The organism is Pseudonocardia acidicola, from assembly GCF_012911935.1.
Lineage (GTDB): Bacteria > Actinomycetota > Actinomycetes > Mycobacteriales > Pseudonocardiaceae > Pseudonocardia > Pseudonocardia acidicola.
Map to the genome: position 1 here is coordinate 1 of NZ_JAAXLA010000021.1, position 57,289 is coordinate 57,289.

General features: G+C 73.3%; 53 protein-coding genes (1 of these 53 cut by a window edge). 37 read left to right on the forward strand and 16 right to left on the reverse strand.

The features are described from left to right. The 4 genes from HF526_RS13325 to HF526_RS13335 all read left to right on the forward strand — a co-directional run. Positions 1–1,973 (forward strand): bifunctional copper resistance protein CopD/cytochrome c oxidase assembly protein (locus tag HF526_RS13325; protein WP_169381734.1); only part of this gene is annotated, 1,973 nt, incomplete at its 5' end. Positions 1,974–2,353: 380 nt separating this feature from the next. Further along, positions 2,354–4,210: an asparagine synthase (glutamine-hydrolyzing) gene (asnB, locus tag HF526_RS13330; RefSeq protein WP_169381735.1), complete on the forward strand. Its 1,857-nt coding sequence runs from the start codon at positions 2,354–2,356 to the stop codon at positions 4,208–4,210. A 130-nt stretch (positions 4,211–4,340) separates the two neighbouring features. Then, positions 4,341–4,469, forward strand: a complete 129-nt coding sequence (locus HF526_RS36350; RefSeq protein ID WP_275403994.1) for a hypothetical protein — start codon at positions 4,341–4,343, stop codon at positions 4,467–4,469. Positions 4,470–4,762: 293 nt separating this feature from the next. Beyond that, positions 4,763–4,924: a hypothetical protein gene (locus HF526_RS13335; RefSeq protein ID WP_169381736.1), complete on the forward strand. Its 162-nt coding sequence runs from the start codon at positions 4,763–4,765 to the stop codon at positions 4,922–4,924. 73 nt (positions 4,925–4,997) lie between these two features. Here HF526_RS13335 and HF526_RS13340 read toward each other — a convergent pair whose 3' ends face one another. The 3 genes from HF526_RS13340 to HF526_RS13350 form a co-directional block, all read right to left on the reverse strand. After that, the gene (locus tag HF526_RS13340; RefSeq protein WP_169381737.1) at positions 4,998–6,203 is read right to left on the reverse strand and encodes an alpha/beta fold hydrolase; all 1,206 of its coding nucleotides are present in this window, start codon (positions 6,201–6,203) and stop codon (positions 4,998–5,000) included. A gap of 232 nt (positions 6,204–6,435) precedes the next feature. Then, a complete protein-coding gene (locus HF526_RS13345) occupies positions 6,436–7,707 on the reverse strand; it encodes an MFS transporter (protein WP_211177154.1) in 1,272 nt (423 codons plus the stop codon). Next, on the reverse strand, positions 7,704–8,186 hold the full coding sequence (locus tag HF526_RS13350) for a MarR family winged helix-turn-helix transcriptional regulator (protein ID WP_211177155.1): 483 nt from the start codon (positions 8,184–8,186) through the stop codon (positions 7,704–7,706). The genes HF526_RS13345 and HF526_RS13350 overlap by 4 nt, the downstream gene beginning before the upstream one ends. A 266-nt stretch (positions 8,187–8,452) precedes the next feature. On the opposite strand from HF526_RS13350, the gene HF526_RS13355 reads away from it, so the two are divergent. Next, positions 8,453–9,652 (forward strand): MFS transporter, encoded by a 1,200-nt coding sequence (locus HF526_RS13355; protein ID WP_169381738.1) that lies wholly within the window; start codon positions 8,453–8,455, stop codon positions 9,650–9,652. Between the two features lie 17 nt (positions 9,653–9,669). Here HF526_RS13355 and HF526_RS13360 read toward each other — a convergent pair whose 3' ends face one another. Beyond that, positions 9,670–10,671 (reverse strand): YhjD/YihY/BrkB family envelope integrity protein, encoded by a 1,002-nt coding sequence (locus tag HF526_RS13360; protein WP_169381739.1) that lies wholly within the window; start codon positions 10,669–10,671, stop codon positions 9,670–9,672. Between the two features lie 362 nt (positions 10,672–11,033). Between HF526_RS13360 and HF526_RS13365 the strand changes: the two genes are divergently transcribed. From HF526_RS13365 to HF526_RS13400, 8 genes are all read left to right on the forward strand, one after another. Next, on the forward strand, positions 11,034–12,509 hold the full coding sequence (locus tag HF526_RS13365; protein WP_169381740.1) for a penicillin-binding transpeptidase domain-containing protein: 1,476 nt from the start codon (positions 11,034–11,036) through the stop codon (positions 12,507–12,509). A gap of 222 nt (positions 12,510–12,731) precedes the next feature. After that, the gene (locus HF526_RS13370; RefSeq protein WP_169381741.1) at positions 12,732–13,589 is read left to right on the forward strand and encodes a nitrilase-related carbon-nitrogen hydrolase; all 858 of its coding nucleotides are present in this window, start codon (positions 12,732–12,734) and stop codon (positions 13,587–13,589) included. Between the two features lie 99 nt (positions 13,590–13,688). After that, positions 13,689–15,197, forward strand: coding sequence for a hypothetical protein (locus HF526_RS13375; protein ID WP_169381742.1), 1,509 nt, complete (start codon positions 13,689–13,691; stop codon positions 15,195–15,197). A 13-nt stretch (positions 15,198–15,210) separates the two neighbouring features. Continuing rightward, a complete protein-coding gene (locus tag HF526_RS13380; protein ID WP_169381743.1) occupies positions 15,211–15,510 on the forward strand; it encodes a hypothetical protein in 300 nt (99 codons plus the stop codon). A gap of 98 nt (positions 15,511–15,608) precedes the next feature. Continuing rightward, positions 15,609–17,258, forward strand: a complete 1,650-nt coding sequence (locus tag HF526_RS13385; protein WP_239028649.1) for a tubulin-like doman-containing protein — start codon at positions 15,609–15,611, stop codon at positions 17,256–17,258. 81 nt (positions 17,259–17,339) lie between these two features. Next, positions 17,340–17,816 carry a hypothetical protein gene (locus HF526_RS13390; RefSeq protein WP_169381745.1) on the forward strand — a complete coding sequence of 159 codons (477 nt, stop codon included), beginning with the start codon at positions 17,340–17,342 and terminating at the stop codon, positions 17,814–17,816. Beyond that, positions 17,813–18,151, forward strand: coding sequence for a hypothetical protein (locus HF526_RS13395; protein ID WP_338051453.1), 339 nt, complete (start codon positions 17,813–17,815; stop codon positions 18,149–18,151). Before HF526_RS13390 ends, HF526_RS13395 begins: the two co-directional genes overlap by 4 nt. Beyond that, positions 18,148–18,477 carry a hypothetical protein gene (locus HF526_RS13400; protein WP_169381746.1) on the forward strand — a complete coding sequence of 110 codons (330 nt, stop codon included), beginning with the start codon at positions 18,148–18,150 and terminating at the stop codon, positions 18,475–18,477. The genes HF526_RS13395 and HF526_RS13400 overlap by 4 nt, the downstream gene beginning before the upstream one ends. A gap of 1 nt (position 18,478) precedes the next feature. Here the strand turns inward: HF526_RS13400 and HF526_RS13405 are convergent, their stop codons facing one another. Beyond that, positions 18,479–19,852: an outer membrane protein assembly factor BamB family protein gene (locus HF526_RS13405; protein ID WP_169381747.1), complete on the reverse strand. Its 1,374-nt coding sequence runs from the start codon at positions 19,850–19,852 to the stop codon at positions 18,479–18,481. A gap of 73 nt (positions 19,853–19,925) precedes the next feature. Continuing rightward, positions 19,926–21,104: an FAD-dependent oxidoreductase gene (locus HF526_RS13410; protein ID WP_169381748.1), complete on the reverse strand. Its 1,179-nt coding sequence runs from the start codon at positions 21,102–21,104 to the stop codon at positions 19,926–19,928. A gap of 102 nt (positions 21,105–21,206) precedes the next feature. On the opposite strand from HF526_RS13410, the gene HF526_RS13415 reads away from it, so the two are divergent. The 9 genes from HF526_RS13415 to HF526_RS13455 all read left to right on the forward strand — a co-directional run bounded on the left by HF526_RS13415 (position 21,207) and on the right by HF526_RS13455 (position 32,844). After that, entirely contained in the window at positions 21,207–22,094 is an 888-nt protein-coding gene (locus HF526_RS13415) for a PaaX family transcriptional regulator (RefSeq protein ID WP_211177156.1), read from the forward strand. A 115-nt stretch (positions 22,095–22,209) separates the two neighbouring features. Further along, the gene (locus tag HF526_RS13420; RefSeq protein WP_169381749.1) at positions 22,210–23,322 is read left to right on the forward strand and encodes a cupin domain-containing protein; all 1,113 of its coding nucleotides are present in this window, start codon (positions 22,210–22,212) and stop codon (positions 23,320–23,322) included. Then, complete coding sequence (locus HF526_RS13425; RefSeq protein ID WP_169381750.1) at positions 23,319–24,140, forward strand: fumarylacetoacetate hydrolase family protein; 822 nt, start codon at positions 23,319–23,321, stop codon at positions 24,138–24,140. The genes HF526_RS13420 and HF526_RS13425 overlap by 4 nt, the downstream gene beginning before the upstream one ends. Continuing rightward, positions 24,140–25,756, forward strand: a complete 1,617-nt coding sequence (locus HF526_RS13430) for an FAD-dependent monooxygenase (RefSeq protein ID WP_169381751.1) — start codon at positions 24,140–24,142, stop codon at positions 25,754–25,756. The genes HF526_RS13425 and HF526_RS13430 overlap by 1 nt, the downstream gene beginning before the upstream one ends. 95 nt (positions 25,757–25,851) lie before the next feature. After that, positions 25,852–27,924, forward strand: a complete 2,073-nt coding sequence (locus HF526_RS13435) for an acetate--CoA ligase family protein (protein ID WP_338051455.1) — start codon at positions 25,852–25,854, stop codon at positions 27,922–27,924. After that, positions 27,905–29,578, forward strand: a complete 1,674-nt coding sequence (locus HF526_RS13440) for an AMP-binding protein (RefSeq protein WP_169381752.1) — start codon at positions 27,905–27,907, stop codon at positions 29,576–29,578. The genes HF526_RS13435 and HF526_RS13440 overlap by 20 nt, the downstream gene beginning before the upstream one ends. After that, positions 29,578–30,303, forward strand: a complete 726-nt coding sequence (locus HF526_RS13445; protein WP_211177157.1) for a maleylpyruvate isomerase family mycothiol-dependent enzyme — start codon at positions 29,578–29,580, stop codon at positions 30,301–30,303. The genes HF526_RS13440 and HF526_RS13445 overlap by 1 nt, the downstream gene beginning before the upstream one ends. Before the next feature lie 73 nt (positions 30,304–30,376). Then, positions 30,377–31,792 carry an MFS transporter gene (locus HF526_RS13450; protein WP_169381754.1) on the forward strand — a complete coding sequence of 472 codons (1,416 nt, stop codon included), beginning with the start codon at positions 30,377–30,379 and terminating at the stop codon, positions 31,790–31,792. A gap of 65 nt (positions 31,793–31,857) precedes the next feature. Beyond that, positions 31,858–32,844: an ornithine cyclodeaminase family protein gene (locus HF526_RS13455; RefSeq protein WP_169381755.1), complete on the forward strand. Its 987-nt coding sequence runs from the start codon at positions 31,858–31,860 to the stop codon at positions 32,842–32,844. A gap of 109 nt (positions 32,845–32,953) precedes the next feature. Here the strand turns inward: HF526_RS13455 and HF526_RS13460 are convergent, their stop codons facing one another. Continuing rightward, positions 32,954–33,343: an HAD family hydrolase gene (locus HF526_RS13460; protein ID WP_169381756.1), complete on the reverse strand. Its 390-nt coding sequence runs from the start codon at positions 33,341–33,343 to the stop codon at positions 32,954–32,956. 257 nt (positions 33,344–33,600) lie between these two features. Between HF526_RS13460 and HF526_RS13465 the strand changes: the two genes are divergently transcribed. Both HF526_RS13465 and HF526_RS13470 read left to right on the forward strand, forming a co-directional pair. Beyond that, a complete protein-coding gene (locus HF526_RS13465; protein ID WP_169381757.1) occupies positions 33,601–34,773 on the forward strand; it encodes a lysylphosphatidylglycerol synthase transmembrane domain-containing protein in 1,173 nt (390 codons plus the stop codon). Between the two features lie 190 nt (positions 34,774–34,963). After that, a complete protein-coding gene (locus tag HF526_RS13470; protein WP_169381758.1) occupies positions 34,964–35,101 on the forward strand; it encodes a hypothetical protein in 138 nt (45 codons plus the stop codon). Between the two features lies 1 nt (position 35,102). Here the strand turns inward: HF526_RS13470 and paaK are convergent, their stop codons facing one another. Further along, positions 35,103–36,365, reverse strand: a complete 1,263-nt coding sequence (paaK, locus tag HF526_RS13475; protein ID WP_169381802.1) for a phenylacetate--CoA ligase PaaK — start codon at positions 36,363–36,365, stop codon at positions 35,103–35,105. Between the two features lie 62 nt (positions 36,366–36,427). Next, positions 36,428–38,470, reverse strand: coding sequence for a phenylacetic acid degradation bifunctional protein PaaZ (gene paaZ, locus HF526_RS13480; RefSeq protein ID WP_169381759.1), 2,043 nt, complete (start codon positions 38,468–38,470; stop codon positions 36,428–36,430). 168 nt (positions 38,471–38,638) lie between these two features. On the opposite strand from paaZ, the gene HF526_RS13485 reads away from it, so the two are divergent. The 7 genes from HF526_RS13485 to paaE all read left to right on the forward strand — a co-directional run bounded on the left by HF526_RS13485 (position 38,639) and on the right by paaE (position 45,513). Continuing rightward, entirely contained in the window at positions 38,639–39,460 is an 822-nt protein-coding gene (locus tag HF526_RS13485) for an enoyl-CoA hydratase/isomerase family protein (protein ID WP_169381760.1), read from the forward strand. A gap of 29 nt (positions 39,461–39,489) precedes the next feature. Next, complete coding sequence (locus HF526_RS13490) at positions 39,490–40,098, forward strand: TetR/AcrR family transcriptional regulator (protein WP_169381761.1); 609 nt, start codon at positions 39,490–39,492, stop codon at positions 40,096–40,098. 1,539 nt (positions 40,099–41,637) lie between these two features. Continuing rightward, the gene (paaA, locus tag HF526_RS13495; protein WP_169381762.1) at positions 41,638–42,642 is read left to right on the forward strand and encodes a 1,2-phenylacetyl-CoA epoxidase subunit PaaA; all 1,005 of its coding nucleotides are present in this window, start codon (positions 41,638–41,640) and stop codon (positions 42,640–42,642) included. Next, positions 42,639–42,986 (forward strand): 1,2-phenylacetyl-CoA epoxidase subunit PaaB, encoded by a 348-nt coding sequence (gene paaB, locus HF526_RS13500; protein WP_169381763.1) that lies wholly within the window; start codon positions 42,639–42,641, stop codon positions 42,984–42,986. Before paaA ends, paaB begins: the two co-directional genes overlap by 4 nt. Next, positions 42,983–43,873, forward strand: a complete 891-nt coding sequence (gene paaC, locus HF526_RS13505; protein ID WP_169381764.1) for a 1,2-phenylacetyl-CoA epoxidase subunit PaaC — start codon at positions 42,983–42,985, stop codon at positions 43,871–43,873. The genes paaB and paaC overlap by 4 nt, the downstream gene beginning before the upstream one ends. A 5-nt stretch (positions 43,874–43,878) precedes the next feature. Continuing rightward, positions 43,879–44,400, forward strand: coding sequence for a 1,2-phenylacetyl-CoA epoxidase subunit PaaD (gene paaD, locus HF526_RS13510; protein WP_338051457.1), 522 nt, complete (start codon positions 43,879–43,881; stop codon positions 44,398–44,400). Positions 44,401–44,403: 3 nt separating this feature from the next. Next, positions 44,404–45,513 carry a 1,2-phenylacetyl-CoA epoxidase subunit PaaE gene (gene paaE, locus HF526_RS13515; protein WP_169381766.1) on the forward strand — a complete coding sequence of 370 codons (1,110 nt, stop codon included), beginning with the start codon at positions 44,404–44,406 and terminating at the stop codon, positions 45,511–45,513. A 34-nt stretch (positions 45,514–45,547) separates the two neighbouring features. Here the strand turns inward: paaE and HF526_RS13520 are convergent, their stop codons facing one another. Both HF526_RS13520 and HF526_RS13525 read right to left on the reverse strand, forming a co-directional pair. Continuing rightward, positions 45,548–46,537, reverse strand: a complete 990-nt coding sequence (locus HF526_RS13520) for a 2-hydroxyacid dehydrogenase (protein ID WP_169381767.1) — start codon at positions 46,535–46,537, stop codon at positions 45,548–45,550. A gap of 71 nt (positions 46,538–46,608) precedes the next feature. Further along, on the reverse strand, positions 46,609–47,010 hold the full coding sequence (locus tag HF526_RS13525) for a DUF6069 family protein (RefSeq protein ID WP_211177158.1): 402 nt from the start codon (positions 47,008–47,010) through the stop codon (positions 46,609–46,611). Between the two features lie 169 nt (positions 47,011–47,179). Between HF526_RS13525 and HF526_RS13530 the strand changes: the two genes are divergently transcribed. The 4 genes from HF526_RS13530 to HF526_RS13545 all read left to right on the forward strand — a co-directional run bounded on the left by HF526_RS13530 (position 47,180) and on the right by HF526_RS13545 (position 51,515). Then, positions 47,180–48,160 (forward strand): TIGR03617 family F420-dependent LLM class oxidoreductase, encoded by a 981-nt coding sequence (locus tag HF526_RS13530; protein ID WP_169381768.1) that lies wholly within the window; start codon positions 47,180–47,182, stop codon positions 48,158–48,160. Positions 48,161–48,244: 84 nt separating this feature from the next. Further along, on the forward strand, positions 48,245–49,423 hold the full coding sequence (locus HF526_RS13535; RefSeq protein ID WP_338051458.1) for a sensor histidine kinase: 1,179 nt from the start codon (positions 48,245–48,247) through the stop codon (positions 49,421–49,423). Next, positions 49,411–50,073 (forward strand): response regulator, encoded by a 663-nt coding sequence (locus HF526_RS13540; RefSeq protein WP_169381769.1) that lies wholly within the window; start codon positions 49,411–49,413, stop codon positions 50,071–50,073. The genes HF526_RS13535 and HF526_RS13540 overlap by 13 nt, the downstream gene beginning before the upstream one ends. A 92-nt stretch (positions 50,074–50,165) precedes the next feature. Further along, the gene (locus HF526_RS13545; RefSeq protein ID WP_169381770.1) at positions 50,166–51,515 is read left to right on the forward strand and encodes a hypothetical protein; all 1,350 of its coding nucleotides are present in this window, start codon (positions 50,166–50,168) and stop codon (positions 51,513–51,515) included. Here HF526_RS13545 and HF526_RS13550 read toward each other — a convergent pair. Both HF526_RS13550 and HF526_RS13555 read right to left on the reverse strand, forming a co-directional pair. After that, on the reverse strand, positions 51,471–52,001 hold the full coding sequence (locus HF526_RS13550; protein ID WP_211177159.1) for a hypothetical protein: 531 nt from the start codon (positions 51,999–52,001) through the stop codon (positions 51,471–51,473). The two genes, HF526_RS13545 and HF526_RS13550, sit on opposite strands and share 45 nt — an antisense overlap. 1 nt (position 52,002) lies before the next feature. Beyond that, entirely contained in the window at positions 52,003–53,340 is a 1,338-nt protein-coding gene (locus HF526_RS13555; RefSeq protein ID WP_169381771.1) for a molybdopterin-dependent oxidoreductase, read from the reverse strand. 176 nt (positions 53,341–53,516) lie between these two features. Between HF526_RS13555 and HF526_RS13560 the strand changes: the two genes are divergently transcribed. Next, positions 53,517–54,218, forward strand: a complete 702-nt coding sequence (locus HF526_RS13560; RefSeq protein ID WP_169381772.1) for a response regulator — start codon at positions 53,517–53,519, stop codon at positions 54,216–54,218. Further along, positions 54,209–55,279 (forward strand): sensor histidine kinase, encoded by a 1,071-nt coding sequence (locus HF526_RS13565; protein WP_169381773.1) that lies wholly within the window; start codon positions 54,209–54,211, stop codon positions 55,277–55,279. The genes HF526_RS13560 and HF526_RS13565 overlap by 10 nt, the downstream gene beginning before the upstream one ends. Before the next feature lie 100 nt (positions 55,280–55,379). On the opposite strand, the gene HF526_RS13570 is transcribed toward HF526_RS13565, so the two are convergent. The 3 genes from HF526_RS13570 to HF526_RS13580 form a co-directional block, all read right to left on the reverse strand. Next, complete coding sequence (locus HF526_RS13570) at positions 55,380–56,081, reverse strand: DUF2064 domain-containing protein (protein ID WP_169381774.1); 702 nt, start codon at positions 56,079–56,081, stop codon at positions 55,380–55,382. Beyond that, on the reverse strand, positions 56,078–56,731 hold the full coding sequence (locus tag HF526_RS13575; RefSeq protein ID WP_169381775.1) for a glycosyltransferase: 654 nt from the start codon (positions 56,729–56,731) through the stop codon (positions 56,078–56,080). The genes HF526_RS13570 and HF526_RS13575 overlap by 4 nt, the downstream gene beginning before the upstream one ends. Positions 56,732–56,810: 79 nt before the next feature. Next, positions 56,811–57,289: the end of an NAD-dependent epimerase/dehydratase family protein gene (locus HF526_RS13580; RefSeq protein WP_169381776.1), read on the reverse strand. It continues 583 nt past the right edge of the window; the window shows 479 of its 1,062 coding nt (coding positions 584–1,062); the start codon falls outside the window, past its right edge; its stop codon occupies positions 56,811–56,813.

Sequence of the window (57,289 nt, forward strand, 5' to 3'; positions counted from 1 at the left end):
GACCCGTGCGCCGGCGACCGGTCCCGGCGTGGCTCCTCATCGGGGCCGCGGTGGTCGCCGCCGCGGCGCTGACCGGCGTGCTGCTGGCCGCGTTCGCCCCGAGCGTCGGTGAGCTCTACGGGCTGCCCGACCTCGGTGCGGTGGTCGACGCCGGGTTGCCCGCGGCCCGGGTGATCGCGATCGGCGCTGCCGCGGTCGTCGTGGGCAACCTGCTGCTGGCCGCCGTCCTGGTGCCCGGCGACCCGAACGGCGCCGTGTCGCGGGAGGGCTACGCCGGGCTGCAGGCGGCGCGTCCGTGGGCGGTCGTGCAATGCGTGGCGTCGCTGGCGGTGGCGCTGCTGACCGTGGCGGAGAACTCCGGGCAGCCACCCGGCTGGGAGCTCACCCACCTCGCCGAACTGGCCGTGGGCGTGCTGCAACTCCAGCAGGCCGCGGGATGGGCCATCTCGGCCGTCGTCGCGTTGCTGGTCGCGGTGCTCGCCACCGTGGCGCTGTCCTGGCGGACCGCGGTCGGCCTGCTCGTGCTCGCGCTGATCTCGTTGACGCCGGTCGCGCTGACCGCGGCCACCGACACCGAGCGCTCGCACGACCTGGCAGGCGACGCCGTTGCGCTGCATGTGCTGGGGGCCGTGCTCTGGCTGGGCAGCACCATCGCGGTGGCCCTGCACCTCGCCCGGCGGGGCACCGGGCAGCAGGCGGTACTGCGCCGGCACAGCGTGATCGCCACCGCCTCGCTGTTGGTGGTCGGTGCGTCGGGGGTCGAGTCGGCGGCCCTGGTCCTCACTCCCGGTGAACTGTTCGCCAGCGGATACGGGCTGCTCGTGGTGGTCAGCGCGATCCTGCTGGCCGGGCTCGCCGTCATCGCGCATCGGATCCGGTTCGCCGTGCGGGCACACCCCGGGCGTACTGCGGCCCGCCTCGTGGTTCTCGAACTCGTGCTGCTCGCGGGGGCCGCGGCCACCGGAACCGGGCTGATGCGACTTTTCCCGCCCAGCCAACAGAGCTACGTGGCGAGCCGGACCGTCTACCTCATCGGCTACGAGCTGCCCCCGCACCTGACGGCGGCCGATCTGGTGCTGCAATGGCGCTTCGACCTGGTCTTCGGCACCTTCGCGGTGCTCGCGGCCGCGGGCTACCTGCTCGGAGTGGCCCGCTTGCGACGGATCGGGCGGTCATGGCCGGCCGGGCGCACGGCGGCCTGGCTGGCGGGCTGCGCCGTGCTCCTCGTGGCCACGTCCTCGGGCCTCGGTACGTACGCGACGGCCGTGTTCAGCGTGCACATGGTGCAACACATGCTGCTCGCGACCTTGGTCCCCGTGCTGCTCATCCTCGGCCACGGCGTCACGCTGATCCTGCAGGTCTCGGGGGAGCGCACGACCGCCCGGTTGGTGAGCCTGCTCGACTCCCCGGTGGTGCGGCTGGTGCGCCACCCCGCGGCCGCCTGGGTGGCGGTCGCACTCACGTTGTTCGGGCTGTACCCGACGGGCCTGTTCGGGGCGATCCTGCAGGAGCACTGGGCGCATCTGGCGATGGATGCTGCATTCTTCGGGACCGGGCTGGCGCTGTTCTGGCCCGTGCTCGGGCACAGCCTCCCGGGACGCGGTCTCCCCGCGATCGGGCGGATCGTGATGGTGTTCGCGGTGATGGCGCTGCACGCGGTGTTCTCCGTGTGGTTGCTGGGCCGCCCCACGCCCGTCGCGGAGAGCTTCTACGCCTCGCTGCGTCTGCCCTACGTCCCCGACCTGCTCGCCGATCAGCGACTCGGCGCCGAGCTCGCCTGGGCGCTGGGCGAGCTACCCGTGGTCATCACGGTGCTGGCGCTGGTCCTGCGCTGGACCCGCACCGACCGGGAGACGCCCGTGGGTTCCGACCTCGCCTGGTCCGGTCCGCGATCCGATGACGGGATGACCTATCCCGACGTCGTCCCGGCCGGCTCCGCCGCCGACAGCCGAACGCCCTACCACCAGGGCTGACGGGGTGCCGCCGCCGAGCCCGCGGCACGGCCGTGCGCCGGCGGTCGGCCCTACCGGGAGCGAGTACGGCGCGGGCCGTGATCGTCGAGCTGGCCGCGATGGGACCTGGCCGACGCGGCTGCCCTGCACGTCCCGAATATGTGCTCGTGGCTCGTGTCGCGTCGTAAACCTGTCCGGCGCGTGGTGATCATCACCGTTGGTCTTTCGAACCCGGCCACCCTCGCCACCAGCCGAAACGCGTCTTGCCGCGGACTCGGGATCAGCCTTCACCCCGATTTAGTTGCGATAGCTAACGAGATGCTCCTACGGTCGAGATGTCACAGCCAGGTGACCGCTTGTTGCCGGTGGGTAACCGGGCGACATCGGGGGAGGCGAACGGTATGTGTGGCATCGCAGGGCAGTGTGACTTCCGGGGTGACCTCGAGCGCGACCGGGCCCGCGTGCAGCCGATGGTCGACACCATGGCCTGCCGGGGCCCGGACGACCAGGGGCTGTGGACGAGCCGGCACGCCGCGCTCGGCCACCGCCGGCTGGCGATCATCGACGTGCCCGGTGGGCGGCAGCCGATGACCGTCGAGGAGAACGGCGAGACCCTGGCGACGATCGTCTACAGCGGCGAGGTCTACAACTTCACCGAGCTGCGCGCCGAGCTGCAGGGGCGCGGGCACACGTTCCGCACCGACAGCGACACCGAGGTCGTGCTGCACGGCTACCTCGAGTGGGGCGAGGACGTCGTCGATCGGCTCAACGGCATGTTCGCGTTCGCGCTGTGGGACGCCCGCCGCGAGGAGCTGTTCCTGATCCGGGACCGCATGGGCGTCAAGCCGCTGTACTACTACCCGACTCCCGACGGCGTGCTGTTCGGCTCCGAACCCAAGGCCATCCTGGCCCATCCGTCGGCGCCGGCCGTGCTCGACACCGACGGCCTGCGTGAACTGCTCGCCCACGTGAAGACCCCCGGCCACGGGATCTACAAGGGCATGCGCGAGGTCCGCCCGGGCTCGCTGGTCCGGGTGAACCGCGACGGCCTCACCGTCCGGCGCTACTGGAAGCTGGAGGCCCTCGAGCACACCGACGACCGCGACACCACGGTGGCCCACGTCCGTGAGCTGCTCGACGACATCGTCGCCCGCCAGCTGATCTCCGACGTGCCGCTGTGCACGCTGCTCTCGGGTGGCCTGGACTCGAGCGCCGTCACCGCGCTGGCCGCGCAGAAGCTCGCCGCGGCCGGCGCCGGGCCGGTGCGCTCGTTCGCGGTCGGTTTCGTCGGCTACGAGGAGAACTTCAGCGCCGACCCGATGCGTGACACCCCGGACGGCCCGTACGTCCGGGAGCTCGCCGAACACGTCGGTGCGAACCACACCGACATCACCCTGTCCAACGACGAACTGATGGATCCCGACGCCCGGGCCGCGGTGCTCCGGGCCCGCGACCTGCCGGTGAGCATCGGCGACATGGACACCTCGCTGTATCTGCTGTTCAAGGCGATCCGAGGACGCTCGACGGTGGCCCTGTCGGGCGAGTCGGCCGACGAGGTCTTCGGCGGGTACCGCTGGTTCCACGACGCGGCGGCGGTCAACGCCGACACCTTCCCGTGGATGGCGGTGCCCGGTCGCAGCCCGCTGGACGAGAGCGGCAGCCTGTTCGATCCGGGCCTGCTGCAGAAGCTGGACCTGCCCGGATACCGCGACGCCTCCTACCGCGACGCGCTCGCGGAGGTGCCGCACGTCGACGGTGTCTCGGCGCAGGAGCGCCGGATGCGGGAGGTCTGCTACCTGCACCTCACCCGGTTCGTGCAGATCCTGCTCGACCGCAAGGACCGGATGAGCATGGCCAGCGGCCTCGAGGTCCGGGTGCCGTTCTGCGACCACCGCCTGGTGCAGTACGTGTTCAACACCCCGTGGGCACTCAAGACGTTCGACGGCCGGGAGAAGAGCCTGCTGCGGGCCGCCGCCCGCGACGTGCTGCCGGCGTCGATCGTCCAGCGGGTCAAGAGCCCGTACCCGTCCACCCAGGACCCCGGCTACGAGCGGATGCTGCGCGACGAGCTCGCCAAGCTGCTGGTCGCCGAGGACTCGCCGGTCCTGCCGCTGATCAACCGGGACGCCGCACGGGCGCTGACCGAGCAGGAGGTCGGATCCCGGAGCCTCGAGTCGGCCCGCGCGAAGATCGAGAACGTGCTGCAGCTCGACGCCTGGCTGCGCCGCTACCAGCCGACCCTCGACATCGCCGGCTGAGCCGGGCCGACGGTGCTCCGGGGCCTCGCCGCAGGTCCCGGAGCCCGGCCCCGGTCTGCCCAGAGGCATCAGCGCTGCGGCCACGTGCGCTCGCCGCGGCCGGGTACACCGAGTTGACACGGTGGAGGTCGTGGTCCGCGACGACGCCGTGGTGGCGATCCGGCCGCCGGCCGGCCGCGCCGTCCCCCGCAACGAGACCGTTCTGGCCGGGCGTGACCAGGGCGCCGCCGCGCGGTTCCTCGACCCTGGTCTGGCGTGACCGTGGCGTCCGGCGCCGGCTGCCGTCCTGTCCCCGACGTCGCGGGGGCCGCATCGCCGGGACCTGGCCCGCCGGGCCCGGCGGTGGTGGAATGAGGACGACTGACAGGGAGGGAACATATGCCTGATCAGGAGCCCAAGGACACCCGCCTGCCCGTCCCGGCGCGGGATCGCCGCCCGATGGCACGGAGATCCCGCGCAGTCTCCGCCGATCGTCCGGGGTCGCCGGCGCGCGCCCTCGTCGGCGCTCCCGCAGTCGCGGCGTCGGTTGTCGGCGCCGCTGCGGCCGCCGCCATGAGCGGCGCGGCCGTGGCCTCCCGCCTGCTGTGGGCGTGGTCCGGCTGGCGGGACCTGCCGCGATCGGGCGCGCAGGAGCAGCAGCCCTCGTCGTGGGCGGGGCCAGGGGTGCACATCAGCTACACCCACATCGAGATGCACTGGCCGCTCGATCGTTGACGCATCGACGGCGAGGAGCGGTGACCCGGTGGCTCCGGATCACCGCCCCCGCGCCGGCCGGTCCGAACTCGCGTCAGGACCGGGCAGGGACCTTCCCGCTGAGCCAGTCCATCGAGGCGGCGAAGGATTCCTGGCTGGTGCGGAACGCGTTGAGGTCGTGACCCGCGCCCTCGGTGATGTGTGCGTCGATGGACGGCACGTCCGGTCCGAACCACGGACGCTCGTTCTCGATCAGCGACTGCGGGGTGCTGCACGGGGCGCCCAGGTCCAGCGGGCCCTGAGAGCAGAAGATGCCGTCGAGGCTGCCGTTGATGATGAACACGGGCGCCCGGACATCCAGCGGAGTGCGGAAGATGATCGGGTAGTTCGCCAGTTCGGTCTGCGTCACGGTGCCCTTGGTGGCCTCGTCGCGCTCGACGATGCGCTGGTCGACGTCGGTACCGGGGGCGTAGAACAGGTCATAGCGGGTGCCCGGCCGGCTGGTGATGTAGCCGGGGTCCGGCATCGATCCCTGGAACTGCGGGTCGAGGGCCGCCGGGTAGTGCTTCGACTCGATCGCGGTGGGGGTCTGCACCTCGCGGATGTTGTGCGAGACGCCGGTCAGCACCAGCGCATCGACGTCCTGATACCGGGACGCCTCGATGAAGCTGGTCATGCTGCCGTAGGAGTGTCCGACCAGCGCGACCTTGTCGAACGCGGCCCTTTCGCCGGGCGACTCGATCCGGCCTTCACGGAGTGCCTGGACGACCTGGTGCACGGCGGTGGCGTTGGAGTCGATGTTGATCGCAGCGCTGACCGGACGGGTGCTGTCGCCGTTGCCGATCCGGTCGATGGCCGCGGTGGCGTAGCCGGCCTTCGCGGCGGCGGCCTCCCACGAGTACCGGTCGCCCTGCGGGTCGTCCGGGTCGGCGATGTTCCAGTACCGGTGGTCGTAGGTGATGCCGTGGACCAGCACCTGCACCGTGTCCGGGGTGGGCTTGCCCTCGGGCAGGCACAGCTTGACGACGACCTGCTGCTGGCCGAGCGTGTCGCCGAGAGGAACACCGAGTCCTGAGCCCGGTGCCGGCGGCAGTCCCACCTCCAGGTCTACGGGCAGGCGGCTCGTCGTGCAGGTGCGGCCGTTGTCGGGGGCGACGGAGTCGGCAACGGCTCGCGGGTCGGAGGCGGGCCCGGCCGACGCGGGCCCGGCGGTGAGCGCGACGCCGGCGCCGGCCAGGACTGCGGTCGTGACGAGGGCGGCCGCTCGGCGACGCCCCCTCGATGAACCAGACGTTCTCATCAGATCCTCCAGGATCGAGCTCAAGCCAGGCCGGGAGAACGGCCGGGGCGCCGGCAGACGCGGCGTCCCCGATTCGTGCAACCACGGACAAATCTCTCGTCGCAACGACCAGGAGGGTTGCGGGACACGCACGGTCTAGGGCTATCCCTCGTTCGTGGAGGAGGCCCCGTGTTCCGTCGGGAATGGCCGTCGCGGTGTGCGACGGTCGTCCCCGACGGGGTGAGGCCAGAGCTCAGTCCGCGGCGGGGACCGTGCGGGAGGCCATCCGGCGCACCACGACGGCGCCCAGACCGGCCGCGACGATGCAGGCGACGGCGCCGAGCACGAGGCCTGCGCGGCCGCCCAGATGCTGGCTGACGAAGCCGGCGATGGGGCCACCGATCGGCGTCGAGCCGAGGAACGCGACGGCCCACAGCGCCATCACCCGGCCGCGCATGTGCGGTGCCGCCTCCAGTTGCAGCGTGCTGTTGCCCTTCGACAGGAACGCGACGCTGGCAGCGCCCACCATGGCCATGGCGAGGAGTTCGATCGGCAGGGTGGGGGCGAGTGCCGCGATCAGCAGCACCACGCCGAAGGCGGCCGAGGCGGTCACCAGCGACCGGACGCCGGTCCGGCCGCGTGCGGCCACGTAGAGCCCACCGAGCACCGCCCCGACGCCCATGGCCGCAGTCAGGAACCCGTAGGTCCGCGCGTCGCCGTGGAACGTCTCCTCGGCCACCACCGGCAGCACGACCTGGAACTCGTAGGCCAGGCAGCCGACCAGCGCCATCATCAGCAGCGGGATCCCCAGCGTCGGCGTCCGGGCCACGTAGGCCAGGCCTTCGCGGAGCTGGCCGGGAGAGCGGGCCGCCGGCGTCGAGGGGCTGAGCGTCGAGACGTCGAGCCGGGCCAGTGAGGTGACGACGGCGACGAAGCTCACCGCGTTGAGCATGAAGCACACGCCGAGGCCACCGGTGGCGATCACGATGCCCGCGACCGCGGGGCCGACCGCGCGGGCCACGTTGACCAGCACCGAGTTGAGGCTGACCGCGTTGCGCAGGTCATCCGGCCCGACCATCTCCAGCACGAACGCCTGACGTGCCGGGTTCTCGAAGCAGTTGTTCAGCCCGAGCAGGAACGCCAGCACGAAGACGTGCCAGATCCGGACCTCGCCGGTGACCGTGAGCAGGCCCAGCGCGAGCGCGAGCACGCCCATCATCGACTGCAGGCCGATCATGAGCCGCCGCTTGTCCATCCGGTCTGCGATGACACCGGCATAGGGGCCCAGGACCAGGGTCGGGAGGGTCTGCAGGGCGATGACGAGGCCGAGATCGGTTGCCGAGCCGGTCAGCTGCAGCACCAGCCAGGACTGCGCGACGGTCTGCATCCAGGTGCCGACGAGCGAGATCGCCTGGCCGGTGAAGTAACGGCGGTAGTTGGGATTGGCGAGGGAGGCGAAGGTCTGGCGGCGCAGTGTGCCGAGAGGGACGGAGGCGCGTTGACGGAAGTCGCCGAGAGCGGTCACAGGGTGCCGGCACCGCCGTTCGCGGGGCCGGTGGCCGCCGGGCGCTTCGCCAGGTGCTCGGCCAGCGCCTCGAGTGCCGGCAGCGCGGCCAGCAGTTCGGCCGACCTGCCCTCGGGCATGTCGGCGAGCCGATCGGTCAGCAGCTGGGTGCGTTCGGCCCGCAGGTGCCGGTGCAGCTGCGCCCCGGCCTCGGTGACCTCGACCCGTACGGCGCGGCGATCGCCGGGATCGGGCTGCCGGCCGATGAGGCCGGCGTCCTCGAGCTTGGCGACGATGCGCGACAACATGGTCGGGTTGACGCCCTCGATGTCGGCCAGTTCGCTGACGCCCATCGGGCCGCGCCGCGCGACGGTGCCGAGCACGGACATCTGGGTCGGGGACAGCGCGTCGCCGCGGGCCTGACGGTCGAGCAGTCGCGCGATGCGGGCGAGGGCGATCCGCAGCCGGGCGACGTCCTCGGCCTCGAAGTTCTCTGACATGTGTGCCCTCCCGCGCCAATTTATTTGCCTGCTAGCAAGCATACGCCCGATCGGGCGCGGTGTCACCCGTCCGTGATCGCGACGGTCCGAACGGTGCGTGCCGCAACGGTTTTCGCGCGCGCTCTGGCTACGGTGGCCGGGTGCGATGGAGGTTGCGGCGTGTCGCCAGGGAAGCCCCGGCCTCCACGCCGGCGGATGCCGCCGCCCGCCCGGCGACGGGTGGACCGCGAGCGTGGGGAGTCCTCGCCGTCGTGGTGGGGTGCTCGGTGGTGGTGTTCGTCGACAAGGCGCTGCTCGGCCTCGTCGCCCAACCGCTGATCAGGGACCTGGGGCTGTCGGCGACCCGGTTCGGCGCGATCAGCAGCGCCTCGTACCTGCTGTTCGGTGTCACCTGCCTGATCGCCGGGTTCCTCGCCGACCGGATCTCACCGCGCCGGGTGCTGATCGTCTGCGGCCTCATGTGGGCGGTCGGGCAGGTTCCGGCGATCTTCGCAGTCACCGGCGGCATGCTGTTCACGAGCCGGCTCGCGGTCGGTGCTGCGGAGGGTCCCGCCCAGCCGCTGTCGCACGTCGTGGCCTACTCGTGGTTCCCGAACGAGCGGCGTGGGCTCCCGGCCGCACTGATCACCTGCGGTGCGGCCATCGGGAAGATCGCCCTGGCACCGGTCCTCGCGCTGATCATCGTGACCTTCGGATGGCGCGCCGGGTTCGCGTCGGTCGGGGCGCTCGCCCTGGTCTGGAGCGTGCTGTGGCTGGCCACGGGCCGGCTCGGCCCCTACGCCGCGCCCGCCTCGTCGGCCGCCACCGTCGCGGCGAGCCCGGAACTGCGTGTGCCGTGGCGCCGGCTGCTGCTCACGCGCACCTTCCTGGGCAGCCTGGCCGCCTACTTCACCCAGGGGGCGCTGGCTGCCGTCATCTTCACCTGGTTGCCGTCGTACTTCCAGCACGGCCTCGGGTTCTCTGCAGCCGCGTCCGGAACCCTGTTCGCCCTGCCGAGCGTGATGGCGATCGTCGCCCTGCTGTCGGTCGGGACGATCACCGACGGGCTGCTGCGGCGGGGGGTGCGCTCCCGCATCGCCCGTGGCGTGTTCGGCGGAGCGTGCATCGTCGTGGCCGGACTGGTCCTGTGCACCCTTCCATGGATCCACAACGCGGTCCTGGCGATCATCGTGCTGATGATCGGCTACGGCGTGTCGACAACCGTCCAGGCGGTGACGAACCCGGCGGTCGCCGAGATCGCCCCTGCCCGCCAGCGTGCCGGCGTGCTCGGGGTCCTCACCGCGCTCGGCACCAGCGCGGGCGTGCTCAGCCCGATCCTCGCCGGCGCCCTGCTCGACAGGGCCGCCACCCCGCAGCAGGGCTACACCACCGCGTTCCTGGTGTTCGGTGGCCTGGTCGCCCTGGGCGGGTTGTGCTTCGCCCTGCTCGTCGATCCCGACCGCGACGCGCGGCGGGCCCCGGCGTAGACCGAGTGATCCCGTCGTCACGGACGCCGATCACGCTCGGTCGGGGGGTCGAACTCGACGGTGATCTCCTCGAAGTCCTTGTAGCGCTGTGCCGTCGCGTAGGAGCGGTAGCTGCGCCGGTCGGCGTGGGTGAGTTCGTCGTTGCCGACCAACGGTGTGAGGGCGAGCAGTGCGCGCGGCCAGAGTCGCTCGGAACGGACCGCGTTGAGCTCTGCGGCGAACACCACGACCAGCGCTTCCAGGTAGATCCACGCCAGCAGTCCGAGTACGAGTCCGAACAGCCCGTAGACCTGGCTCGTCCCCCTCAGCTCGTGGCCGACGAGCAAGGTGCCCAGCGACTGCAGGACCTGCCAGGCGAGTGCGGCCACGACGGCTCCGGGAAGGACCTGCCGGACGGTGAGGTGCCGCGCGGTGAGCACCCGGAAGGCGAGCACGAGCAGCACGCCGTTCACGATCACCGCCAGCACGGTGGCGCCCGCTCGCAGCGCGAGATCCCATTCCGGGCCGTAGTCGCCGGCCCACGTCGTGAGCCCGGCCAGCCCGGTGGTCACCAGCACCCCGATGCAGAGGACGCCGAGCAGTGCCAGGCCACGCAACCGCGCCACGACAAGGTCGGGGCGCCGGGTCATCGGCACCGCCCACACCTGGTTGAACGCGTTCTGGATCGCCACCGAGAACCCCAGGCCGCCGTAGAGGGCCACCAGGATCCCGATCACCAGCCCGGTCCCGGAGCCGTGCAGCGGGTGCGCGGTGTCGGTGAGTTGGTCCCCGATGACGGGGAACTGGCCCAGCGCGCTGCTGATCAGTTCATGCTGCAGCGCGGGATGGCCGTGCAGCATGAAGCCGAGCACCGTCGTGAAGATCAGCAGCAGCGGGAACAACGACAGGAACCCGTAATAGGTGATCAGCGAGGCGAGGTAGGTGCCCTGGTCGTCGACGAACTTGTAGATCACCGCGATCGGGAGGCCCAGCCACCGGTGTCGTCGCTGATACGTGTCGAGCTTGCCGATGACGCCCACGCGAGCCGGATACCCGCCACGGTCACCGGCGACGCGACCGTGATCTCGGTGCAGGAACTGCGGACGGCGCCGCCACCGTTGTAGCGACGGGCCGCGAAGGTTCACGGCGACAGGCTGTGATCAGGCCCACCCCACGGTGTCACCACCGCGTTGCACCTGCTCCGCGCGGTGGACGCCGGACGGCACGGCCCGCGCGGCCCCGCCCGCCGACCACCTCGGCGCGGCGCGCGTCGCGGGACGGCTAGCTTCGGAGCGACACGGGGGGCGGAGGTCGAGGAGGCGATCGAGATCAGTTCCAGGCGTTGGCGGCCGCCGACTTCAGGGCCGGCCCACGATGCGGTCATCGGCCGGGACGGTCGCGGGTGAACGCTGCAGTCCGCCGGGTGTCCATCGCGATGATGGCCCTCATCGTCGCGCTGGTCGCGAACCTCACCTATGTGCAGGTGGTGAAGGGGTCGGACTACGCGAACGACCCGCGTAACCCCCGAGTGCTGATCGCGGAGTACTCCAACCCCCGTGGCCAGATCAGTGCCGACGGTCAGTTGCTGGCGTCCAGCACCCCGACCAACGACGCGCTGAAGTACCTGCGGCAGTACCCGAACGGCCCGGCGTTCGCCCCGGTCACCGGGTACTTCTCGCAGAGCTACGGCACGGCCGGTCTGGAGCGGGCCGGGGACCCGGTGCTCGCCGGCTCCGACCCGCGACTGTTCTTCCGCCGCATCTCCGACATGATCACCGGCCGCAGCCCGACGGCGGGCAACGTGGTGACCACGATCAACCCGCAGATGCAGCAGGTCGCCTACAACGACATGGCGCAGAAGCACTATGCGGGCGCCGTCGTGGCGATCGAGCCGTCCACCGGGGCGATCCTCACCATGGTCTCCACCCCGTCGTTCGACCCCAACCCGCTGGCATCGCACGACCCGGCGGTCCAGAAGCAGGCCTGGAACGCCGACGGTGCCGCCGACCCTCCCACGATGACGAACCGGGCGATCTCCCAGACCTATCCGCCGGGATCGACGTTCAAGCTGGTCGATCTGGCCGCGGGGCTGCAGGACGGCATCACGCCGGACACCCAGGTGACCGCCGAGTCCAGGATCACGCTGCCGGGTACCACCACCACGCTGGAGAACTACAACGGCGAGCACTGCGGGCCGGGCTCCAACACGACGACCACCGTCGCGGATGCACTGGCCCGCTCCTGCAACACGGCGTTCGCCACCATGGCCGACCAGATCGGGGCCGACAAGCTCCGGGCCGCGGCCCAGGCCTTCGGCATCGGGCAGACCGACCTGCAGATCCCGACCCAGGTGGTGCCCTCCGACATCGGCACGCTGCCCGATGCCGCGGCGCTGGCCCAGTCCGGGATCGGGCAGCGCGACGTGCGGCTCACGCCGCTGCAGAACGCCGAGATCGTCGCGACGATCGCCAACGGCGGCACCCGGATGGCGCCGCACCTGATCAAGGAGATCGACGGCCCGGACCTGTCGGTGATCGACCAGACCCAGCCGCAGAAGCTCGGGCAGGCGATCCCGACGAACGTGGCCAACACGATCCGCGACCTGATGATCGGATCCGAGAACCTGACGACCGGCCACGGCTCGCTTCCCGGCGTCACCATCGCGTCCAAGACCGGGACCGCCGAGCACGGCGTCGACTCGAAGACCACCCCGCCGCACACCTGGTACGTGGCCTTCGCGCCCGCCGAACATCCGGTCGTGGCCGTGGCGGTCATCGTCGAGAACGGCGGTCACCTCGGCGACTCCGCGACCGGTGGTTCGGTGGCCTCGCCGATCGGCCGGGACGTCATCGCCGCCGCCCTGCAGACACAGAGGTGAGCGGGCCGGGGCGCGACGCGGGACTGCGTACCGTGGCTTCGCCATCGTCTGCTACCTCCGGATTCACTTCATCGTGGAGGTATTGCATTGCGGACCTGACCGCGTAGGTTTGAGACACAGGTCGCACCGAGCCTCGAAGCGCAGGCGTACCGGACGAGTCCGGGAGGTGGTCCAGTGCGAGACCCGTGCACCACTCATGGGCCCCGTGTCGGGATCGCGGTGATGAACTACCCGGTGCCCCGCCTGCACACCGGCAGCGACGCCCGGCAGAACTACCTCAAGATCGCCGACATGATCGTCGGGATCAAGCAGGGACTGCCCGGCCTGGATCTGATCGTGTTCCCCGAGTACGCCACGCACGGCATGGCCGACCAGCGCGCCGAGGTGCTCCGGCCGGTCCTCACCGCGCCGGGCGAGGAACTCGACGTGTTCGGCGCGGCCTGCGCCGCGGCGGGGGTATGGGGCGTCTTCTCCCTCACCGGGGGCCGGTGCCGTCCCGACCGGCACAACACCGTCGTCCTGATCGACGACCGCGGTGAGGTGGTCCAGCGGTGTCGCCGGACCCTGAGCGGCCCGCCCGGGTGCGGTGCGCAGAGCGACCCGGCCCAGGTCGCCGACGGCCCCCGAGGCCTGCGCACGATGCTCACCATCTGTGGCGACGGGCGGCATCGCCCGGCCGGATGCCAGGTCCGCGGGGCGGAACTGGTCGTGCGCTGCCAGGGTTCGCCGGAGGTCCCTGTCGCAGACCAGATCTCCGCCGCCCGCGCCATGGCGTGGATGAACGTCTGCTACGTCGCCACCGTCAACGCGGTCGGCACCGACGGCCTCCACACGTGGGCGGGGTACTCCGCGATCGTCGGGTTCGACGGCCACACGCTGCGCCAGTGCGGCGACGAGGAGTACGGCTTGCAGTACGCGGAGCTGTCCCCCGCCGCGATCCGTGAGTACCGCGCCGCGCGGAGCCGCCTGGAATGGGCATGGCGCGGTGCGCTGCGGGGCTCGACCCCCGGCAGATCGGCGGCCGTGCCCCGCCGTAGAGGCGACGGCCGGGCGGTCGCCCTCGCCGTCGTCAGCGGCTGAGCACCGCCCGGCAGGGCGTCCGGGACCGCCCCGTGTGGAGGGCGGTCCGACCGACCCCTCGCGAGGCTCGTCCCACTCTTCGAAAGGCAGGCAGCGGCCATGGCCACCGAGCACGGACACGGTCACAACCACGAGCACGAGCACGAAGCGGCGCTCGCCCGGATCGAGGCGCTGAGCAAGGAAGGCGTGCACCGCGCGGGAGAGCACGAAGGCCCGTTCTCGCTGCACGTCCTCGGGTTGGGCGGTACCGGGGCGGCGATCATCACCGAGTTGCTCAAGGACCCGCCCGAGGGCTTCACCGCGCTGGCCGTGGACATCGGGGACGCCGATCTGGCCCCGGTACGCGCCGCGGCCGGCGACCTGCCGGCCGGAGCGGTGCAGACCGTCGCGCTGCCGGTGCCCACCCTCGACGAACTGTTCACCGCGCTGAACCGGTACCGCGAGTTCCTGAAGATGGAGTACCCGCGCTACTACTGGAACCCCAACTACGAGCCGTGGCTACCCTCCGACCTGAAGCTGCCCGCCGCGGGGGAGCGGTTCCCGCGGGCGATCGCCAAGGCGATCTACGGCTCGGAGTACTACCAGAACGGGGAGATCACCAAGGCCCTGGACGCGTTCGCCGAGGGCGTGCTGGCCAGCGACAGGACCCCGCTGGTGGTCGTCCCGTTCGCGCTCGGCGGGGGCGTGGGCAGCGGGATCGTCGTGGAGATCGCCCGGCACCTGTCCACGATCAAACTGGGCCGCCGGCCCTGGGTCGTCGGCATCGGGGTGCTGCCCAGCTCCGCCGATCCGCCGGAGATCGCCGACGGCTCGTTCTTCCCGGTCATCAACGAGCTCGACTGCATGATCGACGCAGAGAAGAACAACGGCGTGATGGCGGTGTGGGGCGACCTGTACAAGAACCCGTTCACCGGCGGCTTCTTCGTGGTGCCACAGGACGACGTGCAGGCGTTCACCGGTGACCTCGCGGCGACCCACGCCTACGTCGACTCCGGCATCGCGGCGTTCCTCTCCGCCGAGGGCGGCAAGGACCTCTACGAGACGCTGAAGGCGCTGAACTGGCTCGCCGTCCCCGGGGACCAGTGGCACCCGGCGATCCGCGGCCAGCAGAGCGACCGCTGGGTCAACGTGCTCACCACCCGTACGCTCGACGACGCCGGCTCGCTCGGCTCGCTCGGCCTGAACAAGGGCTTCCGCACCGAGTACGCCGAGGCCCGGGTCTTCGCCCCCGCCAAGGAAGGGACGAAGGCGGGTGAGGCGGTGGCCAAGGCGGTCGGTGACGTCGCGACCACCATGGTCGAACCCGTCGTGCTGCCGGTCGAGAGCGACGCCGGCTTCGTCAGTGTTCTGGTGCCGCGTGCCTCCAAGCTCGACCTCGCGCTCTTCGTGCCCTCCCGGGACATCTACGACACGCTCGAGTGGGACGACAAGCTGCTCAAGCACTCCTGGTTGCTGGACCTCGGGGTGATGCTCTGCGAGCCCTCGATCCGGTTCGACGGCATGGGCGGCGAGTGCATCTGGGGCTGCGCCTGCTGGGTGGTGGTCCCGCACGCCGCGATCCGCGGTGAGCAGGCCACGTCGCCGGTGGCGACCGTTCCCGGCAGCTGATCAGGAGGACACCGTGCCACTGGACTGGGCCGACGTCGTCACGAGATACGAGAAGGGCGCGGAGCTCCCGTCGATGCCCGGGGCGCGCACGTTGCAGGTGACCGGCGCCGACGACGACTACATCTACGTCGCGCACCGGCTCTGGACCGACAAGCTCACCCGCGCGTACCTGGAGAAGGCGGTCGAACTGCTCGAGGCGGGCCGGATGACACGCAACTACGGCGACGTCGTCGACCACTACCGGACCTACATCGCCGACGAGCGGCCGACGACCGCGGCCACCGTGCTCAAGGACCTCGGATACCTGGAATGACGCCCCGCCCGACCTGAGCCGCGACGAACAGCGCACGACCGCCAGAGGACGTGCGGCTGTGCCGTACGCCCGAAAACAGGAGGAAGCACACAATGGGTATGTCGCTCTATCACAGTGCGACCGGCGCCCAGGCGCCGCACTGCATTCACGCCATCGGTATCGGCAAGACCGGCGCTTACATGGTCGAGGCGCTGCTGCGCACCGGTGAGATCGAGGACCAGCTGGAGGACCCGCGCGCCCGGTTCACCGGCCTGGCCGTCGACATCGGTGACCAGGACATGCACGAACTGCGGGAGTACGCCTCGGGCTTCAACGCCCGGCTCACCGAGCGCGACATCCCGACCGACCGCCACCAGGTCCGCACCGTCGCCCTCGACGTCCCGGAGCGGGACGATCTGATGACCAGCCTGAACCGCTGGCGCGAGTTCCTGAAGATGGAGTACCCGCGCTACTACTGGAACCCGAACTACGAACCCTGGCTACCTGCGGACACCGAGATGCCCAAGGCGGGCGACTCCATTCCGCGCGCCGTCGCCAAGGCGATCTACGGGCACTACTACTACGGCGAGGACAAGCGGCTGGAGAAGGAACTCGACGACTTCGTCGCCAGCATCAACGCGACCCGGCTGCCGTCGATCGTGCTGGTGTTCTTCTCGATGGCCGGCGGCACCGGCAGCGGGATCGTCGTCGACCTCGCCCGGCACCTGTCCAATGTGAAGCTGGGCCGGCGCATCCCGGTGGTCGGGGTGGCGCCGATGCCGTTCTCCGGGGACGAGGAGCACGCCGGCGGCAAGGCCGCGCTGTTCCCCACCATGAACGAGATCGACTGCATGCTCGACGACGCCAAGAACCAGGGCGTCATGGCGGTGTGGGGCGATCTCTACAAGAACCCGTTCACCGGTGGGTTCTTCGCGCTGCCGCAGGAGCACTCCTGGCAGCGGCTGGGCTCCTACACCAAGACCGGCAAGCCGGCGATCCGCGATGCGCTGCGCAAAGGCGTCACGCGCAAGTTCATCAACGACTCGTTCAACCGGTTCATCGTGCAGGACAACGGCCGACTGCTGTTCAAGATGCTGCGCCCGGCCGGGTTCACCGGTGCACCGCACGAGCGCAACATCTCCGGCGACCGCACCTGGACGCTCTTCGACGTCGCCAAGTTCACCCACCCCGGCGTGGAGGTGCTGCCCGGCGAGCCGAAGAGCAAGTGGCGCGAGGTCATCAGCAAGTGGATCGACTACATCCCGCAGTTCTCCGGGCTCAAGGAGGGCTTCAAGACCGACTACATCGAGGCGCAGACGGTCGCCCCGCGCGAGATCTGGAACGAGACGCTGCAGAAGAAGCTGGAGGCGGTGCTCGGGGAGTACCTGCTCGAGGGCGAGGACGGCACGCTCAACACCTCACACGACGAGTTCTTCGACGAGCTCACCTCCTACTCGAACATCATCATCCCGGGCGTGGCGAAGACCGACTTCACCGCGTTCTACGAGGCCCGGGACGCCTACGACGCAGTCGAGTCGTGGGACGAGAAGTTGATGATGCACTCCTGGCTGCTCGACCTGGGCGTCATGCTCTCCGAGCAGTCGATCCGGTTCGACGGGATGGCCGGCGAGTGCATCTGGGGCTGCGCGTGCTGGGTCGTGGTGCCGCACGCGGCGATCCGCGGTGACGCGCCGGCCTCGCACGACGTCTCGGAGGTGCAGCAGGCGGCCATCGCCCCGATGCTGCGAACCGTCGTCCAGACGCCGTAGCCGGGCAGCGGATGTGGCTTTCGCTGCATCTGGCGCAGCGAAAGCCGCATCCGCCCACCGTGGGTGAACCGGGAGGTGGAGGTGGATGTCGTTGCGGGCGAGTACGCGGGGTGGGTGGAGCGGGTGCGGGCGACGTTCGAGGCCGTGCGGTACACGTGCAGCCATCGCCTGGCCGACCCCGATCTCGCCGAGCAGGTGAGCGTGCAGGTGATCGCGGGGCTGGTGTCCCGGCCGACCGTGTTCCGCTACTTCGGGCTTCCGTACTCGGGGCGGATCGCCCGGCTGGCCGAGACCCGCATCGCCGAGGCCGACGCCGGCCGGCTGGCCACGGTGTGCCGCTGGGCCGAACTGCGGCAGCGGTTGGACAGCGTGCCGGAGGAGCATCGGGAGGTGCTGGTCGCGGCGTGCATCCGCGGCGAGGACATCCCCGCCCTGGCCGCCGGATTGTCCTGCACCGAGCAGCAGGCACAGGCCCGGCGGGAGTCGACGCTGGCCTTCATGCACGAACTGGCGAGTCCGGGGCTGCCCCCGGCTCCCGATCCGGACGAGAGAGGGTGAGCCCGGTGCCCCTGGACTGGGACGCGGTCGTGACGAAGTACTCCGGCGGTACCCGGATCCCCACCGTGGCGGGTGGCAAGACGCTGGAGATCACCGGCGCGGACGATGCGGGCGTGCACATCCGCAATCCGCTGTGGCGCGACACGCTGACCCGCGAGCACCTGACCCGGGCGGTGGAGCTGGTCGAGTCCGAGCGCATGAGCCGGGACCCGGGTCTGTTCGTGGAGGAGTACCGCGCGCTGGTGGCCGACGCCCGGGCGACCTCGGCGGCACACGTCCTGAAGGACCTAAGGCGTCCTCCGGTGACCCACCGCGGAACGGAGCTGATGCGATGACCGGACTCGACTGGGCGATGGTGCGGGCGCGGTATGCCGCGCAGCCGCAGGTCCGGCCGCTCGCCGGAGGGTCCGTGCTGCAGGTGGTATCCGTGGACGACGAGCAGATCTGCCTGAAGCAGCGGCTGTGGCAGGACTGCGTGACGCGGACCCAGCTGGAGACGGCGTACGGGTTGCTGCAGAACAGAGCCGCTCCGGGGAGCGCCGTCGAGTTCGCCGAGGAGCTGCGGCGGTACTACGCGGGCGGGCCGGACGTGCGGCCCGACTGCACGCGCGTCCCCAACCTCTCCGCGATCATCCTGAAGGACCTCGGGTACCTCGGGTGATCTAGGGGGCGATGCTGACCGCGGTGACGCCCGCGGTGGTCGGGACGAACAGCCCGTTCCCGCTCACGGCGGGTGTGGCGAAACGGGTCGCCTCGCCGACCTGCACGGTGGCGCGGGTGTGGCCGTCGGCGGTGTCGAGGGCGTAGAGCGTGCCGTCCTGCTGGACGGACCAGACCGTCGTACCGACCACGACCGGCGACCCGGTGATCTGGTCGGACGCCTGCCAGCCCGGGGCCAGCCGGTCGCCGGGCCCGACCGTCAGCTGCAGCAGGCCCGTCATGCACGGCAGGTAGGCCACGGCGGTCCCGCCGGGGCCGGGTGTCGCCGCCCCACCGCCGTAGGACTCACAGCCGGCGGCCTGCGCGCGCTGACCACCGACACCGCCCAGGGCGGCGGTGTCGAGGAGGTAGATCCCACCGCCCTTGCCGGCCGTGACGACCCGCGTGCCGCCGGGCAGCAGCACCGGTCCGGTGGAGCCGAGGTCGGCGTCCACGGAGTTCTCCTGAGCCCACTGCGTCGGCGCGAAGCCATCCACGAGCTGCAGCTGCGGGGACAACCGGAGCACCGAGTCGCTGTGGTCCCAGACGGCGCCGGTCGCGTCGCCGTTCCCGGTGGCGACCAGCAGGTCGCCACCGGGCAGCGCCGTGGGACCCGAGGGCGCCCAGATGCCGCCCTCCCGCGGGGTCGGCACGGCGAAGCCGACCAGTGGCCCGAGGCCGTCGGTCGGCGCGCCGACCACCCGGCCGAGGTACCGGCCGCAGTCGCCGTCGTTGCCGCCGTAGGCGATGTAGACCCGGCCGCCGGTCAGCAGCAGCGCGGCGCGCTGCAGCTGGGTGGCGGGTTCGCTGCCCGGGGCGTCGACGACGCGCTGCGAGCGGATGTGCCCGGACGCGAGGTCGACGCCGAACAGCACGTGCTCGATCCCGGCGCGGGCGGTCACCGCGAAGACCTGACCGGTGGCCGGATCCTCGGCCGGGGTCCCGGTGATCCCCAGCGGATCGATGTTGCCGCAGGGCAGCGCACCGCCGGGCACCGGATCGGCCAGGTGCGTGCGCCACCGCACCGCGCCGGTCCGCGCGTCCAGGCCGTAGAGCGAACCGCCCTCGGTCGCCGCCACGACGAGACCACCGACCACGAGCGGGCTCGCGTACACCGCCCCGTCGAGGCGTGCCTGCCAGGCGACCGCCGGGGCGTTCGGGTCAGGGCCGCCGGGGACGAAGCCCGCGCGGGTGCCGTCACCGTGGTAGGTCGGCCAGTCCGGGCCCGGCCGCAGCGGCGCGGCGCCCGGCGTCGTGCCCGAGGCGGTGCCGCCCGCCGTGCAGCCGGTCATGGTGAGCAACCCGATCAGCGCCAGGACCCACAGCCGCTGCCTCATGTGCCGCTCCGTTCCCGCCGCGTCAGCTCCACCGTGCCGGGTGGCGCGGGGATCGCCAAGGGTCGGGCCCGAATCATCTCCTCGGCAGCGGCGCGTGGCGTTCCACAAGCGCGCGCCCGCGGTCGTAGTCGTCGTCGGCGCCGTGGGTGAGCACCCCGACGGTGACACCCTCGCGGCCGTACCAGGCGGTGAACGCACCGTCGCCGTGCTCGGCCACCCGTACGGTGTCGAAACCGTCGCCCCAGGCGGCGTACTTGCATGTCCGGTGCCCGATGGTGGACCAGAACCCCGGCGCCCGGTCCCAGCGTGCGCCGCCGCCGGCGGCGGTGACGCCGGCGATCTCGCCCATGGCCACCGCCTCGCCCCAGTGCTCGACCGCGAGGTGCCGGCCGGCGGCCGCGTTGCGCGCGAGCGTCACGTCGCCGGCGGCGAGGATCCCGGGGACCTGGGTCCGCATGCGCTCGTCGACCGGGATCCGGCCGTCCCGCAGCACGATGCCGGCGGTGGCGGCCGGCTCGGTGCGCGGAGAGACGCCGGTGGCCATCAGGATCAGGTCCGCCGCCACCGGTGGGCGTCCGTCCAGCTCGACGCGGCGACCGTCCGCGACGGCGATGACCTCGGCGCCGCCGATCACGTCGACGCCCTGCTCCCGCAGCCAGCCCGCGATCCGCCGCCCCACCTCGGGGCCCAGCCGGGCCGCGTGCGGTACCTCCTCGGAGCTGACCACGGTGACCCGCAGTCCGCGGCCGGCCAGCGACGCCGCCGCCTCGCAGCCGATGAAGCCCGAGCCGATGATCACCGCGGTGCCGGCCCGCCCGGCGGCGGCGCGCAGCGCCCGGGCGTCGTCGAGCGACCGCAGCACCAGCACTCCCGGATGGTCCGCGCCCGGCACCGGCAGCCGTCTCGGGGCGGCCCCGGTCGCCAGCACGCAGGTCCGGTAGTCGAGCCGTTCCCCGTCGCCGAGCACGACGTACCGGTCGCCCGGATGGATGGTGGCGACGGTGCGGTCCAGGTCCACGGTGACGCGCTGCTCGTCGTAGAACTCGGCGGGCTCCATCGGGAGGCTCTCGGCGGTCGTCTCGCCCCGCAGGTACTCCTTGGACAACGGTGGCCGGTCGTAGGGCCGCGCCCGGTCGTCGGAGATCAGCCGGATCTCGCCCGCGCCGCCGCACGCCCGGTAGCCCCGGGCGGCGGACAGTGCGGCCGGCCCACCGCCGACGATCACCAGCCGGTCGGTGTTCGCGGCGTCCACGGTCCGACGGTACGGCCGCCGGCCGTACCGGTGCAGCCCGGAGCGGCCCCGCGGGCCGCATTTCTGGTGCGCCGGTGGGACGGACGTCGTCGAAATGGAACAATGCAGGACGCGGCCCGCCGGGCGGCGATCCACCGGGAGGTGACGGTGAAGGCGCGTTCCTTGGTCTTCGACCTGTTCGGTGACTACCTGCGCTACCGCGGCGGTGAGGTTCGCCTGCGCGGGCTGGTCGCGCTCATGGACTGTTTCGGGGTCCCGGAGGCGACCGTGCGGGTGGTCGTCACGCGGCTGCGCAAGGAGGGCTGGCTGGCCAGCCGCCGCGACGGCCGGGAGACCGTCTACGCGCTGACCGAGGCCGCCTGGCAGCTGCTCGACGAGGGCCGCGCACGGATCTTCGGTCGCGAGACCGGCCCCTGGGACGGGCAATGGCACATGGTCCTCTACTCGGTGCCGGAGACCGACCGCGCGCTCCGCGAGCAGCTCCGCAAGAAGCTCGCCTGGCTGGGCTTCGGGCCGTTCTCCTCGTCTGTGTGGCTGAGTCCGCACAACCGCGCCGACCAGGTTCGGGCCGCCTTCGCCGACCATCCGGCCGTGCGGCTCGACGTCCTGCACGCCCGGTCCGAGGGGGCCGATGCGGACCGCGACATGGCGGCCCGGTCGTGGGATCTGGCCGCGCTCGACCGGGACTACGCCGAGCTGCTCGACCGCTACCGGCCGCGGCTCGCGGGCTACCGCGCCGGCACCCCGCAGGGCCGCGACGCGCTGGTCGAGCGGATGCAGCTGATGCACGACTACCGGCTGTTCCCGTTCCGGGATCCGGACCTGCCGCCCGAGCTGCTCCCGGCGGGCTGGTCGGGCCGGGCCGCCCACGAGGTGTTCCTGGAGGCGCACAGCCTGTTGCGGGCCCCGGCCGAGGCGTGCGTCGATGGGCTTGTCGGCAACGGGGCCGGGGCTGCGAACGGCGCGGCAGTCGTCCGCTCGGCGAGCTGATTCGTTTCAATTGCTAGACGACCGTCGCAGTGCCGTTGTAGCTTGAGCAGGCTCTGCCCGCGCCGATGATGAGCGTTCGACGAGCGTGCCGACCGGGGCGCCGCACCGGTCGCGGATGCGCCGAAGGAAGGACGTCGCTGTGACCGCCACCGATCCGACCCCGGCCGTCGCCGAGCCGACTGCGGAGGAGCGGGCCGAGCTCGACCGGCTCTACGCCGACTTCGAGGCCGCGCACATGGCGCCGCTGTGGACCCAGCGAGCCGGGCTGATGCCCCAGCATCCGGAGCCGGCCGCGGTGCCGATGCTGTGGCGCTGGTCCACGCTCTACCCGCTGGCCGCGCGCAGCGGTGAGCTCGTGCCCGTCGGGCGCGGCGGCGAGCGCCGCGCGATCGCGCTGGCCAACCCCGGGCTGCCCGGCCGCCCGTACGCGACGCCGACGCTGTGGGCTGCGATCCAGTACCTCGGCCCCCGCGAGGAGGCGCCGTCGCACCGGCACACCCAGACCGCGTTCCGCTTCGTCGTCGAGGGTGAGGGGGTGTGGACCAACGTCGAGGGCGACCCGGTCGCGATGCGCCGCGGCGACCTGCTGCTCACCCCGGGCATGCACTTCCACGAGCACCACAACACCACCGACCACCCGATGGCCTGGATCGACGGCCTGGACATCCCGCTGGTCAGCCAGCTCGACGCGGGCTTCTTCGAGTTCGGCCCCGATCAGCTGGCCACCCGGGACCAGCCGGCGTCCTCGCGGAACGAGCGGCTGTGGGCCCACCCCGGGCTGCGGCCCATCGGGGCGCCGCGCACCCCCGCGTCACCGCTGATGGCCTACCGCTGGGAGCACACCGACGCCGCGCTCACCGCGCAGCTGGAGCTGGAGGCCGAGGGCCATCCCGGCGTCGTCGAGCCCGGGCACGCCGCGGTCCGGTTCACCGACCCGGCCACCGCGCGCGACGCACTGTCGACCATCCGCACCGAGATGCACCGGCTGCGCCCGCGCACCCGAACCGCGACGACGCGCGTCGTCGGGTCCGCGGTGTGGCAGGTCTTCGACGGCGCCGGCGTCGTCACCGTCGGCGGCGAACGCTACGAGGTGGCCACCGGCGATCTGTTCGCCGTCCCGTCCTGGGCGCCGCTGACGTTCGAGACCGACACCGGGCTGGACGCGTTCCGGTTCGGTGACGACCCCGTGTACGAGGCCCTGGGCCTGCACCGGAAGGACCCCGCGTGAGGCTCGCGACGATCCGCACCGTCGACGGCACCCGCGCGGTGCGGGTGGACGACCACGCCGCCGTCGAGCTGGGCCACGCCGATCTGGGCGCGCTGCTGCGCCGCCCGGACTGGCGGGCCGAGGCCACCGCCGCGGCCGGGCCCGAGCATGACCTCGCGGGCCTGGACTACGCGCCGCCCGTACCGGCGCCGGAGAAGATCTTCTGCGTCGGGCTGAACTACCGCACGCACATCCTCGAGATGGGCCGCGAGCTGCCCGAACACCCGACGCTGTTCGCCAAGTTCGCCCGCGCCCTGGTCGGCGCGAACGACCCGGTCGTGCTGCCGACCGGATCCGAGCAGGTCGACTGGGAGGCCGAGCTCGGCGTCGTCATCGGCGCCGAGGTCCGGCACGCGACGTCCGAGCAGGCCCGCGCCGCGATCGCCGGCTACACGGTGGTCAACGACGTCACCGCACGGGACTTCCAGTACCGCACGCTGCAGTGGCTGCAGGGCAAGACCTTCGAGCGCAGCACGCCGGTGGGGCCGTGGCTGGTCACCGACGCCGAGCCCGGGGACATCTCATGCGAGGTCGACGGGGACGTGGTGCAGAAGGCCGACACGGCGGACCTGGTGTTCGACCCGGCGACGCTCGTCGCCTACCTCTCGCAGCTCGTCACGCTGGTGCCCGGCGACCTCATCGCCACCGGCACGCCCGGCGGCGTCGGGCATGCCCGCAAGCCGCCGCGCTACCTGGCCGGGGGCAACGAGCTGGTGACCCGCATCGAGGGCGTGGGCGAGTGCCGCAACATCTGCCGCGCCGAGGCCTGGCGGGGCTGATGCGCGTCGCGGTCGCGGGCGGCGGCCCGGGCGGGCTGTTCTTCGCCACCCTGATCCGGCGGGCCGACCCGTCGATCGAGGTCACCGTGTTCGAGCGCAACCGCGCCGACGACACGTTCGGTTTCGGCGTGGTGTTCTCCGACCGCACGCTGGCCGGGATCCACGAGGCCGACCCCGTGCTGCGCGAGGCGCTCACCTCCCGCGGCCGGCACTGGGACGACATCGAGGTCCGGCTCAAGGGGGAGCGGATCCGCTGCGGCGGCAACGGGATGGCCTCCATCGCGCGGCAGACCCTGCTGACGTTGATGCAGGCCCGCGCCCGCGACGTCGGCGCCCAGCTGCGGTTCTCCACCGAGGTCGGCCTCGACGACCTGCGCGACCACGACCTGATCGTGGCCGCGGACGGGACCGGCTCGCGGATCCGCGAACAGCTGTCCGCTGATCTGGGTTGCACGGTCGAGACCGCGACGGCCAAGTTCATCTGGTTCGGCACCGACTACATGTTCGACGGGCTGACCTTCGTCCACGAGCGCGGCCCACACGGCGTGTTCGCCGTGCACGGCTACCCGATCAGCGCGGATGTCAGCACGTTCATCGTGGAGACCGACGAGGCGTCCTGGCGGGCGGCCGGTCTCGACGAGTTCGACGTCGCCCAGCCGCCGGGACCGAGCGACCTGATCAGCAAGGCGTACCTGGAGGAGCTGTTCGCCGAGCAGATCGACGGGCGGAAGCTGCTGGTCAACAACTCCCGCTGGGGCAACTTCCGCACCCGGCGCACCAGCCGTTGGCACGCGGGCAACGTGGTGCTGCTCGGCGACGCGGTGCACACCGCGCACTTCTCGGTCGGATCCGGCACCAAGATGGCGATGGAGGACGCGGTCGCGCTCAGCGCCGCGCTCGCCGCGCACCGCGACGACCTGCCCGCCGCGCTGGCCGCCTACGAGGCCGCCGCGCAGCCGTCGGTCGCGGCGATCCAGGACTCGGCCCGGCCGAGCCTGTCCTGGTGGGAGCACTTCGGCCGCTACCACGAGGTGTTCGAGCCGTGGCAGTTCGCGTACCACTTCCTGTCCCGCAGCATCACCGACGCCCGGCTGGCCCGGCGCGCGCCGGAGTTCTCCCGGTCCAGCCACGCCGGGTGGGTGCGCCGGCACGGGGCCGAGCCGCTGCAGAGCCCGTTCGAGGTGGGCGGCGTGGCGCTGCCCGGGCGGGCCGTGGTCGTGGACCGGGATGCCGCCGTGCTGCGCGCCCCGGACGGAACCACCCTCCCGCTGCACGACCATGGTCAGCGTTCCAGGGACATTCCGGCCGAATCCGGCCGCGCCGTCCCTGGCTCGGCGATCATGGTCGCCGCGCCGGATGGCGAGACCGGGCTGCCGGAGGTGTTCACCACGCTCGCCGGCCTCGTCGACGCCGGCCCGGCGCTGGTCGCGGTGCACGGCGGCACCCCGCACACCCGCACCCTGGTCTGCGAGCAGGCCCGGCTGCACCACGGGGTGCCCGTGCTGCTCGTCGACAACAGCCTGGACCGCGACCGCGCGGTCACCGCGGTGCTGTCCGGGCGGGCCGATCTGGTCGGCGGGTCGACCGAGGTCGTGGCGTCGTGGGACGCGGCGTGACGGGCACTGCGAGCGGTCACACCAGGACCGGGATACGCCCACCGGAAAGCGCCGACTCGCCCTCCCGAAACTGCCGACTCGCGGGGGCAGGCGGGGTGGAGGTGGCGGCGCGGGCCGCGCTCGACGCGCTGTTCGCCCCGCGGGGCATCGCCGTGGTCGGTGCGTCACGGACCGCGTCGAAGCTGGGTGCGGTGATGGCCCGGTCGCTGCAGCGGTTCCCCGGGTACCTGGCGCTGGTCAACGCCCGCGACCCCGAGATGCACGCCTCGGTCCGGGACGCCGCCCGGGTCGGCCCCGTCGACCTGGCCGTGATCTGCGTCCCGGCGCCCGCCTCCGCGGCCACGGTGGCCGAGGCCGCGGACGCCGGGGCCCGGGCCGCGCTGGTCTGCGGCGGCGGGTTCGCCGAGATCGGACCCGAGGGTGAGCAGCACCAGCGGGCGCTGGCCGCGGTCGCCGCGCGCACCGGGATCCGGTTGCTCGGGCCCAACACCTCGGGCTTCCTGGTGCCCGCGCGGGGCCTGACCGCCAGCTTCGTGCCCGGCGTGTCCGACGTCCCCGCCGGCCGGGTCGCGGTGGTCGCGGCGAGCGGCGGGGTCAACCACGCGCTCGCCTTCCTGCTCACCGAGGCCGGGCACGGGGTGAGCCTCGCGGTCGGGCTGGGCAACGGGGTGGACCTCACCACCCCGGACGTGCTCGAGCACCTCGCAGATGACCCGGACACCACCGCGGTGGCGCTGCACGTCGAGTCGGTCGCCGACGGCCCGCGCCTGGCCGCCGCCGTCGCACGGCTGGCCCGGACCCGCCCGGTGGTCGCGCTGGTGGTGGGCCGCCACGACATCGGCGCCTTCGCCCGGTCGCACACCGGTGCGCTCGCCACCTCGTGGCGCACCACCCGCGCCGCGCTCGCACAGGCCGGCGCGGTGCTGGTGGACGACGAGCGGGAACTGGTCGACGCCGCCGGGGCGCTGTCGCTGGCCCGGTTGCCGGCGGCCGCCGACCCCGGCGTGGGCGTGGTGACCGGGCAGGCGGGCCCCGGCCTGCTGCTGCTCGACGATCTGCGCGGCCGCGCGGCGCGGGTCCCGGAGCTGGGCGGGGGCGCCCGGAGCGCGCTCGCGGACGTCCTGCCGCCGCTGACCTACCAGTGCAATCCCGTGGACACCGGCCGGCCCGGCCCGGGCTTCGACCGGGTTCTGGGCGCTGTCGCCGACGACCCGGGGATCGACCTGGTCGCCGGGTATGCGCTGCACGAGCCGGCCGCGTTCGACCTGGTGGGTGCCGTCGACGCGTTCCGCGCCACGAGGCCGGGCGTGCCCCTGCTGCTCGGCGTCGGCGGGGCCGGGCCGGAGGTGGCCCGGACCCGCCGGGCCCTGCTCGACCGCGGCGTCCCGGTCGCCGGGGATCCGCGCGGGCTGGCCGCGATGACCGGCGCGCTGCTGGCCGACGCCCGGGCGCGGCACCGTGCCGGGGCCCCGGCGCACTGCGCGCGGCCGACGGCGGTGGTGCCCGGCCCCGGCCCGTGGGACGAGGACCAGGTCAAGGGCCTGCTGGACCTGCTCGGCGTGCCGACGATGCCACGCCGAGCCTGCCCCGACCGCGCGGCGGCGCACCGGGCGCTCGCCGAGCTGCCCGGTGCGGTCGCGGTGAAGATGCTGGACGCAGCCGTGCTGCACAAGACCGAGATCGGCGGGGTGCACCTCGGAGTGGGCAGCACCGGCCAACTCGATGCCGCGCTCGACGCGCTCGAGGCCGGCGGGGCCCGCCGGTTCCTCGTGGAGTCGATGGCCCCCGCCGGCGTCGACCTCGTGGTCGGTGCCCGCCGCGACCCGGTGTTCGGGCCGCTGGTGCTCGTCGGGCTCGGCGGGACCACCGCCGAGGCGCTGGCCGACGTGGCGCTGCGGCTCGCCCCATTGGACCCGGCCGAGGCCGCTGCCATGCCCGGTGAGCTCGCCGGTCGCGCGCTGCTCGACGGCTGGCGGGGCGGCCCGGTGCTGGACCGGCAGGCGCTCGCCGCGGTCGTGGTGGCCCTCGGCGACCTGCTGCACGCCCATCCCCAGCTCGACGAGATCGAGATCAACCCGCTGCGGCTGACCGTCGACGGCCTCGTCGCCCTCGACGCGGTCTGCCTCGCGACAGATCCGGAGGTGACCCGTGGCCACAGCGATCAGTGAGGGCACCGTGCCCTGGCCCGAGGAGGACGCGGACCGCTTCGTGGCCGCCGGGTACTGGGCCGGACGGCCGCTCGGCGCCCTGCTGCGCGAGGTCGCCGACCGCACCCCGGACGCGCTCGCGCTCGTCGACGGCCCGTTCCGGTCGACCTACGCCGAGCTCGCCGACCGGGCCGATGCAGCCGCGTCCCGGCTGCTCGACCTGGGCCTGACCCGCGGCGACCGGATCGTCGTCCAGCTGGCCAACGGCTGGGAGTTCGTTGTCCTCACGCTGGCCTGCCTGCGGGCCGGGATCGTACCGGTGATGGCGCTGCCCGCGCACCGCCGCGCGGAGCTCGGCCACCTGGCCCGGCACGCCGAGGCGGCTGCGATCGCGGTGCCCGACCGGCTGCGCGACTTCGACCACCAGACGCTGGCCCATGAGCTGGCCGCGGAGGTGGACGGCCCGTGGCACGTGCTGGTCGCCGGTACGCACATCGCCCCCGGCGGCGTCGACCTGCGGGAACTGTGCGCACCGAGCAGCGACCCGGCGGCCGACCGGGCCCGCCTCGACGCCGCCCCGCCCGGCAGCCGCGATGTCGCGGTGTTCCTGCTGTCCGGGGGCACCACCGGACTGCCGAAGTTGATCGCCCGGACCCACGACGACTACGCCTACAACGCCCGGGCCAGCGCGCAGATCGCCGGCGTCGACGCCGGCGCGGTGTACCTGGTCAGCCTGCCGGCGAGCCACAACTTCCCGCTGGCCTGCCCGGGGATCCTCGGCACGCTGCTGGCCGGCGGGCGGGTCGTCATGCTCGCCTCGCCCGAGCCGGTGCGGGCGTTCGCCACCATCGCCGCCGAGGGCGTCACGCACACCGCGGTGGTGCCCGCCGTCGCCGGGCGCTGGCTCGAACAGCACGCCGACAACCCGTCCGATCAGCTCGCGTCGCTGCGGGTGCTGCAGGTCGGCGGCGCCCGGATGCCCGACGAGCTCGCCCGCCGGGTCCGCCCGCTGTTCGGCGCGACGCTGCAGCAGGTCTTCGGGATGGCCGAGGGGCTGCTCAACTACACCCGCCTCGACGACCCCGAGGACGTCATCTGCAGCACCCAGGGCCGGCCGCTGTGCGCGGGCGACGAGGTGCGCCTCGTCGACGAGCTCGACCGTGACGTCCCGGAGGGGGAGCCCGGGTCGCTGCTGACCCGCGGCCCGTACACCCCGCGCGGCTACTACCGGGCCGCCGAGCAGAACGCCCGCGCGTTCACCGCCGACGGCTGGTACCGCAGCGGCGACATCTGCCGGCGCACGCGAGAGGGCAACCTCGTCGTCGAGGGCCGGGACAAGGACATGATCAACCGCGGTGGGGAGAAGATCTCCGCCGAGGAGGTGGAGAACCTCGTCTACCAGGTCCCCGGGGTCAGCCGGGTCGCCGCGGTGGCCATGCCCGACGCGGAGCTGGGGGAGCGGGTCTGCGTGTACGTCGTCGCGCGGCCGGGGCATACGGTGACCCTGGAGCAGCTGCGCACCTCGATGGAGGCGGCCGGGGTCGCCCGGTTCACGCTGCCCGAACACCTGGTGCTCTGCGACGAACTGCCGGCCACCAAGGTCGGGAAGATCGACAAGAAGGCGCTGCGCGCGGACATCGCCGCCCGGCTCGGCGCCACCGTGGGGAGCGTGTGATGAGCCGGCACGATCTGGCGGTGACCCGGCCCTGGATGGCCGAGGGCACGACGGTGCTGTTCGGGGCGGTCGATCGGCTCTCCGACGGCGATCTGCGCGGGCCCGGCGTGCTGCCGGGCTGGACCCGGGCGCACGTCATCGGGCACGTGGCGCGCAACGCCGAGGCGCTCGGCCGATTGGCGGCCTGGGCCCGCACCGGGGTGGAGACCCCGATGTACGCCGACCGGCAGCAGCGCGCCACGGAGATCGAGGCGTCGGCGGCGTGGCCCGCGGCGACGCTGCGCGCGGACCTCACCGCCACCGCGGCGGCCCTCGACACCGCCCTGGACGCCCTCGACGACGCAGCCTGGAAGGCGTCGGTACGCAGCGCCCAGGGCCGCGTCATCCCGGCCGCCGAGATCCCGTGGATGCGGGTCCGGGAGGTGTGGCTGCACGCCGTCGACCTCGACGCCGGGGTGGGGGTCGCCGACCTGCCTGCCGGGGTGGTCGACGCCCTGCTCGACGACGTGACCGGCGCGCTGTCCGGCCGCGACGGCTGCCCGCCGGTGCGGCTGGAGCCCGCCGACCGGGATCGCGGCTGGCGCCTCGGCCCGGACGACGCCGATCCGGTCGTCGTGGCGGCACCCGCCGCCGACCTGCTGGCCTGGGCGGCCGGCCGCGACGACGGTGCCCGCCTCGCGGCCGGCCGTGGCGCGGGTGTCCCGGAGCTGCCCCGCTGGTTGTGACGTCGCGGTGACGGCGTCCGCCTGCACCGCGCCGGGCGGCGTGAGCGGGCGGGTCCTGGGTAACCGGGGCGGGATGAGCGAGAACCGGCCCGGCGATGCCACACGGCGTCCACCCGACGGCACCTCCCCGAATGGGCCCGGGGACGACGTGCTCGTCGTCGACGCGTCGAGGTTGAAGCGCACGATCGCCGGTACCGCGGTCGGCAACATGATGGAGTGGTACGACTTCGGGGTCTACAGCTACGTGGCCGTGACCCTGGGGAAGGTCTTCTTCCCCGGCTCCAGCGGGCCGGTCCAGCTGATCTCGACGTTCGCCACGTTCGCCGCGGCCTTCCTGATCCGTCCGCTCGGCGGCTTCTTCTTCGGCCCGCTCGGCGACCGGATCGGCCGCAAACGGGTGCTGGCCACCACGATGATCCTGATGGCGATCGGCACCTTCTGCATCGGGCTGCTGCCCGGTTACGACACGATCGGCATCTGGGCCCCGATCCTGCTGCTCGTCGTCCGGCTCGTGCAGGGGTTCTCCACCGGCGGTGAGTACGGCTCGGCGATGACGTTCATCTCCGAGCACTCCCCGGACCGCCGCCGCGGGTTCCTGTCCAGCTGGCTGGAGTTCGGCACCCTGTCCGGCTACGTGCTGGGCGCGGCGATAGCCACCGGACTGACCGCCACCCTGACCGAGACGCAGATGCTCTCGTGGGGCTGGCGGATCCCGTTCTTCGTCGCCGGCCCGCTCGGCCTGGCCGGGCTGTACATGCGGCTCAAGCTGGAGGAGACCCCGGCCTTCGAGTACCTCGCGGGCCACGAACACCGCACGATGAACATCCGCGAGGAGTTCCGGCGCATCATCGTCGAGCACCGGCGCCCGGTGCTGGTGTGCATGGGCCTGGTCCTGGTGTGGAACGTGACCAACTACATGCTCACGTCGTACATGCCGAACTACCTGTCCACCGCGCTCGCCGTGCCCGAGGCCACCGCGCTGCTGGTCGTGCTGATCGTCATGGCCGTGCTGATGGTGGTGATCACGTTCGTCGGTCGCCTGTCCGACCGGGTCGGGCGCCGTCCGGTGCTCATGACCGGCTGCATCCTGCTCATCCTCGGCTCGGTGCCCGCGATGCTGATCATCCGCAACGCCACGTTCAGTCCGATTCTCATCGGCTGCATGCTGATGGGGCTGATGCTGGTGTGCTTCAGCAGTACCGAGCCGGCCACCCTGCCCGCGCTGTTCCCCACCGACGTGCGCGCCGGAGCGCTGTCGGTGGCGTTCAACATCTCCGTGTCGTTGTTCGGCGGCACCACCCCGCTGGTCACCGCGGCGCTGGTGACCGCGACCCACAGCCTGCTGATGCCGGGGTTCTACCTGATGGCGGCGGGGATCATCGGCGCCGTCGCCGTGCTGTTCGCCCCGGAGACCGCAGGCCGGCCGCTGCCCGGTTCGCCGCCGGTGGCCGCCGACGAGGCGGAGGCCCGCAAGCTGGTCGGGTACTGACCGGCTTCCCCTCGGGGGCCGGACTGGGCACGCTGTATCTCTCGTGCCGCCGGAGGTGGGTGCCGATGCTGCTGCTGCACCGCGAGCAGATCGAGGACCTGCTCGACCTGGACGAACTGATCGACGCGCTCGGCCCGGCGATGGCCGATCTCAGTTCCGGCCGCGCGTCGGTGCCGGACCGGGTCGCGGCGGGCGTCCCGAATCGGGAAGGGCTGCTCACGGCGACGCCGGGGTACGTGCCCTCGTCCCAGGTGCTGATGGCCGAGCTCGTCTCGTGGTACCCGCACAACGCCGGCACCGGCCTGCCGACCCGCCAGGCCGTCATCGTCGCATTCGACCCGGACACCGGCGAGCCCAGCGCGCTGCTCGACGGCACCGCGATCATCACGATCCGCACCGGTGCGTGCTCGGCACTGTCGGTGCGGCTGCTCGCCCGCCCCGACGCCGAGGTGCTCACGATCATCGGAACCGGGGTGCAGGCCCGCTCGCACGCCCGCGCCGTGTCCCGGGTCCGGCGGCTCCGGCAGATCCGGATCGCCGGCCGGGACCCGGTGAAGGCCGCGGATGCGGCCGTCGAGCTGTCCGCGGAGCTTCCGGTCGACGTCGTGGTGGTGGCGTCGATCCGGGAGGCGCTCGACGGCGCGGACATCGTCTGCGCCACCACCCACGCGGTGGTGCCGGTCGTCCGCCGGGCGTGGCTGAGCCCCGGGGTGCACGTCGCGTCGGTGGGCCACAACTCCGCCGGCCGGGAGATCGACGACGACACGATCGCCGACGCGTTGGTCTGTGTGGAGTCCCGCGCCGCGGTGCTGGCCCCGTTCCCGGCGGGCAGCAACGACCTGCTCGAACCCATCGAGAACGGCGTCATCAAGCCCGACCACCTGCACGCCGAGCTCGGTGAGCTCGTCGCCGGGGCCCGGCCCGGGCGCAGCTCGCCGGAGCAGATCACCCTGTTCAAGTCGGTCGGGGTGGCCGTCGAGGACGCCGCGGCCGTGGCGCTGGTCCTGCAGGCGGCCTGGGACCAGGGGGTCGGTGACGAGATCCGGATCTAGGGCCCACCCTCCGGCGCGGAGCCGCAGATGCGTGGGCGATCCGCCGGTTACTCCACCCGGGGCGGGCGGCCCATCGACGCCACCAGTTCCGGGAGACGCTGACCCGGAATCACCCGGCCAGCCCGGCTCGCTCCAGCACGATGTCGATCAGCCGTCGCGGCGAGGACGACGCGAGCCCCAGCGGCCAGCGGCTCCCCAGCCGCTCCACGACCTCGACCGCACCCGGCAGCAGCGGCAGCCCGGAGGCGTACCGGGCGACCATCCGGTCGACGACGGTGGCGGCGACCTCCTCCGGCCGGCCGGGTACGCCCACCACCCCGGTCAGGTACGCCGACCACTCCGGGGTGCTCATCCCCTGCATGGCCTGGGTCGCCTCCGCGGGCCAGGACAGGGCCGCCTCGGCGGCGAGACCGCGGCGGACCTCGTCCCAGAGCTCCTCGGACTCGACGAGCACACCGTCGAGGTCGAAGACCACCGCAGCCATCGCGTCCCCCGGCATCGTGCCTCCCGAATCGTCCCGGAGTCGCCCCTGAATCGGATGTGTCGGTACGCGGTGGCACAGACGGCTCGTCGACGCCGGGTCAGCCGTGTCGAGCAGGCGCCCGGGTGCGTACCGTCAGACTATGTCCACGGCCCACGGCGTGGTCACCTGCTCCACCACCCTGTCCGTCGACGCCGCGCCGATGCTCGCGCATCCCCTGCGCACGTCGGACCTCCCGCTGCGGCTGCTCGACTCCTGACCGAGGGAAGACGCACATGGCTGGACCCGACCCGCAGCCGGCCTGGACCCCGGGATCGGCGCGCCGCCCCGACCGGCACCGGGGGGCAACCTGGCTGGGGCAGCACTGGAGAACCGTCGGGCACTGGGTCGTGGTCCTGGCCGCTCTCGGCTACCTGACCTGGCAGGCGCCGAAGATGATTCGCTCCGCAGGCGACGTACACGTGACGCTGGACCACCTGCAGTGGTGGTGGGTGGTTCTCGCGGCCCTGCTCGGCGTGGGCGCGCTGGCGGTGTACGGGGAGCTGCACCGGCGACTGCTGCTCGTCGGTGACGCGCCCGTTCCGGCGGCCACGGTGCAGGGGATCACCTTCGCCGAGAACGCGGTGTCCAACACCGTGCCCGTGGTCGGCGGCGCCGGTGCCGTCGCCTACGCGATCAGCCGGCTGCGCCGCCGCGGCGTCGACTCCGCGCTGGCCTCCTGGACGGTGCTCTTCGCCGGGGTGATGTCGACGCTCACCCTGATCGTCCTCGGTGTGGTCGCGCTGACCTGGGCCGGGCGGCTACCCGTCGGGTGGGCGGTCCTGCTCATCGCCGTGATCGTCCTGGGGTCGGTCGCCGCCTGGGCGGTGGTGACCCACCCTGCCGTGCTGCGCCACGTCATGCACGTGCTGCTGCGCATCGGCAAGCACGTGCCGTGGAACTGCCGCCACTGCCGCGCCACCTGGGAGCGCGACCCCGATCAGGTCTCCGACCGGATCGGTGCCCGCCTCGGCCTGCTGCGGCCCAGTCCCGTCCAATGGCTCGTCCTGATCACCTTCTCGGCGCTGGCCTGGGCGCTGGACTACCTGACCCTGAACGCCAGCGCTGCGAGCGTGGGGGCCTTCGCCCCCTGGACGGTTCTCGCGCTGGGTTTCCTCCTCGTCCAGGGCAGCATCGCCCTCCAGGTCCTTCCCGGCGGTGCCGGTCTGGCCGAGACCGGCCTGCTCGGCGTCCTTCTCGCCGCCGGCGTGGCCGCCGCCCCGGCCGCGGCCACCGTGCTCATCTATCGCGCCATCAGCTGGCTCGGCCTCTCCCTGGTCGGCTGGGTCGTCTACGCCGTACAGATCCACCGAACGCCGGCCCGCCACCACCGCCACACCTTCCCGCTCATCCACGTGGCGCCGCTGGGCCGGCCGGCACGAATCACCCCGCCCGACGTCGGCGGGTGACCCGCACCGGGGTAGTGGCGACGCCGCCGGACGGCGCCGACGCCCGGCGGGCGACCGCGCGCCGGGGACCGCGCCGGCGGGCTGGAGCCGGCGATGAACGTCGCCGTCGTCGGTGACCAGGTGCCGCCGTGGATCCAGCAGTTCATCGGCGCGGACGCCGCGACGGGGGATCGAGCACGACTCGCTGACCATGCTCCGCGGCAGCCCGCAGCAGATGGCCGAGGAGTTGCTGCGCCGCCGCGACGAGATCGGCGTCTCCTCCCTCAGCGTCGACGGCGCGTTCGCCGAGCAGCCGGCCCCCGTGGTGGAGTTGCTCGCCGGCCGCTGACTCAGCGCGCCTGCCGCAGGTCCTTGAGCCGCTGCAGCTTGCCGACCGACCGCTCCAGGGTGGCCGGCGGCACGATCTCGCACTCGACGCTCACCCCGATGGTCTCCTTGACGCCACGGACGATCTCCGCGGCGGCCGGGCCGTGCCGGTCGGCCGGGGTGTCGGCGCGGGACTCGACCCGCACCGTGAGCGCATCCATCCGGCCCCGGGTGGAGAGCACGAGCTGGAAATGCGGGGCCAGGCCGGGAGCGCGCAGCACGATCTCCTCGATCTGGGTGGGGAACAGGTTCACCCCGCGCAGGATGATCATGTCATCGCTGCGGCCGGTGATCTTCTGCATCCGGCGCATCGCCGGGCGGGCGGTGCCCGGGAGCAGTCGGGTGAGGTCGCGCGTGCGGTACCGGATGATCGGCAGCGCCTCCTTGGTGAGCGAGGTGAACAGCAGCTCGCCCTCCTCGCCGTCGGCCAGCGGTGTCCCGTCCAGCGGGTCGACGACCTCGGGGAGGAAGTGGTCCTCCCACACGTGCAGGCCGTCCTTGGTCTCCACACACTCCTGGGAGACGCCGGGGCCCATCACCTCGGACAGGCCGTAGATGTCGACGGCGTGGATCCCCATCCGCCCCTCGATCTCGGCGCGCATCTGCTCGGTCCACGGCTCGGCGCCGAGGATGCCGACCTTCAGCGAGCTCGATCGCGGGTCGATGCCCTGCCGCTCGAACTCGTCGATGATCGTCAGCAGGTAGGACGGGGTGAGCATGATGATCTGCGGACCGAAGTCCTGGATGAGCTGGACCTGGCGCGGGGTCATGCCGCCGGAGACCGGGACGACGGTGCAGCCGAGTTTCTCCGCGCCGTAGTGCGCGCCGAGTCCGCCGGTGAACAGTCCGTAGCCGTAGGCGTTGTGCAGGATCTGGCCCGGCCGCCCGCCCGCCGCGCGGATCGAGCGGGCCATCACCGTCGCCCAGGTCTCGATGTCGCGCGCGGTGTAGCCGACCACCGTGGGCCGGCCGGTGGTGCCCGACGACGCGTGCACCCGGGCCACCTGCTCGCGCGGTACCGCGAACATGCCGAAGGGGTAGTTGTCGCGCAGGTCGGCCTTGCTCGTCATCGGGAACCTGGCCAGGTCGGACAGCTCCCGGCAGTCGTCGGGATGCACGCCGGCGGCGTCGAAACGCTCCCGGTAGAACGGCACGCCTGTGTACGCGTGCCGCAGGGTCCACTGCAGCCGCTCGAGCTGCAGGGCGCGCAGCTCGTCGGTCGACATCCGCTCGGCGGGGTCGAGGGTCTCAGTCGCGGGGGCATCGCCCAGCCGGGCCGCCTGCGCGGTCACCTCCCGGCCTTCCGCTTCGCCACCAGCGTCAGGACGTCGTAGCGGGCCACCGACTCGCCGTCCTGGCGGGTCACGTCGGCGTCCCACCGGACCTCGCCGTAGCCGGCGCTGTCGCGCGGGGTGATCTGCTTGCAGGTCAGGGTCACGGTGAGCGCGTCGTCGAACTTCACCGGGGTGAGGAAGCGCAGGTTGTCGACCCCGAAGTTGGCCAGGACCGGGCCGGGATCGGGATCGACGAACAGGCCCGCGGCCAGCGAGACGACGAGATAACCGTGCGCGACCCGCCCGCCGAACAGCGGGTTCGCCTCCGCGGCCTGCTGATCCATGTGGGCGTAGAAGGTGTCGCCGGTGAACTCCGCGAAGTGCTCCACGTCCTCCTGGGTCACCACCCGCGGGCCGGCCACGATCGTGTCACCGAGGCGCAGCTCCTCGAGGTGCTTGCGGAACGGATGTTCCTCGGTCTCGGTGCGCACCGAGCCCGGCACCCAGCGGCCGGTGATCGCGGTGAGGGTGTCCGGGTCGGCCTGCACCGCGGTGCGTTGCATGTGGTGCAGCACCCCGCGCAGCCCGCCCAGCTCCTCGCCGCCGCCGGCGCGACCGGGCCCGCCGTGCACGAGCGCGGGCAGCGGCGAGCCGTGCCCGGTCGACTCCTGCGCGTCGGCCCGGGTGAGAACCAGCAGTCGGCCGTGCCACGGGGCGACGCCCAGCACGACGTCGCGGGCGAACGCGGTGTCACCGGTGACGACCGAGCCGGCCAGGCTGCCCTGGCCGCGGGCGGCCAGGGCCACGACCTGCTCGGTGGAGCCGTACGGCAGCACCGTGCTGACCGGCCCGAACGCCTCCACCTCGTGCGGCTCGGCGCGGTCGGGGTCGCCCACCAGCAGCAGCGGGGAGACGAACGCGCCGCGCTCGGCGTCGGCGTCCAGGACGTCGACGGTGTCCGGGTCGCCGAAGACGATGCGGCCGGCGTCGGAGAGGGCCTTGACGCTGCGCCGCACCTCCTCGCGCTGCTCCAGGCCGGCCAGCGCACCCATCCGGACGCCCTCGGCGGCGGGGTTGCCGACCGTGACCTTCGCCAGTCGCGCCGCCACCGCCTCGCACACGGCGTTCACGTGCTGCTCGGGGACGAACGCACGGCGGATGGCCGTGCACTTCTGCCCGGCCTTGACCGTCATCTCGGTGACCAACTGCTTCACGTACAGGTCGAACTCGGGTGTTCCGGGGGCGGCGTCCGGGCCGAGGATCGACAGGTTCAGCGAGTCGGCCTCGGCGGAGAAGCGGACGGCGCGGTTGACGATCGCCGGGTGGGTGCGCAGCCGGGCCGCGGTGGCCGCGGAGCCGGTGAACGAGACGAGGTCCTGCTCGGTGAGGTGATCGAACAGATCGCCGACCCCACCCGCGATGAACTGCAGCGTGCCCTCGGGCAGCAGCCCGGATCCGACGATCAGCTCGACGAGTTTCGCGGTGAGGAACGCCGTCGGGCTGGCCGGCTTGATCACGCTCGGGACGCCGGCCAGGAACGCCGGGGCGAGCTTCTCCAGCGGCCCCCAGACCGGGAAGTTGAACGCGTTGACCTGCACCGCGACGCCGCGCAGCGAGGTCGCGACGTGCTGTCCGACGAACGTGCCGCCCTTGCTCAGCGGCTCGACGGCGCCCTCGACGTAGACGGTGTCGTTGGGCAGCTCGCGGCGGCCCCTGGTCGCGTAGGCCTGCAGCACGGAGATGCCGCCGTCGACGTCGAACCTGGAGTCGAACAAGGTGGCCCCGGTGCGCGCGGAGACCGCGTAGAGCTCGTCGCGGCGCTCGCGCAGGTGCGCGGCGAGCGCCTTGAGCAGCCCGGCGCGCTGGTGGAAGGTCAGCTCCCGCAGCGCCGGTCCGCCGACGCGGCGGCCGTGGTCCAGCATGCCGGCCATGTCGATGCCGGCCGAGGAGATCCGGGCGACCTCGTCGCCGGTGACCGCGTCGTGCAGCGGTCGGCCGTCGTCCGTTGGTGCCCGCCAGCGGCCCCCGGCGTAGCTGCGCAGCGGTGCTGTGGTCATCGCGGATGCCTCCGTGAATCTCGCTCGACCGACCGTTCGTTCGGCGAAGCTAGCACTCAACGGCGCCACCCGACAGTGCCCGGACGGCTCCGGCAGCGCAGACCGGCCCGGCTCGTGCAACGACCGATCGTTCGGTCGGAGACCGGCTAGCCCGGCTAGCATGGCGCGATGTCCGATCACGCGAGCGACCTGGCCGATCCCGCTGTCCTCGTCGAGCGCGACGAGGCCGACCCGGCCGTCGCGGTGCTCACCCTGAACCGGCCGGCCCGCTACAACGCGCTCACGCTCGAGCTGAAGACCGCCCTGCTCGACGCGATCACGGGCGTGAGCACCGACCCGTCGGTGCGCGCCGTCGTGCTGACCGGCGCGGGCAAGGCGTTCTGCGTGGGCCAGGACCTCGGCGAACACGCCGAGAACCTGGAGAAGGACCCGGAGACGGCGCTGGGCACCGTGGCCGAGCACTACAACCCGATCGTTCTCGGGCTCACCGAGATGCCCAAGCCGGTGGTCGCTGCGATCAACGGGCCGTGCGTGGGGGCCGGGCTGGGTTTCGCGATGTCGTGCGACCTGCGGGTCGCCGCCGCGGGGCTGAAGTTCGCCACCGCGTTCACCGGGATCGGGCTGACCGCCGACTCCGGCCTGTCGGCCAGCCTCGCACACGCCGTCGGGATCTCCCGGGCCACCGAACTGCTGCTGCTCGGTGAGCAGTTCACCGCCGAGGAGGCCCAGCAGTGGGGGCTGGTGCGCGAGGTCGTCCCGGCCGAGGACGTGCTGGGCACCGCGGTCGAGCTCGCCCGCCGGCTCGCGACCGGGCCGACCGCCGCCTACGCCGAGGTCAAGCGGGCCGTGCGGTTCGGCGCGGTGTCCGAGCTGCCCGACGTGCTGGCCCACGAGGCCGCCGCGCAGGGCCGGCTCGCGGTGACCCGCGACCACGCGGTCGCCGTCGCCGACTTCCTCGCGAAGAAGCGTCCGACGTTCGAGGGGCGATGAGTCGCGTGCGGGCGCGCGAGACGACACCGATGAGCGCGGCATCCGCCGAACCGGCGCGCCGGCCGCGGCGGCCCAGTGGCGGGCCCGGCCCGCTGCTCGAGGTGGCCGTGGCGGAGTTCAACACCCGCGGCTACGACGCCACCAGCATGGAGGACCTCTCCCGCGCGGCCGGCATCACGAAGTCGTCGTTCTACCACCACTTCGCGGGCAAGGAGGCGCTGCTGCGCGCGGCGCTGGAGCGCGCCCTCGACGGCTTGTTCGGGGTGCTCGCCGAGCCCGGCGCGAGCGCCGGGTCACCGTCCGAGCGGCTGCGGCACATCGTCCGCGGCCAGGTCCGGGTGCTGATGACCGATCTGTCCTACGTGACGCTGCTGCTGCGCGTGCGAGGCAACACCGAGACCGAACGCTGGGCCCTGGAGCGCCGCCGCGCCTTCGACGCCGAGATCACCGCACTGGTCCGGCAGGCCGTCGAGGCGGGCGAGGTCCGGGCGGGCATCGAGCCGGCGCTGGCGGCCCGGCTGCTCTCCGGGCTCGTGAACTCCGTCGCCGAGTGGTACCGCCCGGGCCGCCCCGGCAGCGGGACGCTCCCCGACGACGTCGCCCGCGCCGTCTTCGAAGGCATCCTCCCGGCCGCCTGAACGCCCTTCATGCGGCCGGGGGAGAGGATCAGCCGTCGGAGTCGGCCGGTGCGGCGGGGTCGGGTGCGGCGGCGTAGACGTGGTGCTGCGGCGTCGGCATCGACGATCCCGTGCCCTTGACGCTCTGCCAGCGGTAGGTCGCTCATGTGGCGTGCATTCCGTGATCGGATGAACCGGCGACGACGTCTCGTCCTCGGGCGGGGACGGCGCGCGAGTACCCGGATTGGCTGAATCGACGGGGCCGATTGGGGTGTCGTCAATCCAACTGAGGATCATTGTTCACCTTTTCGGCGCACGATGCACCCGATCGTGACCCGGGTGGCCACCTGCTCGGGTCTGTGAGACCACCTCCACTCAGGGGAAAGCGTCAGCGTGCCGAACACGAACGGCCCTACCGATCGACCGATCGTGACCGTGGCCGAGCTGGTCGCGCGAGCCGGCGCGCCCGAGGCCCGCTCGGCCGTGAAGCGGCGGTCGGCCAGGCGCGCTGCGAGTAGCCGGCCGAGCGCGCTCGACCTGGTGCAGCGGGAGAGCTCCCTCGGCGTGGCCCGCATGCTGACCCCGTCGACCGGACGCCGTGCGCTCCCGGTACCGACCGGTGGCGTGCGACCGCGTCTGGCCGGGATGGCCGTCGTGGGGGCGGTGGCGGCCGGGGTGGCGGTGACGGGCGGCATGGTGGTGTCCGGCACGGGGCTCGACCGCGCTGCCGCCGTGGGCCGCGATGCCGCCGCGGTGACGTCGCACGCCATGGGCGCCGGGCCGGTACACCCGGGCCCTGCACCCGACGACCCTGGAATGCCCGGTCCGGCCATGGCACCCGACGCGCTTGCGGCGATGGCGCTGGGGGATGCCCATGGGGGCGGCCCCGCGGTGCCCGGCCCGGCGGCGATCGCCCCCGCCCCACTCGGAGCCGTGGCTGCGCCCCGGCCTCTCGGCGCACCGGCCAGGGCGGACGCGAACGCCGCCGCGGTGCCGGTCGCGCCCCCCGCTGCGCCCGAACCGGATGCGGCTCCGCCGCGCGGCGCCCTGACGGAGGGCGGCCCGGCCGCGCCCGGCCCGGTCTCGAACGGGGCAGCCCCGCACGACGCAGCGTCGAGCGGTACGGGGCCGGGCGACGCGGCACCGAGCAACGCACCGCGGACGGACGCCGCCGCGGCGCACCCGGCCCCGGCGAGTCCGGCTCCGAAGCCGTCGTCCGCGCCGTCGAGCCGGCCTGCGCCGTCGAGCCGGCCTGCGCCGTCGGGCGAGCCTGCGCCGTCGAGCCGGCCTGTCGCATCCAGCTCGCCGAGCCGGTCCTCCGACGCGGCATCGGGCCCGTCGGCGAGTCCGTCGACCGGTGACGCCCGCCCGGCCGGCGCCGGCCACGACCCCGCCCCCGGGGACACCGCCCGCCCGCGCTTCCGGAACGACGACGGGCGCCCCGGCCGCGACGCCCGGCACGCCGGCGAACGCCACCACGACACCTGACAGCGCCTCCGGATCCGATGCGCTGCGGGCGCGGGTGGAGGTGCCTTGCATCGGCCGCCGTCGTGCGCCACCATGTACCGAACGAACATTCGGTTCAAGGGAGGGTCTGTCGTGGCCGGAACCGACGAGCTCGAGGCGCCACTCGCCGCCGATTTCGATGCGACCATCGCCGCCGACCGGCGCGTCGAGCCGCGGGACTGGATGCCCGAGGCGTACCGGAAGACGCTGATCCGCCAGATCGCCCAGCACGCGCACTCCGAGATCATCGGGATGCAGCCGGAGGGGAACTGGATCCTGCGGGCGCCGTCCCTGCGTCGCAAGACGATCCTGCTGGCGAAGGTGCAGGACGAGGCCGGCCACGGGATGTACCTCTACGCCGCCGCGGAGACCCTCGGCGTCGACCGTGCGGAACTCACCGAGAAGCTGATCACCTCGAAGCAGAAGTACTCGTCGATCTTCAACTACCCCACGCTCAGCTACGCCGACATCGGCGTCATCGGCTGGCTGGTCGACGGTGCGGCGATCTGCAACCAGGTGCCGCTGTGCCGCTGCTCCTACGGCCCCTACGCCCGCGCGATGGTGCGCATCTGCAAGGAGGAGTCGTTCCACCAGCGCCAGGGCTACGAGCTGCTCATGGCCATGATGCGCGGCACCGACGCGCAGCGCGAGATGGTGCAGGAATCGGTGGACCGCTGGTGGTGGCCGTCGCTGATGATGTTCGGCCCGCCCGACGCCGACTCGCCCAACACCCGGCAGTCGATGGCCTGGGGGATCAAGCGGCACACCAACGACGAGCTGCGCCAGCGGTTCGTGGACATGACCGTCCCGCAGGCTGCCGCGCTCGGCGTCACCCTGCCCGACCCCGAGCTGCGCTGGAATCCGGAGCGGGGCGCCCACGACTACGGCGAGATCGACTGGGACGAGTTCAAGCGGGTCATCGCCGGGTCCGGGCCGTGCAACGCCCAGCGGCTGGCCCACCGGCGCCGCGCCCACGAGAACGGCGCGTGGGTCCGTGAGGCCGCGACCGCGTACGCCGAGAAACAGGCCGCCCGGGCCCGCGAGGAGAAGGTGGCATGAGCGAGTTCGCCGCCGAGGGCGGTCACGGCGCCGTCCCGACCGAGGGTGCCGGCCGGAAGCCGCGCCGTGACTGGCCGCTGTTCGAGGTCTTCGTCCGCGGCAAGCGCGGACTCAACCACGTGCACGTCGGTTCGCTGCACGCCGCGGACGCCGAGATGGCGCTGCACAACGCGCGTGACCTCTACACCCGGCGCAACGAGGGCGTGAGCATCTGGGTGGTCGACGCCGCCGACATCACCGCGTCCAGCCCGGAGGAGAAGGACCCGTTCTTCGCCCCGGCCGGCGACAAGGTCTACCGGCACCCGACGTTCTACGCGATCCCCGAGGACGTGCCGCACCTGTGAACGACAACGTCTACGACGCGCTGTCCGAGGTCCACGGCGGCGACTCGCACTGGGCGTTCGGCACCGGCTTCGACCAGGCCGTGGAGGCCGAGATCAGCGCGCCGGCGCCCGCCGGGGTGGACCGCGGCGACCTCGTCGGCTACTGCCTGATGCTCGGCGACGACGCGCTCGTCTACGCGCAGCGGCTGTCGGAGTGGGTGAGCAACGCCCCGGAGTTGGAGGAGGAGGTCGCGCTGGCCAACACCGCACTCGACCTGCTCGGCCAGGCCCGGGTGCTGCTGGCCCGCGCCGCGCACGTCGAGGGCCGGGGCCGCGACGAGGACGACCTCGCCTACCGGCGCACCGACCGGGAGTTCCGCAACGTCGCGCTCGTCGAGCCCTCCGACGACCTCGACTTCGGCCGCGCCGTCCCGCGGCTGCTGATCTTCTCCTCGTGGCGGCTGGCGCTGCTGCAGCGGCTGCTCGGCTCGGCCGACCCGGTGATCGCCGCCGTGGCCGGCAAGGGCGTCAAGGAGCTGGCCTACCACCGCGACTACGCCGCGCGCTGGACACTGCGCCTCGGTGACGGCACCGCGGAGTCGCGCAGGCGGGTGCAGGCCGGGCTGGTCGCGGTCTGGCCGTACGTCGAGGGGCTGTTCGGCACTCACGAGATCGAGGCCCGGCTGAGCACGGCTGGGGTGGCCGCCGACCCGGCCGCGACCCGCGAGGAGGTCGACGGGGTGATCGACCAGGTGCTGGCCCGGGCCACGCTCGAACGACCCGCGACCGCGCCGGTCGGCACCATCGCCGGGCGCGGTGGCCGCGACGGCGTGCACACCGAGCACCTCGGGCACCTGCTCGCGCAGATGCAGAGCCTGGCCCGCCAGCACCCGGGGGCGACGTGGTAGGGGTCGTGCGCGGTGAGTCGTGCTCCAGCACCACTCACCGCGCACGGGTAGCGGTAGCTGCGGTCGTGGACCCGGAGATGCCGATGCTGACCCTCGGGGACCTGGGGGTCGTCCGGTCGGTCGAGGTCAGGGCGGACGGGGCGGTGCGGGTGACGATCACCCCGACCTACTCCGGCTGCCCGGCCATCGAGGTCATGCGCGACGACCTGCGCGCCCGGCTGCACGCCGAGGGATTCACCGACGTCGAGGTCCGCACGGTGTTCTCCCCGCCGTGGAGCACCGACTGGATCAGCGACGAGGGCCGGCGCAAGCTCGCCGAGGCCGGTGTCGCCCCGCCCGGCCGGGTCGGCCCGCGCGCGGCCGGGCCGGTGCCGCTGACCCTCGACCCGCCGTCCACCCGGGTCCGCTGCCCGCGCTGCGGCTCGCCGGACACCGAGGAGCTCTCCCGGTTCGGGGCCACCGCCTGCACCGCGCTGCGCCGCTGCTCCGCCTGCCTGGAGCCCTTCGAGCACGTGAAGGAGATCTGACCGGTGAGTGCGCCCGCCCCCACCACACGGCCGACCGGGCCGGCTTCCGGCGGCTTCCACGTGCTGCGCGTGGCCCAGGTCGAGCGGCTGTGCGACGACGCCGTCGCAGTCACCTTCGACATCCCCGAGCACCTGCGCGACGAGTACGCGTTCCGCGCGGGGCAGTACCTGACGTTGCGGCAGCGCCGCGACGGCACCGACGAGCGCCGGTCCTACTCGATCTGCGCCCCCGAGGGGGCGGCCCCCCGGGTCGGGGTGCGCCGCGTCGAGGGCGGGCTGTTCTCCGAATGGCTGGTGGACCGGCTCGAACCCGGCGACGAGATGGAGGTCGGCCGGCCTGCGGGCGGGTTCACCCCCGACCTCGCACCGGGCACCCACCACGGCCTGATCGCCGCCGGGTCGGGTATCACCCCGGTCATCTCGATCGCGGCGAGCGTGCTGGCCGCGCACCCCGACACCCGGGTCACGCTGCTGTACGGCAATCGGCGCACCGACACGGTGATGTTCACCGAGGAGCTCGCCGACCTGAAGAACGCCTACGGTCCACGGTTACAGCTGATCCACGTGCTGTCCCGGGAGCCGATGGAGGCCGAGATCTTCTCCGGCCGGCTCGACGCGGACAAGCTGCGCCTGCTGCTCGGTGCGCTGGTGGACGTCGAGGAGGTTGACCACTGGTGGCTGTGCGGGCCGCTGGGCCTGACGACCGCCGCGGTCGACGTGCTCACCGGGTTCGGCGTCGACAAGCGCAGGGTGCACCGCGAGCTGTTCTACGTCGGCGAACCGCCGCCGGAGCCGGCCCGCCACCGCGACGACGGCGACGCCGGCCCGGGCCCCGATGCCGCCGAGGTCACGGTGATCCTCAACGGCCGGGCCACCACGATGACCCTGCCCCGCGGGGTCCCGGTGCTCGACGCCGCGCAGAAGGTCCGCGGCGACCTGCCGTTCGCCTGCAAGGGCGGGGTGTGCGGGACCTGCCGGGCCCAGGTCACGGCCGGTGAGGTGCGGATGCGCCGCAACTTCGCGCTGGAGGACGAGGAGGTCGCGGCCGGGTTCGTGCTGACCTGCCAGTCGCTGCCCGTCTCGGACACCGTGACGGTGGACTACGACACCTGAGGCCGCGGCCGCCGGTCCCGATCGGGCGAGACGGTCAGCTCGAGCGGGCCGGACGGGCCGCCGTCCCGGGCAGCGGCGTCCGGGCCGGCCGGCCCGCGAGGACGTCGAGCACGTTGTCCACGGCGAGGTCGACCATCGCGGCCCGGGTCGTGACGGTGGCCGAGCCGATGTGCGGCAGCGCGACGATGCGGCCCTCGGCGCGCAGGGCCGCGACGTCCTCGCCGAGCGGCTCGTGGTCGAACACGTCCAGACCGGCGGAGTGGATCTCCCCGTCGCGCAGCGCGGCGAGCAGCGCCGCGAAGTCGACGACGGGCCCGCGGGCGGTGTTCACCAGCGTCGCGGTGGGCTTCATCAGCTTCAGCGCCGCGGCGTCGATCAGGTGCCGGGTCTGATCGGTCAGCGGGGTGTGCAGGGTGACGACGTCGGACTCGGCGAGCAGCGTCGGCAGGTCCACCTCCACGCTGGTGTCGTCCGGGTCGACCGCCCGCCCGCGGTGGCGCAGCACGGCCATCCCGAAGCCGCGGGCGCGGCGGGCCACGGCGCGGCCGATCTCGCCGTAGCCGACGATGCCGAGCGTCGTCCCGTACACGTCCAGGCCGAGGAAGTCGCCCAGCCGGAAGGCGTCCCACTCGCCGGCGAGCAGGGTGTCGCGGGCACTGCCGAGCCGCCGCCGCGCCATCAGGATCAGAGCGAACGCGAGGTCGGCGACGGTCTCGGCGAGCGTGCCCGGGGTGTGGGTGACGACGACACCGCGCTGGGCCGCGGCGGCCTCGTCGACCCGGTCGAAGCCCACGCTGGTCAGTGCGACCACCTGCAGCGACGGCCCCGCGGCGTCCAGCAGCGCGCCGTCGACCCGGTCGCTGCCCAGGCACACGATGCCGTGCGCGCCGCCGGCGAGTGCCCGCAGCTCGGCCGGGGTGGGGACCGTGGTGCCGGTGAAGGCGGTGACCTCGACGTGTTCGGCCAGCCGGGCCGGGCCGTTCCCGGGCAGATCGGGACGGGTGATCAGCACGCGGCAGGTCATGGCGCTCCTCGGCAGGGACGGCGGGGACGGCGGGGACGCCCCATTCAACCCGGCCGTCGTGCCCGCAGCGCTCACCCGCCCGGGCCGGCCAGCAGCGGGATGAGGACGGCGCCGGTCGCCAGGTGCATCGCGGCCAGCGCGATCCCCGCGGCGAGGGTCAGGGCCGCGCTGAGCGGACTGAGCAGCGACACCACCAGCAGGCCGACCGCGACGACCGTCCAGATCCGGCGCGGCCGGTCGACGGTCCGTTCCAGCAGCGCGAGCAGCGCCCATCCGGCCAGGCCGGCGAGCAGCGCGGAACCCGCGACGGCGGCGGCCCCGACGGATCGGATGGCGCCCCCGGCCACGACGTCGAGGTCGACCCCGGCGACCGGGCCGGCGAGCGCCCAGACCGCGAGCGCGGCGACCGGAGCAGCCGCCACGACGAGCGCGCGCCGCAGGATCGGGTGGGCCGGGATGGTCGGGATGGTCATCATGAACATGCGATTCCCCTCTCACGAGCGGACGCCACCCTGACCTGCAGCCGCCCGCCGGGGCATCGGCCGCGCGACCCGGCCGACCCCGACCGTCGTCGGACCGGGTACCGACTTCGGTCGGGGGTGTGCGTTGACCCCGGCGCGGCCCGCCGTGTACGACCGCCTCATGAAGATCGATGCCCGGCTCCGGGACGGTATGCGGTACGCGGCCGCCGACGCCCGCGTCGCCGAGGAGATCGGTTACGACGGCGCGTGGAACACCGAGAACCAGGCCGAGCCGTTCCTGCCACTGGCGCTGGCCGCTGAGCACACCGACCGCATCGAGCTGGGCCCGTCGGTGGCGATCGCCTTCGCCCGCACCCCGATGACCGTCGCCTATGCGGCGCTGGACCTGCAGCGCTACTCGGGCGGCCGGTTCGTCCTCGGGCTGGGCAGCCAGATCCGGCCGCACGTCGAGCGCCGGTTCTCGATGCCGTGGTCGCGACCCGCGGCCCGGATGCGCGAGTTCGTGGAGGCGCTGCGGGCGATCTGGTCGGCGTGGGAGACCGGGGAGCGCCTGGAACACCGCGGCGAGTTCTACACCCACACCCTGATGACGCCGAACTTCACGCCGCCGCCCAATCCGTACGGGCCGCCGCGGGTGTTCCTCGCCGCCGTCGGCCCGCACATGCTGCGCACGACCGGCGAGGTGGCCGACGGGCTGCTCGCCCACCCCTTCATCACGGAGCGCTACCTGCGGGAGGTCGTCGTCCCGACCCTGACGCAGGCCCGCGGCACCCTCGACGGGTTCGAGATCGGCCTGTCGCCGTTCGTCGCACTCGATGACGCCGACGTCGAGGCGGTCCGCAGGCAGATCTCGTTCTACGGCTCCACCCCGGCGTACCGCCCGGTGCTCGAACTGCACGGCTGGGGCGAGCTGCAGACCGAGCTGAACCGGCTGTCCAAGCAGGGCCGCTGGGACGACATGGTGCCGCTGGTCGACGACGAGGTCCTGCACGCGATGTGCGTCGTCGGCACCCCGGCCGAGGTCGCGGCCGAGCTGCGCCGCCGCTATGCAGGGGTGGCGCAGCGCATCCGGTTCAACCGCCCGGGGGACACGCCGTCGCCGGATCGGTTCGCCGACCTGGTCGCCGCGCTCCGGGCCTGACCGCCCGCCGGATGCACCGCCGCCGGCGACCACCGACTTTCGTCGGTGGTCGCTGCGGTCGCCCTGGTCCTACTCTCACCGGTCGTGGTCGGCCTGACGAGCTGCGACGCGGAACGGCCCCGGTGCTCGGGGCGCGCGACCGCCCTGATCGTGGTGCTCGTCGCCGTGCTGGTCGCGCTCAACGTGTGCGGCCGGTACCACGCAGGCCGGGCCGGGGACATGCTCGGATTCGAGGCGGCCGTCGGGGTCGCCGGCGTCGCGCTGATGCCGCTGCTGCTGCGTCGCCCGGTCATCGGGGCGCTGGCCCTCGCCGCCCTCGCCGCGCTCTCCCCGGCGGCGACCCCGCCGTCCACCGTGGGCACCCTGTACGTCGCCCAGTCGCGCCGGTTGCCGGCGGCCCTCGGGGTGGCGGCCGCCGGTGTCGCGGCGCACGCGATTCAGGGCTGGTGGCGCCCGCCCAGCGGGTTGTCCTACGCCTGGTGGCTGCTCCTGGTGGTGGTCGGCCACGCCGCGCTGGTCGCCGTCGGAGCGCTGGTGCAGGCCCGCCGGGCGCTCGTGGCGTCGCTGCGGGAGCGGGCCCGGCGGGCGGAGGCCGAACAGGGCCGCCGGGTCGCCGAGGCCCGGGCCGCCGAGCGCACCCGGATCGCCCGGGAGATGCACGACGTGCTGGCGCACCGGCTGTCCCTGGTGGCGACGTACGCGGGCGCGCTGGAGTACCGGCTGGACGCGCCGCCCGAGCAGATCGCCCACGCCGCGGGGGTGGTCCGCGCCGGCGTGCACCAGGCGCTCGACGAGCTCCGCCAGGTGATCGGCGTGCTGCGCGACGACCCCCATGGGACCCGCGACGACGACCACGATGCCGACCACCCGCAGCCCGTGCTGACCGACCTGCCGCGGCTCATCGACGAGTCCCGCGGCGCCGGCGCGCAGGTGCTGCTCGACGACCGGGTGGCGGAACCCGCCGCCGTGCCCGGTGGGGCGGGCCGCACCGCCTACCGGATCGTGCAGGAGGCCCTGACCAACGCCCGCAAGCACGCCGCAGGCCAGCCGGTGCGGATCGCGCTGGACGGCGGCCCGGGGAGCGGCCTGGTCGTCGACATCCGCAACCCGCTGGCCCCGGCCGGCCCGTCCATCGCCCCGGGCTCGGGCACCGGGCTCGTCGGGCTCACCGAACGGGTGCAGCTGGCCGGCGGCCGGCTCGATCACGAGGTGACCCCGGCCGGTGAGTTCCGGCTGCGCGCCTTGCTGCCGTGGCCGGCGTGACCGCCCCGGTCAGGGTTCTCATCGTCGACGACGACGCGCTGGTTCGCGCCGGGTTGACGATGATGCTCGACGGGGCTGCCGGCATCTGCGTGGTCGGCGAGGTGGGGGACGGCACGGACGTGCCCGCCGCCGTCGACGCGCTCGCCCCCGACGTCGTGCTGATGGACCTGCGGATGCCGCGGGTCGACGGGATCGCCGCCACCCGGCGGCTGCGCGCCCGGACGAAGCCGCCCGAGGTCGTCGTGCTGACCACGTTCGACGCCGACGAGAACGTGCTGCGCGCGTTGCGCGCCGGGGCCAGCGGCTTCCTGGTCAAGGACACCCCGCCGGCGGAGCTCGTCGGGGCGGTCCGGCGGGTGGCCGCGGGCGACCCGATGCTGTCCCCGCAGGTCACCCGCCGGCTGATGGACCGGGTGGCCACCGGCGCCGGGGACTACGAGCGCGCCCGGGCGGCCCTGGCCGCGCTGAGCCCCCGCGAGCACGACGTCGTCCTCTGCGTCGCCCGCGGCCGGGCCAACGCGGAGATCGCGGCCGAACTGGGGATGGGTGTCGCCACCGTGAAGGCGCACGTCTCGCACATCCTGACCAAGCTCGATCTGGAGAACCGCACCCAGATCGCCCTGCTGGCACACGACGCCGACCTGATCTGAGCGATCCGGCGATCCGGCGATCCGGTGACGATCCGCGGGACGTCACCCGGCGCCGGCGGCGCGGCACCCCGGACCGTCGTTACCGTGGCGCGGTGCCGGCTCCTGATGCTGTGCGTCCCGCCCCGGTGTCGCGCCGGGCGTTGCGCTGGGATCTCGTCGCCGTCGGGAGTGCGGCCGTCCTCGTCGTCGTGGCCGCTCTCGTCGGCCGGGCACTGCTCGCCGCCGGGATCGACATCTTCCTCGACTTCCCGCCGCTGCTGGCCTCCTGGCAGCCGCACATCGGGCCGGGCACCCCGATCGCGATCGTCACCGCTGCGGCGGTGGTGCTCCACGGGCCCGCGCTCGCGCAGCGGCTGAGCTGGGGGCGGATGCTGGCGGCGGGCTGGGCGGCCGCGGTGGTGTGGACGCTGTCGCTGGCGCTGGTCGACGGCTGGCACGACGGCGTCGTCGGGCGGCTCACCAGCAACCAGGAGTACCTGCACGACGTGCCGCGGGTGACCGACATCGCGGAGATGCTGCGGACGTTCTCCGACCACATCCTCACCGACCGGCCCGGCTTCTGGACCACGCACGTCGGCGCGCACCCGCCCGGCGTGTTCCTGCTGTTCGTGTGGCTCGACCGGATCGGCCTGGGCGGCGGTGGCGCCGCGGGGATCGTCGTCATCCTCGTCGGCGCCTCGGCGTGCGCCGCGGTGGCGGTGGCGCTGCGCGCCCTGGGGGCCGAGGACGTCGCGCGATCCGTGCTGCCGTTCGGCGTGCTGCTGCCCGGTGCCGTGTGGGTCGGGGTGTCGGCCGACGGAATGTTCGCGGGCGTGCTGGCCTGGGGGGTCGCGCTGCTCGCGGTCGGGGCGACGGCGGCGGGACGGCGGGCCGATCTCGCCGCGCTCGCCGGCGGCCTGCTGCTCGGCTACACGCTCTACCTGTCCTACGGGCTGGCACTGGGCGGGTTGCTGCCGCTCGTCGTGCTGGGGGTGACACGGCGCCGGCGGGCCGCGGTGTTCGCCGTCGCCGGGGCTGCGACGGTCGGCGCTGCGTTCACCGCCGGCGGGTTCTGGTGGCTGACCGGCTACCGGGACGTCACGGTCATCTACGCGGCCAGCATCGCCGCGACCCGGCCCTACTGGTACTTCGTGTGGGCCGACCTCGCGGCCGTGCTCTTCGCGATGGGCCCGGCCATGGTGGCCGGGCTGCGCCGGATGGCCGCGGCGCCGCGGGCCCTGCCGGTCGCGGTGGCGCTGCTCGCGGCCGCGGCGCTGGCCGCGATCCTCGCCGCCGACGTCTCCGGGTTCAGCAAGGGCGAGGTCGAGCGGATCTGGCTGCCGTTCGTGGTCTGGCTGACCCTGCCGTGTGCGTTGCTGCCGCGCGCGCAGGTGCGGGCCTGGCTGGCGGCGCAGGCGCTACTCGCGCTGGCCGTGAACCATCTGCTCTTCACCGTGTGGTGACGGCGCCGCGGAGACCCGGCCGGCATGCGCGGCCCGGCCGAGCCGCACCGCGTAGAGCGCGGCGGAGATCGCGAACATGGCGGCCACGAGCAGCAGCCAGCGCGCGAGATAGGGCTGTTGGGTCAGGCCGCTGGCCGCCGTGAAGGTGGCCTCGCCCTGGCGGATGATTCCCGGGAAGAACAGCAGGAACGTCAGCCCGGCGCCCAGCGCCGGCACCCGGACGTAGTTGACGACGGGGACCCGGCGGGGGCGGGCGGGCGCCGTCAGCGGCCGGGCCGCCCGGTCGGCCAGTGCGTAGAGCGGGAACAGCACCAGATCGTGCCCGATCACCGCGCCGGCGAACCAGATGAGGACCCAGGGCCACGACGGGTCCGCGCCGACCCGGAAGGCGGCGTAGCCGGCGACCGCGAAGGCGGCCAGCAGCACCAGCAGGTGCAGCGGGTTGGCCCCGTAGAAGGCCCGGGCGGAGGCGACGACGCGGTGCATCTCAGGCGCTCCTGAAGTCGATCGACCGGACCCACTTGGTGCAGTGCACGCCCGGTAGCGCGGGCACGATGACGCGGGCCGGGTAGCCGTGGTCGGGGCTCAGATCCGCCCCGTCGACCTGCAGCGCGAGCAGCGAGTCCGGGTCGAGTACCTGCCCGGACGTCAGCGTGGCCTGGGCGAACGGGCCCTGCTCGAGCGACCGGACGAACGCCGACGCGGGAGCGGGCACCCCGGCGAGCGCGGCGAGGTCGCGCAACCGCACGCCGGTCCAGTTCTGCGTCGTCGACCAGCCCTCGACACACGCGATCGGCAACGTCGCGGTGTGCCGGGCCATCGCGGACAGCGCGACCCGGTCGAACTGGACGGCCTGCGGTCCACCGGTCAGCCGCAGCCGCCAACCGGGGCCGGTCGCCGCCGCGGTGATGCCCGCCGCGGCGGCCGTCCGGTTGATCGGGAAGCCGTTCGGCCCGGTGCCCGGGTTGCGGCCGCGAGGCAGCAGCAGGGCCAGGTCCCGGGTGCGGCCGCCGACCGTCTGGCCTGCGGTCAGCACGGCCACGAAGACCATGCCGCCGCCGACCAGCGCGAGCGCGCCGCGGCGGCTCATGGTCGCGGGGGCCGGGTCCCGGGAGACGAGCCCGGTCCCGTCGAGGGGCTCGGGAACGGTCCGTGCCAGCGGGGTCCGCAGTTCGGTGCGCAACGACCGGGACCGCAGCGAACGCGCCATCGTGGCGAACTTGAGCGTCACGTGCACCACGAACCCGGCGATGAACACCCAGGCGCCCCAGAAGTGCGCCAGGTAGAAGCTGAACCCGAACACGTAGTCGTACTGGATGTTGAGCAGGCCGGTGACGATCTCGAAGAGCAGCCCGCCGACGAGCATCAGCAGCGAGATCCGCTCCAGCACCTGCGCGAACGAGCGGGCCGGCGGCCACGCGAACAGCTTCGGGATGACCGACCACAGCTTCGCCAGCACCACCGGGATCAGGATCAGGCCGAGCCCGACGTGCAGCCCCTGGGTCAGCCGGAACAGCCACGACGGCCGGGTCGGCCAGTCGAACACCGGCAGTTGCAGCGGGCCGACGCCGGCGGGGATCGCCTGGCCGAACTGCGGGCCGTAGGCGAGGTAGTCGAGCAGCCCGGTCACGATGACCACCGGCAGCCCGATGAGCAGGACCAGGCCGAACACCGACGTCAGCCACGGGCCGCGCAGCGGGCTGTGGAATCGGCTCAGCCGTTCGAGCCCGGGCGGTCTGCTGCGCTCCAGCGTCCGCCACAGACCCGCCGGGAACCCGGGCCCGGTCTGCGGGTCCGGTGCTGCGCGGTGATCGGTCGACGACATGGATCTCCCCGGTTCGGCGCGACGACGGGTGCAGCGCCGACGCTAGAACCGCCCCGGCCCCGGCAGCTGCGCCGACGGCGATCGGTAAGCAAGCCCTAATGTCGCGGGTGCCGGTGGGCCTTACCGTCCGGTGACGACCGCCCCGGACGGCCCGCGCGGTCACTAACCTCGCTCGGGTGAGCGGACGCGTGCTGGTCGTCGACGACGACACGACCGTCCGTGACGTCGTCGGACGCTACCTCGGTGACGCCGGGTACCACGTGGACCTCGCCGCGGACGGGCCGACCGGGCTGCGTGCCGCCCAGGAGCGGCATCCGGACGTGATCGTGCTGGACCTGATGCTGCCCGGGCTCAGCGGCCTGGAGGTGTGCCGGGCGCTGCGCCGCAGCGGCGAGCACCCGCTGATCGTGATGTTGACGGCACTCGGCGAGGAGGACGACCGCGTCCTCGGTCTGGAACTCGGCGCCGACGACTACGTCACCAAGCCGTTCAGCCCGCGGGAGCTGGTGCTGCGCGTCGGCTCGGTGCTGCGCCGCTCGCGGCCCGGCGACGAGGGCGCGGCCGCCGTGCTCACCGACGGCGAGCTGCAGGTCGACCCGGCCGCCCGCCGCGCGGTGCTGGCGGGTACCCAGCTGGTGCTGACCAGCCGCGAGTTCGAGCTGCTCGCCTATCTGATGGCCCACCCCGGCCGGGCGTTCACCCGGGCCGAGCTGCTGGCCGAGGTGTGGGGCTGGGAGTTCGGCGACCAGTCGACGGTGACGGTGCACGTCCGCCGGCTGCGCGAGAAGATCGAACTCGATCCGACCCGGCCGCGGCGGATCGCGACGATCTGGGGCACCGGCTACCGGTACGACCGTGCGGAGAGCCCATGGACGTGATCGAGGAACTGCTGCGGGCGGCGCCGCTGGCGCTGCTGTTCTCGTTGCCGGTCGCACTCGCCGGGGGCCTGCTGCTGCAGCGGATGCGGACCCGGTCGCTGACCGCGGCGATGACGGCGCTGGTGCTGGTCCCGCTGCTGGCCGCGTTGATCGGCGTGCTCGGCGTCAGCGGATTCATGTACTCCCCGCAGCTCGTCGGCACGATCGCGGTGTGCGCGGTGGTCGCGGCGGTGACGGTGCCCGCCGGGCTGCTGCTCGGCCGCCGGGTCGCCCGTGACGCCCTGTGGCAGCGGGAGGCCCGCGAGACCGAACGCCGGGCCGAGGCGTCGCGGCGCGAGCTGGTGGCCGGGATGAGCCACGACCTGCGCTCGCCGCTGGCCGGGATCCGCGGCATGACCGACGCCCTGCTCGACCGTGTCGTCAGCCGGCCCGACGAGGTCACCGAGTACCTGGAGCGGATCCGCCGCGAGGCGATCCGGATGACCGGCATGGTCGAGGACCTGTTCCAGCTGTCCCGGGCCACCTCGGGTGCGCTGCGCCTGGAACCGGCCCGGCTGGCGCTCGCCGAGGTGGTGTCCGACGCCGTCGCGGCCGAGTCGGCGGCCGCCGCGGCCGCCGAGGTCGAGGTCGGGGCCGCGGATCCCGAGAGATGGCCGACGGTGCTGGGCAGCGACACCGAGCTGACCCGGGTCGTGCGCAACCTGCTGGCCAACGCGATCCGGCACACCCCGGGCGGCGGCCGGGTGCAGCTGTCGGCGGGGGCCCGTGACGGCATGGCGTGGCTGTGCGTGCAGGACGGGTGCGGTGGCATCCCCGAGCGCGACCTGGACCGCATCTTCGACGCCGGCTACCGGGGGAGCGCGGCCCGCACCCCCGACGAGAAGTCCGGAGCCGGTCTGGGGCTGGCGATCGCGCGCGCCCTGATGGAGGCCCAGCAGGGGCGCATCGAGGTCAGCAACCACGGGCCGGGCTGCCGGTTCGAGATCGTGCTGCCCCTCGACGACCGGGCGCCCGCCGAGACCCGGTTCGCGATGACGGGTCGATCTGCTGAGGCGGAATGAATTCCGCCGGCCCGTCGCGTATTCGGACGAGCCGGCCCGGGGTGGCGCGGGCGTCGTCGGTGGTGGCCATGGTGCCGACCAGCCCACTGACCGGTTCGCCTCACCCGGCCTCACCGAGCGTGCCCCCCGCGGTCAGGGCAGGCAGCGCGGCCAGGGCGGCGGCGAACCGGGTCGACGGCGCCGAACGGCCGACGACGACCGCGTCCGCGGCGGTGTCCACGTCGGTCAGCTCAGGCAGGGTGGCGACCTGCAGCCCGGCCGCGCGCAACACCCCCAGCGTGCGCTCCCCGGTGTCGGCGCGGGAGGTGGGCACCCCGGCCAGTACGGCTGCCCAGCGCGGATCGCGCAGGCCCAGGGCCCACCAGCCGCCGTCGGCGGCCGGGCCGAGCACGGCGTCGACACCGGGATGCCACAACCGGTCGAGACACCCGGTGAGCAGCGCGGCATCGACCTGCGGGGTGTCCATGCCGAGCAGCAGTGTCGGCAGGCCGGGCAGCAGGGCAGCGGTGTCGGCATGCGCTGCGGCGATGCGTTCGCCCAGGTCGGCGCCTCGCTGGGCGGGGGTGGGCGTGTCGCGTAGCGCCTCGGCCAGCTCGGCGGCGCGCACGGCGTGCTCCAGCCGGCCGGTCAGCGCGACGACGGGCCGGCCGCCGGCGATCCCGCGGACGGCGTCGAGGGTGTCCAGGAATGCGGCGGCCGCGAGGTCGGCGGCCTGTTCGGCCGTGGCGGGAGGGCAGAGCCTGGTCTTGACCCGTCCGGGTTCCGGGGCCTTGGCCAGCACGATCAGGGCCACGCCCCTCACCGGAGCAGCCCAGCCATGTCGCGGACGGCGCGCAGCGTGCCCTTCACCGAGCCGGACACCTTCGACGTGCCGCCGGCGCGCCGGTGATAGGCCACGTCCAGCTCCAGCAGCCGCCAGTGGGCGGCGCCCGCGCGCAGCAGCAGCTCCAGCGGGTAGCCGAAGGCACGGTCGGTGATGCCGAGATCCAGCAGCGCCTGCCGGCGGGCGACCCGGATCGCCGCGATGTCGTGCACCGGGACACCGCGGCGGCGCAGCAGGGCCGCGATCACGGCGTTGCCGGCCCGGGCGTGCCAGGGCCAGACACCCGGTGAGTCGGGGACGCGGCGGCCGACGGCCATGTCGGCCCGGCCCGACCGGACGGCGTCGGCCATCGGCTCGAGCACCGCCGGGTCCAGGGAACCGTCGCCGTCGAGCACGGCGACGAGCTCACCCGTCGCGGCCTCAAGGCCGGCGTGCACGGCAGCGCCGTAGCCGCGCCGCGGTTCGACGACGACCCGGGCCCCGTGGGCGGCCGCCACCGCGGCCGTACCGTCCGTCGAACCGTTGTCGACCACGAGCACCGGCCAGCCGGCGGGCAGCGCGCGCAGCACGGACGGCAACGCGTCTGCCTCGTCGAGGCACGGAAGCACGATCTCGGGGGTGCCCGCCACGCCGAGATCTTCGGGCACCGTGGCCGCTCCGGGTCGGCGAATCGTGCTTGCCGATCGGTGACGTCCCTTTTGCGGCGGGTCACGACCGCCCGGCCGGCTCCCTGAGCGGATCGGTGGCGAACGCGGCCACCCCTTCGGTGAACCCGATCCGGGCGGAGAAGCCGAGCCGGCGCCGGGCCAGTGCGGGATCGGCCACCACGTGCCGCACGTCCCCGGGCCGGGCACCGCCGACGATCACCGGTTCGGGTCCGCCCATCTGTGCGGCGAGCGTGCCGGCCAGGTCGCCAATGGTGTGTGGCTCGCCGGAGCAGACGTTCACCGCGGCGAACCCCTCCGGGGGCGGGTCGGCGGTCAGCGCGAGCGCGTTGGCCGCGGCGACGTCGGTGACGTGCACGAAGTCACGGCGCTGGGCGCCGTCCTCGAACACCCGTGGCGGCTCGCCCCGCTCCAGCGCCGAGCGGAAGATCGACGCGACCCCGGCGTAGGGGGTGTCGCGGGGCATCCGCGGGCCGTAGACGTTGTGGTAGCGCAGCGACCAGACCGAGCCGCCGGTCTGTC

Coding starts and splice junctions, on each gene's coding strand:
- HF526_RS13445 (WP_211177157.1), top strand. CDS start 29,578: ATGAGCCGGCACGATCTGGCGGTGACCCGGCCCTGGATGGCCGAGGGC.
- HF526_RS13525 (WP_211177158.1), bottom strand. CDS start 47,010: ATGACCATCCCGACCATCCCGGCCCACCCGATCCTGCGGCGCGCGCTC.
- HF526_RS13565 (WP_169381773.1), top strand. CDS start 54,209: ATGGACGTGATCGAGGAACTGCTGCGGGCGGCGCCGCTGGCGCTGCTG.
- HF526_RS13465 (WP_169381757.1), top strand. CDS start 33,601: ATGGCTGGACCCGACCCGCAGCCGGCCTGGACCCCGGGATCGGCGCGC.
- HF526_RS13555 (WP_169381771.1), bottom strand. CDS start 53,340: ATGTCGTCGACCGATCACCGCGCAGCACCGGACCCGCAGACCGGGCCC.
- HF526_RS13455 (WP_169381755.1), top strand. CDS start 31,858: ATGCTGCTGCTGCACCGCGAGCAGATCGAGGACCTGCTCGACCTGGAC.
- HF526_RS13420 (WP_169381749.1), top strand. CDS start 22,210: ATGCGCCGAAGGAAGGACGTCGCTGTGACCGCCACCGATCCGACCCCG.
- HF526_RS13550 (WP_211177159.1), bottom strand. CDS start 52,001: ATGCACCGCGTCGTCGCCTCCGCCCGGGCCTTCTACGGGGCCAACCCG.
- HF526_RS13530 (WP_169381768.1), top strand. CDS start 47,180: ATGAAGATCGATGCCCGGCTCCGGGACGGTATGCGGTACGCGGCCGCC.
- HF526_RS13405 (WP_169381747.1), bottom strand. CDS start 19,852: ATGAGGCAGCGGCTGTGGGTCCTGGCGCTGATCGGGTTGCTCACCATG.
- paaZ (WP_169381759.1), bottom strand. CDS start 38,470: ATGACCACAGCACCGCTGCGCAGCTACGCCGGGGGCCGCTGGCGGGCA.
- HF526_RS13460 (WP_169381756.1), bottom strand. CDS start 33,343: ATGCCGGGGGACGCGATGGCTGCGGTGGTCTTCGACCTCGACGGTGTG.
- paaB (WP_169381763.1), top strand. CDS start 42,639: ATGAGCGAGTTCGCCGCCGAGGGCGGTCACGGCGCCGTCCCGACCGAG.
- HF526_RS13485 (WP_169381760.1), top strand. CDS start 38,639: ATGTCCGATCACGCGAGCGACCTGGCCGATCCCGCTGTCCTCGTCGAG.
- HF526_RS13375 (WP_169381742.1), top strand. CDS start 13,689: ATGGCCACCGAGCACGGACACGGTCACAACCACGAGCACGAGCACGAA.
- paaA (WP_169381762.1), top strand. CDS start 41,638: ATGTACCGAACGAACATTCGGTTCAAGGGAGGGTCTGTCGTGGCCGGA.
- HF526_RS13340 (WP_169381737.1), bottom strand. CDS start 6,203: ATGAGAACGTCTGGTTCATCGAGGGGGCGTCGCCGAGCGGCCGCCCTC.
- HF526_RS13450 (WP_169381754.1), top strand. CDS start 30,377: ATGAGCGAGAACCGGCCCGGCGATGCCACACGGCGTCCACCCGACGGC.
- HF526_RS13490 (WP_169381761.1), top strand. CDS start 39,490: ATGAGCGCGGCATCCGCCGAACCGGCGCGCCGGCCGCGGCGGCCCAGT.
- paaK (WP_169381802.1), bottom strand. CDS start 36,365: ATGTCGACCGACGAGCTGCGCGCCCTGCAGCTCGAGCGGCTGCAGTGG.
- HF526_RS13415 (WP_211177156.1), top strand. CDS start 21,207: ATGCAGGACGCGGCCCGCCGGGCGGCGATCCACCGGGAGGTGACGGTG.
- HF526_RS13470 (WP_169381758.1), top strand. CDS start 34,964: ATGCTCCGCGGCAGCCCGCAGCAGATGGCCGAGGAGTTGCTGCGCCGC.
- HF526_RS13400 (WP_169381746.1), top strand. CDS start 18,148: ATGACCGGACTCGACTGGGCGATGGTGCGGGCGCGGTATGCCGCGCAG.
- HF526_RS13370 (WP_169381741.1), top strand. CDS start 12,732: ATGAACTACCCGGTGCCCCGCCTGCACACCGGCAGCGACGCCCGGCAG.
- HF526_RS13385 (WP_239028649.1), top strand. CDS start 15,609: ATGTCGCTCTATCACAGTGCGACCGGCGCCCAGGCGCCGCACTGCATT.
- HF526_RS13520 (WP_169381767.1), bottom strand. CDS start 46,537: ATGACCTGCCGCGTGCTGATCACCCGTCCCGATCTGCCCGGGAACGGC.
- HF526_RS13335 (WP_169381736.1), top strand. CDS start 4,763: ATGAGCGGCGCGGCCGTGGCCTCCCGCCTGCTGTGGGCGTGGTCCGGC.
- asnB (WP_169381735.1), top strand. CDS start 2,354: ATGTGTGGCATCGCAGGGCAGTGTGACTTCCGGGGTGACCTCGAGCGC.
- HF526_RS13350 (WP_211177155.1), bottom strand. CDS start 8,186: ATGTCAGAGAACTTCGAGGCCGAGGACGTCGCCCGGCTGCGGATCGCC.
- HF526_RS13430 (WP_169381751.1), top strand. CDS start 24,140: ATGCGCGTCGCGGTCGCGGGCGGCGGCCCGGGCGGGCTGTTCTTCGCC.